Source organism: Thalassospira lucentensis MCCC 1A00383 = DSM 14000, from assembly GCF_000421265.1.
GTDB classification, from domain to species: domain Bacteria; phylum Pseudomonadota; class Alphaproteobacteria; order Rhodospirillales; family Thalassospiraceae; genus Thalassospira; species Thalassospira lucentensis.
This window is the reverse complement of record NZ_ATWN01000015.1, coordinates 1-57,671: the sequence shown is the minus strand read 5'-3', so window position 1 is coordinate 57,671 and position 57,671 is coordinate 1. Positions and strand designations below refer to the sequence as shown.

General features: G+C 53.7%; 46 protein-coding genes and 3 tRNA genes (1 of these 49 running past the window's edge). 28 read left to right on the top strand and 21 right to left on the bottom strand.

Going from position 1 to position 57,671, the window contains the following annotated elements; genetic code table 11:
* The 6 genes from K355_RS0122265 to K355_RS24765 form a co-directional block, all read right to left on the bottom strand.
* Positions 1–223 carry the 5' portion of a hypothetical protein gene (locus K355_RS0122265; protein WP_022734380.1) on the bottom strand. It extends 23 nt beyond the left edge of the window, so only the first 223 of its 246 coding nucleotides appear in the window; the start codon lies at positions 221–223; its stop codon lies beyond the left edge, outside the window.
* A gap of 115 nt (positions 224–338) precedes the next feature.
* On the bottom strand, positions 339–3,596 hold the full coding sequence (locus K355_RS0122260; RefSeq protein ID WP_022734379.1) for an ABC transporter transmembrane domain-containing protein: 3,258 nt from the start codon (positions 3,594–3,596) through the stop codon (positions 339–341).
* A gap of 89 nt (positions 3,597–3,685) precedes the next feature.
* Entirely contained in the window at positions 3,686–4,465 is a 780-nt protein-coding gene (locus K355_RS0122255; RefSeq protein WP_022734378.1) for an MBL fold metallo-hydrolase, read from the bottom strand.
* 319 nt (positions 4,466–4,784) lie between these two features.
* The gene (locus K355_RS0122245; RefSeq protein ID WP_022734376.1) at positions 4,785–5,591 is read right to left on the bottom strand and encodes an ion transporter; all 807 of its coding nucleotides are present in this window, start codon (positions 5,589–5,591) and stop codon (positions 4,785–4,787) included.
* 130 nt (positions 5,592–5,721) lie between these two features.
* The gene (locus K355_RS0122240) at positions 5,722–6,678 is read right to left on the bottom strand and encodes an acetyl-CoA carboxylase carboxyltransferase subunit alpha (RefSeq protein WP_022734375.1); all 957 of its coding nucleotides are present in this window, start codon (positions 6,676–6,678) and stop codon (positions 5,722–5,724) included.
* Between the two features lie 221 nt (positions 6,679–6,899).
* Positions 6,900–7,268, bottom strand: a complete 369-nt coding sequence (locus K355_RS24765; RefSeq protein ID WP_022734374.1) for a winged helix-turn-helix transcriptional regulator — start codon at positions 7,266–7,268, stop codon at positions 6,900–6,902.
* A 153-nt stretch (positions 7,269–7,421) separates the two neighbouring features.
* Here K355_RS24765 and K355_RS0122230 point away from each other — a divergent pair, with 153 nt between their 5' ends.
* Entirely contained in the window at positions 7,422–8,444 is a 1,023-nt protein-coding gene (locus K355_RS0122230; RefSeq protein ID WP_022734373.1) for a zinc-binding alcohol dehydrogenase family protein, read from the top strand.
* A 111-nt stretch (positions 8,445–8,555) separates the two neighbouring features.
* Here K355_RS0122230 and K355_RS0122225 read toward each other — a convergent pair whose 3' ends face one another.
* The gene (locus K355_RS0122225; RefSeq protein ID WP_022734372.1) at positions 8,556–9,542 is read right to left on the bottom strand and encodes an HpcH/HpaI aldolase/citrate lyase family protein; all 987 of its coding nucleotides are present in this window, start codon (positions 9,540–9,542) and stop codon (positions 8,556–8,558) included.
* Positions 9,543–9,934: 392 nt separating this feature from the next.
* Between K355_RS0122225 and K355_RS0122220 the strand changes: the two genes are divergently transcribed.
* From K355_RS0122220 to K355_RS0122205, 4 genes are all read left to right on the top strand, one after another.
* On the top strand, positions 9,935–11,095 hold the full coding sequence (locus tag K355_RS0122220; RefSeq protein ID WP_022734371.1) for a GGDEF domain-containing protein: 1,161 nt from the start codon (positions 9,935–9,937) through the stop codon (positions 11,093–11,095).
* 170 nt (positions 11,096–11,265) lie between these two features.
* Positions 11,266–13,050 carry a calcium-binding protein gene (locus tag K355_RS0122215; protein ID WP_022734370.1) on the top strand — a complete coding sequence of 595 codons (1,785 nt, stop codon included), beginning with the start codon at positions 11,266–11,268 and terminating at the stop codon, positions 13,048–13,050.
* Positions 13,051–13,128: 78 nt separating this feature from the next.
* Positions 13,129–14,367 (top strand): calcium-binding protein, encoded by a 1,239-nt coding sequence (locus K355_RS24760; protein ID WP_022734369.1) that lies wholly within the window; start codon positions 13,129–13,131, stop codon positions 14,365–14,367.
* A 41-nt stretch (positions 14,368–14,408) separates the two neighbouring features.
* The gene (locus K355_RS0122205; protein ID WP_022734368.1) at positions 14,409–16,157 is read left to right on the top strand and encodes a calcium-binding protein; all 1,749 of its coding nucleotides are present in this window, start codon (positions 14,409–14,411) and stop codon (positions 16,155–16,157) included.
* A 15-nt stretch (positions 16,158–16,172) separates the two neighbouring features.
* Here the strand turns inward: K355_RS0122205 and K355_RS0122200 are convergent, their stop codons facing one another.
* Positions 16,173–16,694 (bottom strand): glycine cleavage system transcriptional repressor, encoded by a 522-nt coding sequence (locus K355_RS0122200; protein WP_022734367.1) that lies wholly within the window; start codon positions 16,692–16,694, stop codon positions 16,173–16,175.
* 257 nt (positions 16,695–16,951) lie between these two features.
* Here K355_RS0122200 and K355_RS0122190 point away from each other — a divergent pair, with 257 nt between their 5' ends.
* On the top strand, positions 16,952–17,440 hold the full coding sequence (locus K355_RS0122190; RefSeq protein WP_022734365.1) for a fasciclin domain-containing protein: 489 nt from the start codon (positions 16,952–16,954) through the stop codon (positions 17,438–17,440).
* Between the two features lie 171 nt (positions 17,441–17,611).
* On the opposite strand, the gene K355_RS0122185 is transcribed toward K355_RS0122190, so the two are convergent.
* The 3 genes from K355_RS0122185 to K355_RS0122175 all read right to left on the bottom strand — a co-directional run bounded on the left by K355_RS0122185 (position 17,612) and on the right by K355_RS0122175 (position 18,855).
* Positions 17,612–18,418 carry a tellurite resistance TerB family protein gene (locus tag K355_RS0122185; RefSeq protein WP_022734364.1) on the bottom strand — a complete coding sequence of 269 codons (807 nt, stop codon included), beginning with the start codon at positions 18,416–18,418 and terminating at the stop codon, positions 17,612–17,614.
* A gap of 226 nt (positions 18,419–18,644) precedes the next feature.
* Positions 18,645–18,721: transfer RNA gene (locus tag K355_RS0122180), tRNA-Arg, on the bottom strand.
* 57 nt (positions 18,722–18,778) lie between these two features.
* A tRNA-Arg gene (locus tag K355_RS0122175) sits at positions 18,779–18,855 on the bottom strand.
* 337 nt (positions 18,856–19,192) lie between these two features.
* Here K355_RS0122175 and K355_RS0122170 point away from each other — a divergent pair.
* Positions 19,193–20,314, top strand: a complete 1,122-nt coding sequence (locus K355_RS0122170; protein WP_022734363.1) for a hypothetical protein — start codon at positions 19,193–19,195, stop codon at positions 20,312–20,314.
* Between the two features lie 159 nt (positions 20,315–20,473).
* Positions 20,474–20,827, top strand: coding sequence for a DUF4169 family protein (locus K355_RS25475; RefSeq protein ID WP_022734362.1), 354 nt, complete (start codon positions 20,474–20,476; stop codon positions 20,825–20,827).
* Between the two features lie 342 nt (positions 20,828–21,169).
* On the opposite strand, the gene K355_RS0122155 is transcribed toward K355_RS25475, so the two are convergent.
* From K355_RS0122155 to lipB, 3 genes are all read right to left on the bottom strand, one after another.
* Entirely contained in the window at positions 21,170–21,709 is a 540-nt protein-coding gene (locus tag K355_RS0122155; RefSeq protein WP_028791874.1) for a hypothetical protein, read from the bottom strand.
* 378 nt (positions 21,710–22,087) lie between these two features.
* Complete coding sequence (locus K355_RS0122145; protein ID WP_022734359.1) at positions 22,088–23,110, bottom strand: diguanylate cyclase; 1,023 nt, start codon at positions 23,108–23,110, stop codon at positions 22,088–22,090.
* Positions 23,107–23,769 (bottom strand): lipoyl(octanoyl) transferase LipB, encoded by a 663-nt coding sequence (lipB, locus tag K355_RS0122140; protein ID WP_022734358.1) that lies wholly within the window; start codon positions 23,767–23,769, stop codon positions 23,107–23,109. Before lipB ends, K355_RS0122145 begins: the two co-directional genes overlap by 4 nt.
* A gap of 118 nt (positions 23,770–23,887) precedes the next feature.
* Between lipB and K355_RS0122135 the strand changes: the two genes are divergently transcribed.
* The 3 genes from K355_RS0122135 (at position 23,888) to mgtE (ending at position 28,211) form a co-directional block, all read left to right on the top strand.
* A tRNA-Leu gene (locus tag K355_RS0122135) sits at positions 23,888–23,974 on the top strand.
* Between the two features lie 380 nt (positions 23,975–24,354).
* The gene (locus tag K355_RS0122130; RefSeq protein ID WP_028791873.1) at positions 24,355–26,646 is read left to right on the top strand and encodes an NADP-dependent malic enzyme; all 2,292 of its coding nucleotides are present in this window, start codon (positions 24,355–24,357) and stop codon (positions 26,644–26,646) included.
* Positions 26,647–26,804: 158 nt separating this feature from the next.
* Positions 26,805–28,211, top strand: a complete 1,407-nt coding sequence (gene mgtE, locus K355_RS0122125; protein WP_022734356.1) for a magnesium transporter — start codon at positions 26,805–26,807, stop codon at positions 28,209–28,211.
* 79 nt (positions 28,212–28,290) lie between these two features.
* Here mgtE and K355_RS0122120 read toward each other — a convergent pair whose 3' ends face one another.
* Entirely contained in the window at positions 28,291–30,891 is a 2,601-nt protein-coding gene (locus K355_RS0122120) for a bifunctional diguanylate cyclase/phosphodiesterase (protein WP_022734355.1), read from the bottom strand.
* A 435-nt stretch (positions 30,892–31,326) separates the two neighbouring features.
* Here K355_RS0122120 and K355_RS0122115 point away from each other — a divergent pair, with 435 nt between their 5' ends.
* A complete protein-coding gene (locus K355_RS0122115; RefSeq protein WP_022734354.1) occupies positions 31,327–32,709 on the top strand; it encodes a class I SAM-dependent RNA methyltransferase in 1,383 nt (460 codons plus the stop codon).
* A gap of 244 nt (positions 32,710–32,953) precedes the next feature.
* Positions 32,954–34,027 (top strand): hypothetical protein, encoded by a 1,074-nt coding sequence (locus K355_RS0122110; RefSeq protein ID WP_022734353.1) that lies wholly within the window; start codon positions 32,954–32,956, stop codon positions 34,025–34,027.
* Positions 34,028–34,116: 89 nt separating this feature from the next.
* Here K355_RS0122110 and K355_RS0122105 read toward each other — a convergent pair whose 3' ends face one another.
* Positions 34,117–34,632 carry an SH3 domain-containing protein gene (locus K355_RS0122105; protein WP_022734352.1) on the bottom strand — a complete coding sequence of 172 codons (516 nt, stop codon included), beginning with the start codon at positions 34,630–34,632 and terminating at the stop codon, positions 34,117–34,119.
* Positions 34,633–34,832: 200 nt separating this feature from the next.
* Here K355_RS0122105 and K355_RS0122100 point away from each other — a divergent pair, with 200 nt between their 5' ends.
* The 7 genes from K355_RS0122100 (at position 34,833) to K355_RS0122065 (ending at position 40,667) form a co-directional block, all read left to right on the top strand.
* Positions 34,833–35,819 (top strand): 2-hydroxyacid dehydrogenase, encoded by a 987-nt coding sequence (locus tag K355_RS0122100; RefSeq protein ID WP_022734351.1) that lies wholly within the window; start codon positions 34,833–34,835, stop codon positions 35,817–35,819.
* A gap of 158 nt (positions 35,820–35,977) precedes the next feature.
* Positions 35,978–36,346, top strand: a complete 369-nt coding sequence (locus K355_RS0122095; protein ID WP_022734350.1) for a hypothetical protein — start codon at positions 35,978–35,980, stop codon at positions 36,344–36,346.
* 163 nt (positions 36,347–36,509) lie between these two features.
* Positions 36,510–37,196 (top strand): fumarylacetoacetate hydrolase family protein, encoded by a 687-nt coding sequence (locus K355_RS0122090; RefSeq protein ID WP_051146069.1) that lies wholly within the window; start codon positions 36,510–36,512, stop codon positions 37,194–37,196.
* Positions 37,197–37,277: 81 nt separating this feature from the next.
* Positions 37,278–38,075, top strand: coding sequence for an exodeoxyribonuclease III (gene xth / locus K355_RS0122085; RefSeq protein WP_022734348.1), 798 nt, complete (start codon positions 37,278–37,280; stop codon positions 38,073–38,075).
* A 183-nt stretch (positions 38,076–38,258) separates the two neighbouring features.
* Positions 38,259–39,104 (top strand): AsmA family protein, encoded by an 846-nt coding sequence (locus tag K355_RS0122080; RefSeq protein WP_022734347.1) that lies wholly within the window; start codon positions 38,259–38,261, stop codon positions 39,102–39,104.
* Positions 39,105–39,587: 483 nt separating this feature from the next.
* Complete coding sequence (locus K355_RS0122070; RefSeq protein WP_022734345.1) at positions 39,588–40,439, top strand: OmpA family protein; 852 nt, start codon at positions 39,588–39,590, stop codon at positions 40,437–40,439.
* Between the two features lie 30 nt (positions 40,440–40,469).
* On the top strand, positions 40,470–40,667 hold the full coding sequence (locus K355_RS0122065) for a YqaE/Pmp3 family membrane protein (protein WP_022734344.1): 198 nt from the start codon (positions 40,470–40,472) through the stop codon (positions 40,665–40,667).
* An 87-nt stretch (positions 40,668–40,754) separates the two neighbouring features.
* Here K355_RS0122065 and K355_RS0122060 read toward each other — a convergent pair whose 3' ends face one another.
* From K355_RS0122060 to htpG, 3 genes are all read right to left on the bottom strand, one after another.
* The gene (locus K355_RS0122060; protein ID WP_022734343.1) at positions 40,755–40,985 is read right to left on the bottom strand and encodes a hypothetical protein; all 231 of its coding nucleotides are present in this window, start codon (positions 40,983–40,985) and stop codon (positions 40,755–40,757) included.
* Positions 40,986–40,988: 3 nt separating this feature from the next.
* Positions 40,989–42,323: a deoxyguanosinetriphosphate triphosphohydrolase gene (locus tag K355_RS0122055; protein WP_022734342.1), complete on the bottom strand. Its 1,335-nt coding sequence runs from the start codon at positions 42,321–42,323 to the stop codon at positions 40,989–40,991.
* A 158-nt stretch (positions 42,324–42,481) separates the two neighbouring features.
* A complete protein-coding gene (gene htpG / locus K355_RS0122050) occupies positions 42,482–44,365 on the bottom strand; it encodes a molecular chaperone HtpG (protein ID WP_028791870.1) in 1,884 nt (627 codons plus the stop codon).
* Positions 44,366–44,652: 287 nt separating this feature from the next.
* Here htpG and K355_RS0122045 point away from each other — a divergent pair, with 287 nt between their 5' ends.
* The gene (locus tag K355_RS0122045; RefSeq protein WP_022734340.1) at positions 44,653–44,979 is read left to right on the top strand and encodes an HPF/RaiA family ribosome-associated protein; all 327 of its coding nucleotides are present in this window, start codon (positions 44,653–44,655) and stop codon (positions 44,977–44,979) included.
* A gap of 169 nt (positions 44,980–45,148) precedes the next feature.
* On the opposite strand, the gene K355_RS0122040 is transcribed toward K355_RS0122045, so the two are convergent.
* Both K355_RS0122040 and K355_RS0122035 read right to left on the bottom strand, forming a co-directional pair.
* On the bottom strand, positions 45,149–45,478 hold the full coding sequence (locus K355_RS0122040; protein ID WP_022734339.1) for a putative quinol monooxygenase: 330 nt from the start codon (positions 45,476–45,478) through the stop codon (positions 45,149–45,151).
* Positions 45,475–46,080: an NADPH-dependent FMN reductase gene (locus K355_RS0122035; RefSeq protein WP_022734338.1), complete on the bottom strand. Its 606-nt coding sequence runs from the start codon at positions 46,078–46,080 to the stop codon at positions 45,475–45,477. Before K355_RS0122035 ends, K355_RS0122040 begins: the two co-directional genes overlap by 4 nt.
* A 114-nt stretch (positions 46,081–46,194) precedes the next feature.
* Between K355_RS0122035 and soxR the strand changes: the two genes are divergently transcribed.
* From soxR to K355_RS24745, 7 genes are all read left to right on the top strand, one after another.
* The gene (gene soxR / locus K355_RS0122030) at positions 46,195–46,665 is read left to right on the top strand and encodes a redox-sensitive transcriptional activator SoxR (RefSeq protein ID WP_022734337.1); all 471 of its coding nucleotides are present in this window, start codon (positions 46,195–46,197) and stop codon (positions 46,663–46,665) included.
* 140 nt (positions 46,666–46,805) lie between these two features.
* Positions 46,806–49,760, top strand: a complete 2,955-nt coding sequence (locus K355_RS0122025) for a helicase-related protein (protein ID WP_022734336.1) — start codon at positions 46,806–46,808, stop codon at positions 49,758–49,760.
* 113 nt (positions 49,761–49,873) lie between these two features.
* Positions 49,874–50,281 carry an RNA-binding S4 domain-containing protein gene (locus K355_RS0122020; RefSeq protein ID WP_028791869.1) on the top strand — a complete coding sequence of 136 codons (408 nt, stop codon included), beginning with the start codon at positions 49,874–49,876 and terminating at the stop codon, positions 50,279–50,281.
* Positions 50,282–50,514: 233 nt separating this feature from the next.
* Positions 50,515–52,251, top strand: a complete 1,737-nt coding sequence (locus tag K355_RS24750) for a peptidase domain-containing ABC transporter (RefSeq protein WP_022734334.1) — start codon at positions 50,515–50,517, stop codon at positions 52,249–52,251.
* The gene (locus tag K355_RS0122010; protein ID WP_022734333.1) at positions 52,248–54,386 is read left to right on the top strand and encodes a peptidase domain-containing ABC transporter; all 2,139 of its coding nucleotides are present in this window, start codon (positions 52,248–52,250) and stop codon (positions 54,384–54,386) included. The genes K355_RS24750 and K355_RS0122010 overlap by 4 nt, the downstream gene beginning before the upstream one ends.
* On the top strand, positions 54,383–55,738 hold the full coding sequence (locus tag K355_RS0122005) for an HlyD family type I secretion periplasmic adaptor subunit (protein WP_022734332.1): 1,356 nt from the start codon (positions 54,383–54,385) through the stop codon (positions 55,736–55,738). The genes K355_RS0122010 and K355_RS0122005 overlap by 4 nt, the downstream gene beginning before the upstream one ends.
* A 144-nt stretch (positions 55,739–55,882) precedes the next feature.
* The coding region (locus K355_RS24745) for an autotransporter outer membrane beta-barrel domain-containing protein (protein WP_033369276.1) at positions 55,883–57,671 on the top strand (1,789 nt) is incomplete at its 3' end.

Genomic DNA, 57,671 nt, shown 5'->3' with positions numbered 1-57,671 from the left:
ATTTCTGCATTTCGCGTTTCTGGCGGCGTTTTTCCATGACAGTGCGGACAATGATCACGGCAAAGAACAGCACGACGATGCTGGTCGACATCGGAAAGGCAAAGGGGATGCCGATCAGAAACATCAATCCCCCCAAGATACTGCCGCCCAGAAGGGCGATAAACCCGCCAAGCATGACGATGGCAAACAGAGAGGCAATCAAGATGGATGCGATTTTATTCATGAAATGACAGGTGCGTTTCTTCGGGTGCAAGGCAATAAACCGGATCAAAGTGCCGATCCGGTTTATGATAAATGCGGGCGACGTTATGTTTGGCTCTGACGTGACGTGTTGAGCCTTAATCGTTGTTTTTACTGCTGAGCTGTTTGGTGGTTTGATCGAGACGGTCAGCCAGAACACGGATCAACTGGATGGCGACCGCCTGATCCTGTCTGACCAGGCCAAGGAATTCGGCCTTGTCGAGTTTCAAGACGGTCATGTCCTCGACCGCACGAATGGTTGCGGACCGGGGGGCGTCGACCAGAAGGGCGATTTCGCCGATGACTTCCTTGGGGTTCACATCGCGCAGTTTTACGGTCTGCATTTCGTCCGTCGTCAGCCAGATTTCACCACGACCGGAAATGACGATATAGGCGGCATCGCCGGGATCGCCCTGTTTTACCAGAACCTCACCATGTTTGAAGGTCAGGCGCGGGCTGGTAAACGCAAGGAGTTTGACCACACTTGGATCAAGCCCGGCAAACAGCGGAATGGTGCGAAGCAGCCGGACTTCCTGATCAATGTCACCATCGGCGACAGTCGTTTCTTCGTCGGATTCGGTGATGTCAGGCGTTTGATCGTCTGATGATTGACCACGGCGCTTAACCAATTTTCCGTTCGACATGTGCAGCAAAGCATCGAACTTTTCATTGTCGTGATCATCGCCATCCACCCAGAGAAGGCTGGTGTTGTCATTCTGTCCGGTGAGATAGGCGATGACGTTTTCGCGCGTTTCACGGTCCAGCGCAGACAGGCCTTCGTCAACCACCAGCAGATCAGGATTTTTGATCAAGGCGCGGACAAGGGCGATTTTCTGACGCAGGGTTTGCGAGACGCGGCTGCCGCCAACGCCGACCTGACTTTCAAGGCCAAGGGCAACAAGTTCTTCGTAAAGACCGCCTTCATGGGCGATTTCAAACAGGACTTCGCCAACGCGTTCTTCGGAATTTGCACGGCCATAGGCAAAGCGACCAAACAGCAAGTTATCGAGGATCGGGGCGGCCGGGGTGTAGCCATCGCCATCGAAGAAGTCGATGAATTTCGCCAGTGAGTCTGGAAGGTTTTCGTGGAACCTCGGCCGTGCAGACAACACCAACTGACGGAAATCGTCATCAATCACCCGAAGACGGTGACGGGCCGGTGTCAACTGCATGGCGACGTCGAGAAGATGCAACTGATCTTCTTTGCGGATGTCGTCAAAGGCAACACCTTCGGTCCGTTTGAGGATGTTCTTCACTTCGGGAATTTCATCGGCCGACACGAAACTGTAGCGGTCAAAGAACTCATGTCCTGCGGGCAGGCCGGTAAACAGTTCGATCATCAGATCAAGTGTTTCGCGGCCCATTCTGACCATGCGTTCATAAAGACCGGTGTCGCGCAGGGTTTGCTGCATGAACGGATGAGACAGGAACTCAAACCGTTCAAAGTGGGTTTGCGACGGCGTGCCAAACACAAGGTTCACGCCCACCGGTGCGTTGTCGTTGTATTTTTCAATGTCATAGGGTTCGACAAGGTCGGACAATTGCCGTTGATCAAGAATTTCCTTTAGCCGTGGCCGGACGGTCAGGACCGATGCAACCAGTTCGGGATGTGCGGCCGGATCAACGCGGCGTTGCAAACCAATGCGATAGATGTCGCGGTCCAGACCGACAACCTCAAGCAGGCGCATCAGTTCGCCGTGCAATTCTTCGCGTGATGAGAAGCCCGGTCCGACATAGTCAATCCAGTTCGCCGACGGGTCATAGGGAATGTTGCCCGAACGCTGAACCTCGTCATACATCTCGCGGGTGAATTGCCATGGCAGGGCTGCCGGGTCTGAAATGTCAATCTGATCGACAAAGTTCGGCAACGGGAACTCAACCAAGTCATTGTATGCTTTGGACTTGCTGGCAACGGCTTTGTCTTTTTCGTCCGCACGTGTAACCGCATTATCATTGTCACCCGTTTGGGGGGCTTCGTCGCTGGTGGCGGCTGTTTGATCGACAATGATCGGGCGATGTTTCAGGCCATACAGCAGGTTATCTGAAATGCTGCCGTTAAACAGATAGGCATCACTCCCGATATAGGCCAGACGTTGGCCGATGATGGCGGCCGGAAGATTGGTGGCATCCATATCGTTGAACTGGATCCGACCACTTGTAGGGTCGAGAATCCGTGCCAGCAATCGTGCGACCTGTGATTTGCCGCTGTCGGCAGAGCCGGTCAGAAGGGCCGTGCCCGGAAGGGGCATGTTAAACGACACATTTTCAACAACGCGGGTTCCGTCATCATCAACCCATGACAGGGCGGTCACATCAAGCGGGCCATTCAGGCGCGGTGACAGCGGCACGGTCAGTTGATGTTCAGATGACAGATCGGGCAGTTCGAACTGCTCGTGGAGCTGGTCATATTTAATCCGCGCGTCGGCAAGGCGTTGATAATAGGCCAGAAGTTCCTTCCACGGGGCGGACATATCCTTATAGGCGGCAAGGGCTGCGACCAGTGCGCCGAAACTCAGGTCCCCGATAATCACCAGATAACCGCCAATCGAATAGAAGAAGAACGGGGTGATCTGGGCGATGAAGTTATTGAGGAACTTGATAAAGAATTTACGGAAATAGATTTCCTTGCGGATTTCAAAAATCCGGCCCAAACGCTGGGTAAAGTGGGTGAGTTCAAACCCGTGGGTTTCGTTGGCACGAATGTCGGTGGCACCGCCAACCGCCTCGCCAATATGTTCGGACATCCGGCGGACATTCTGTACCCGCTGCTTACCCAGCAGATTGACGCGTTTTTGCAATTTCGGGATCAAATATCCCTGCAATGGATAGAACGCGATGGAGGCCAGCCCCATCAATGGGTCCTGAATAAAGATAAAGGCCGAAATCGTAACCAGAATACCGCCCTGATACAGGGGGAGGGAAAAGGCCTCGCCAAAGAAACCGCCAAGCGGTTCGGCCTCGGCCGTGATCATCGAGACGATTTCGCCCTGACTGGTTTTACGAAAATGCGGCAATGGGAAGCGCAACACCCGTTCAAACAGGTTATAGCGCAACCGGCGCAACAGTCTTTCGGACATCACGCCGACATAGACGTTGATGAAATATTTGAACCCGCCATTGACGAAAACAAGGGCGAGGAAAATCCCCGACAGGGCAAACAGATATTCGATCTGATCGAGTTCAACCCCGAGAAGGTCATAGGGCGATCCCGCGCCGCCGATCGCTTCGTTGACGATCAGTTTGGGCAGGTCGAGGGAATAATACAGAAACGGAAATGAAAACAGCGTCACCAAAGTCAGGATGATCTGTTGCAGGCGGCTATATCGCCAGATATAGGCAAAAACCGATTTTGGCATTCGCGCGTCCCGTTTTGTTGGTCAGGAACAAATTGTTCCGGTTGCTCGCTGTTTATTGTTATCGCGCAGATTACCAACCAGACGTGGAATTAGCCAAGGTCGAAACTTTGTTCCGGGCTGATAAATCCGCAAAAACCGTCTGCTTTGGCATCGGGCTTATCATATGCCTGATAATGATACAGCCACATCTTTGCCTTTACCTCGGCAGGGAGCGTGACAAGTTGATCATAATGGGCGTGTACACCTGAATGACGTGGGCCTAATTCGCAATCCTGAAAAATGATATCTGCCTTTTTGTAGAAGGGCATATGTGCATCAGGATCGAATATCGCATCTGTGGTCAGGAAAAAGCTTTTGTCTTTTGCGTGCCCGAACAGCGCGAAGGAAAACATGGTTTTTTCCTCGGTCACGACATGGGCCGCCGGGATGACATCAAACTTCAACCCCTGCCATTCAAACCCGTCTTCGGGTTCAAGAGCGATAACATCGAAATAGGAGGACAGTGTGCTGTTGCCGTGGTCGCTGGTTTCCAGACCACCGCGAAGCGAATGTTCCCATAGCGGTTCGATCAGCTCGCGTGCGGTGATCAGATCGACACGGTGCCCGTCAAAGATAAAATAGTTGGCAAGCGCCATCCATTCCAGACCACCAATGTGATCTGAATGCAGGTGGCTGATATAGACGGCCTCAAAGTCATTTGGCATACAGCCAAGTTTACGCAGCGAATGACGCGCATCTGAACCGCAGTCAATCAGCAGGCGTTTTGGCTGTTCGTCACCCGACGGGGTGGTTTCCAGAACCATGTTGCTCTGAAAGTTGTCGGCTGCCATACAAAATGCCGACCCTGTCCCCGCAAAAGTAAGCTTCATTTTCCCCGTTCTCCCGACCTTTTGACGAAAGACTAGAGCAACATTCCAGAAAGATGAATTAATTTGTTTGGAAAATGCCATGGCGTCGCACAAAGCAGCCAGTATCAGACGCGCAATCGCCCGTGATCACGTGATGCAAAAAATCAGATCTTTGGCAACGTCACCGACCGGACCGGGGGCTGCATGGCAGAAATTTTCAAGTTCGGTGCAATGACCAAACCCGCAGGATAGCTGAAACACGCGCTTTATCAGAAAAGCCTGAAGTTTTTCGGCGGCGGAAAGGCTGACCCGATGTCGGTTAAGGTGGGGGCCGGGACCGTTATTTTATCTCGGGTGCCTTTTCGTCACGTTCCACGCGGGCGTTGAGTTTGGCGAGTTCGTGACGCAGTTCGCGAAGTTCATTCATGATTTCACCATGATCACTTTCGATCTCGTCGCGAGTCTGGGACCCTTCGACATCGACGTGGGTCGACATGGCATCAACCACGATCGCGATAAACAGGTTCAAAACCGCAAATGTCGTCACCAGAATGAACGGCACAAAGAACATCCATGCATGCGGATAGGATTCCATCACCGGGCGGACAATGCCCATCGACCAGCTTTCAAGGGTCATGATCTGGAACAGGGAATACAGCGACGCCCCGATGGACCCAAACCATTCAGGGAAGCCTGCGCCAAACAGTTTGGTCGCCATGACGGCGGATACATAGAACACCAGCGACAATAGGGTCAGAACAGAAATCATGCCGGGAATGGCCCGCATCAGGGCTTCGACCACTTTGCGCATCGAAGGAACCGTCGATATCAGGCGGAATGCGCGCAAAATACGCAAGGCGCGTAGCACTGAAAGCCCCTGTCCGGCGGGCAGGAGCGTAATGGCAACGATGGTGAAATCGAAAACATTCCAGGACCGCTTAAAGAACGAAAGGCGGTAAACAAAAAGCTTCATCGCCAATTCGACGACAAAAATTGCCACCGCGATCTGATCAAGCGCATGCAGGAACGGTCCCGCCACATCCATGATTGTTGAGGATGTCTCAAGCCCGAGAATGATGGCGTTAAGGGCAATAACAGCCGTAATGAAGTTCTGAAAACGGCTGGATTCAATAAACCGGCGCAACATGGTCTGGTGCCTCCCGACAGGGTCGGAAATTGGCGCGGGCTTGCCGGATATCACCGACGGCAGACAGCGCCGGATGAAATAACAACAGGACGCAGTCACCCGAAGATGATCTGCGTCCTGAATGGAAAAATCAGTTCAGGCCTTTGCGGCCCATTTCAAGAAACTTGTCGCGACGGCGGGCTTTAAGAACGCCGCCTTCGACGTCATCCATGCTTTCAAGGGCCTTGATGATGGCAGCACCAACACGTTTGCAGGCCTCGGCTGGTGAACGCTGTGCGCCGCCAAGCGGTTCGGCGATGATGTCATCAATCACGCCAAGCTGAAGCAAATCCTGTGCGGTAAGGCGCAGGGCCTCGGCAGCGGTTTTGGCCTCGTCGCCGGAACGCCACAGGATGGATGCGCAGCCTTCTGGCGAGATCACCGAATAGATCGAGTTTTCAAGCATCAAAACGGTGTTTGCGACAGCAAGTGCAATGGCACCACCCGATCCACCTTCGCCGATGACGATCGAAATCAATGGCACCTTGATATCAAGGCAGGTTTCGATGGACCGTGCGATGGCTTCTGACTGACCGCGTGCTTCGGCATCCGCACCGGGGAAGGCCCCGGCGGTATCGACCAGTGTGACCACCGGGATGTTAAACCGTTCTGCCATGCGCATCAGGCGCACCGCCTTGCGGTAACCTTCCGGGCGGGCCGAGCCGAAATTGTGTTTTACACGGGTTTCGGTGTCGTGACCTTTTTCGTGGCCAATCACCATCACGCTGCGGCCCTGAAGACGGGCAAGACCACCAATGATGGCCTCGTCTTCGCCAAACAGGCGGTCGCCGGAAAGCGGGGTGAAATCTTCGAAAAGATGACCGATATAGTCGGTGAAATGCGGCCGATCAGGGTGGCGTGCAACTTGCGTCTTTTGCCACGGGGTCAGCTTGCCATAGGTGCCTTGCAGCAGTTTGGTCAGCTTATCCTGCAGGCGTGCGACCTCATCTGCGATATTGACTTCGTCATTACCGGTAAGATGACGGAGTTCTTCGATCTTGCCTTCAAGTTCGGCGATCGGTTTTTCAAAATCGAGGAAGTTATGCATCAGGGCATCATATCCGACTGGGAAACAATGGGCCGGAACATAGTATATCGGCCCGCTACGTCAAGCGTTGAGGGAGCCGTTACACATATTTTCCGTTTACGTAAGAATTATGGCGTATGTTCCACAAAACATAATGACAGTTTGCACACGGTTGCCCCACGACGTCCAGTATTCAGATTATTCATTCCATAAAGCGCTAAGAAGTCGCGTTTTTGCGAAGCTCAGGCATGGGCGGTTTGGGGCTGCTCTTTTTTGTCGTGCGCGTAATAGGGCACATGGGTTTCGCCCCATGCCTTAAGGGCCAGAATGATCTGGCGGAGGGTGTCGCCCTTTGCCGTCAGGCTGTATTCAACCCGGGGCGGAACTTCGGCATAGACTTCGCGATGCACCAGCCCGTCTGCCTCAAGCTCACGCAACTGACGGGTGAGCATCCGCTGGGTGACACCCGGCATCATGCGGTGCAGTTCGTTAAAGCGTTTGGTGCCATCAAGCAGATGGTACATCACAACGCCTTTCCACTTGCCGCCAATGACATCAAGTGCGCCTTCCACCGGGCAGCCGGGGCTGCGATTGGGTGCGCAACGGTCCATATTTAATCTCCTGATGCTCTGAAAGCCGCAGTAAAGTCCATTAGTATACAAAATGACACTATGGGTCGAAATTGTGTGTACTTCTTATTGAGGGCATTATGAGGTATCGTCGGCGCATTCACAAATCAAACGTGCGTTGCAAGGAATACAAATATGAAATCCATTGGTATTAACAAACCTGCCCCGGTCGAGACGCCCGGCCTTTTTACCCAGATTGAAACCGAAACGCCGACCGCCGAAGGTCGTGATATTCTGGTGCGGGTAAAGGGTGTCGCGGTGAACCCGGTTGATTTTAAAGTACGTAAGGGTCGGGCCAAGGAAGGTGAATTTACCGTGCTTGGCTGGGATGCGGCAGGCGTGGTCGAGGCTGTTGGCGAAGACGTCACCCTGTTTCGTCCGGGCGATGAGGTTTGGTATGCGGGCGATGTAACCCGTTCCGGGTCAAACAGCGAATTTCAGCTTGTCGATGAACGCATTGTTGCGCCAAAGCCCAAATCGCTTGATTTCGCAGCGGCGGCGGCCTTGCCGTTGACGACGATCACCGCCTGGGAGGCGATGTTTGACCGACTGTTGATTGATCGTACTGCAACCGAAGCCAATGCGGACAAAACCATCCTGATCATTGGTGGTGCAGGGGGCGTTGGCTCCATCGCGATCCAGCTTGCCAAGCTGGCCGGGTTGAACGTGATTGCCACCGCATCGCGCGATGAGACCATTGAGTGGGTCAAAAAACTGGGTGCGGATCAGGTGGTCAATCATCGCCGTCCGCTTAAGGATGAATTGGTCTCCCTTGATGTTGCCGCAGTTGATTACATTTTCTGCACATCTGAAACCGATCAGTATTTTGACGTGATGGCCGAAATCATTGCCCCGCAGGGACGGATCGTGACGATTACCGAAGCATCGAAAGAGCATAATGTGGATTTGCTCAAGGCGAAATCCGCCAGCTTTTCCTATGAATTCATGTTTACCCGGTCGATGTTTGAAACGCCCGATATGATCGAACAACACAAATTGTTGGCGACCGTCGCCCAACTGGTTGACGACGGTGTGATCAAAAATACGGCCTCTGAAAACTTTGGTCCGCTGACGCCGGAAAGCCTGAGAAAGGCGCATGCGCTGCTTGAAAGCGGCAAGGCGATTGGCAAGATCACCTTTGAGGCCATTCCGGAGTAGTCGGAAACTTCGCGGTGTGACAGCCGGACCTGATGCAAGACATCACAAAGGGGCGCCAGATAATGGCGCCCCTTTGAGTTTAACGGGTGTTATGGCGGGACGATTTGGTCGTCAGCTTTCGTTAAGTGCGGCGATGACGTCTGCTTGCCTGACCATGACTTCGGCCTGTTTGATGGAGGCGATATCAATCAGGCGACCATCAAGTGCAACGGCACCGGCGCCTTCGGCCTGAGCTTTTGCCATGGCTTCAAGAATGCGTTTGGCCTTGGTGACTTCGGCGTCTGACGGGGAATAGACTTCGTTGGCAAGGGTAATCTGGCTGGGGTGGATGGCCCATTTGCCTTCGCAGCCCAGCACCATGGCACGCGCGGCCTGTGCGCGGTAGCCATCCGGGTCGGAAAAGTCCCCAAACGGACCATCAATCGGGCGCAAGCCATTGGCGCGGGCCGCGACGACCATGCGGGCAATGGCGTAATGCCACATGTCACCCCAATGGTAATCGCGTGGTGTGTCGCCGTCCTTATCGGTCAAAACCCCGTAATGCGGGTTCGGGCCGCCAATGCCGGTTGTCATGGCCTTGGTCGAGGCGGCGTAATCAGCCACCCCGAAATGCAGGCTTTCATTGCGAGGCGAAGCGGCGGCGACTTCGTGGATGTTTTGCATACCAAGGGCGGTTTCAATGATCAGTTCAAACCCGATGCGTTTTTTGCGGCCCTTGGCGGCCTCAATCTGGGTCGCCATCATATCAAGCGCATAAACATCTGCGGCAGTCCCGACCTTGGGGATCATGATCAGATCAAGCCGGTCGCCGGCCTGTTCAAGAACATCAACAACATCGCGGTACATATAATGGGTATCAAGTCCGTTGATGCGTACCGACAGCACCTTGTTGCCCCAATCAATGTCATTGATCGCAGCGATGATGTTTTTGCGCGCCTGTTCCTTGTCACTGGGCGCAACCGCGTCCTCCAGATCAAGGAAAATGGCGTCGGCTTTTGATTTGGCGGCCTTTTCAAACAGTTCGATGCGGCTGCCGGGAACGGCAAGCTCGGACCGGTTCAGGCGCGCGGGGGCCGGGGTCGGTGTTGTGAAGCTCATGATAACGTTTCTCCAAAACCTGTCATTTCAAGACGGCAACGCGTCGGCAAGTTCGCCGTGCGATGCCTTTGTCGTATTCTTGTGGCGTGTTATTGCGTCCCGTTTTCGGGATCGTACCGTGGCCGCCGTGACAGTCTGCTTTTCTGCGATCATTGTGCGCCGCAGTAGGCTGGGTTTCAATTTATGGTGCAGATGCGAATGCTGGCAAGCTTAAAAACACCGTGTCGTATTGTGCTTTGGGTGCAGACCGATGCTGAATAAGAAAAACTGCAACTACGAAGGACAAAGCAATAGCCCCTTAACCCAACAGCCGTTAGATTACCGCCGATATCATGGTTCGGGATCGTTTCCCAACACGCGTTGCCCCATCTGCAGGTAGTATCAAACGACCCATGCGTCGCGCTTATTCCACCCTTGTTTCCGTCGGACTGGCCCCATTGTTGATCATGGGGGCCTGTTTGGTGCTGGCGATATCACCGAGCCTTGTGCCGGCTGAACTTTCGGGGCTGGTGCGGTATGGCCCGTTTCTTCTGGCTGGGCTGGGCGGGGCCATCGCATGGTGGTTCAACCGTGGGCGCGCGGTTTTTGTCATGCTGCTTTTGTTGGTGTGTTACTGGCTTTTGGTGGGTAATGGGGCGGGTTTTTCGCCCGATGGGATGGCCTTTTTACGCATTGCGACCCTGTATGTGATCCCGGCCAACTTGTTGATCCTTGGTTTTACGGCGGAGCGTGGTGTTTTAAACCCGCGTGGCACTGCACGGATGCTGGTGCTTGGGTTGCAGATTTTTGTCATGCTGATGCTGGCGGGGCAGCCTGATGTCGGCTTGGCACTTCATCGCGTGCTTGATACCCGGTTCATAAATGATGGCGGGTTTCTGTCGGTCATGCCGCATCCGGCCATGATCCTTTCCGTAATTGCGGTGATCTTATTGTTGATCCGTCATAAGCCGCTTGAGACAAGCTTTGCTGCGGCAATCATTGCCATCACGGTGGCAACGGTGATGGGCCCAGGTGCCATTCAATATGGCTATCTGGCAGCAACCGCCGTGGTGCTGGCCGGATTGGCACAGGAAGCGTGGCGGATGGCATTTGTCGATGATTTGACTGGCCTTGCCGGGCGGCGCGCCCTTGGCCATGCCATGGCGGAACTTGGTAGCCAGTACGCGATCGCCATGCTTGATGTTGATCATTTCAAAAAGTTCAATGACACCTATGGGCATGACGTTGGCGATATTGTCCTGAAAAAGGTCGCGCGTGAATTGGCCCGTGTTGGCGGGGGTGGCAAGGCGTTCCGATATGGTGGGGAAGAATTCACCGTTGTCTTTGCCGGGCGCACGGCAGAAAAAGTTCATGAACCGCTTGAAGCCCTGCGCAAACGGATTGCCGAGAATAAAATCACCGTACCCGAAAAGAATAAAACCGTATCGGTGACGATTTCAGTCGGCCTTTCAGAAATTGACGAGGATGTAAAAGACCCTTGGGCGGTTTTGAAGCGCGCCGATCAGAAGCTTTACGAGGCCAAACAGGCCGGGCGTAATCGAGTTTCCGTCTAAATATACAAATGAACTTTCAGTATTTGAATTAAATTTAGAAGAATATTAATTCAAATTTGAAGTAAAAATACACAATTATTGGTTCAATATATTTATTGTTATTATCGTTTTACGATTAGTTTTCTGGTGATAGTCTTTTGGAGTCTTTTCATTGTTTGTGGAGGATTCCAATGCCGCGCATCATCGGTACAAACCAAGACGACGTAATCTGGGACGAATGGACCAATGACACTGTCTATGGTCTGGAAGGTGATGACACCATCTATTTCGGCAGTGGAGACACCATTATCGGTGGTCCTGGGGCAGATACCTTTATTGCCCGGACGAGCCAGGATTATACGCTGTCCTATGAACTGTCAGACGATCCGGTTCATGTCGAGTTTTACAATCATTATAATGACGACCGTGAGACTCGCGATATCGAGCTTACCGGACATGGCGGTGATGCCGAGGGCGATACGTTAGAGTTTTACAACGACGATTATTACCACGAGCAGGAGTTCGACCTCACCGGTTCCGATCATGATGATTATCTTCAGGGGGAGTTTTATTCCGTTGATGGCGGCGGCGGTGCCGATACGATCATATTTGATTATCGGGATGTCAGAAATTTCGGCCCTTATGAGCCAACAGTCACATACGTCAGATCACCAGAAGGTGTCATTTTTGATCAGGACAACATGACCGGTGTTGGTGGTGATGCGGACGGCGACCAGATTTCAATTCTCGATGACACGGAAGAAACCCCCGATCTTAATGTGCGTGGCTCCAATCATGACGACACCTTGATTGCCGGTGAAGAGCGCGGCGGTATCCTGATGGGAGCTGGCGGGGATGATTTTCTTGTCGGAAGCCAGCTTGCCAATGATCTGCGCGGGGAGTGGGGTAATGATACGCTGCTCGGCAATGATGGCGATGATACGTTAAATGGTGGGTCGGGTGCCGATTTCATCAATGGCGGAGAGGGTCAGGATGAAGCCACCTTCATACATTCCAACGAAAGTGTTCAGGTCGAATTGACGGATGGTGCGGCGATTGTCAGTGGCGGCCATGCCGAAGGTGACGTCATTACCGGCGTCGAGGATATATTCGGGTCGCGCTATTCAGACGTCCTGATCGGCAATGATGGCGACAACGTGATTGACGGCTTTTATGGTTTTGATTCGATCTATGGCGGGGAGGGCAACGACACCCTTTCGGGCACTTTCGTCTATGGCGAGGCCGGTGATGACATCTTGCATGGCCAGCAGCACGGCATGGGTGGCCGCGATACGCTTGATGGCGGGGATGGCGACGATACCCTGTATGGCAATGACGGGGGGGATCAACTTTATGGCGGGGAAGGCAATGATACGCTGATCGCCAATAATATTTATTACGACGATTTCTTTGAACCTGACGCGACCGCCATGTGGGGTGGGAATGGTGATGACGTGATTAAGGGCGATGTCGCCAATGACGCTCTGTTTGGCGGGAATGGTGATGACGTTATGAACGGCGGGTTCGGCGATGATTACATGTCGGGCGGTGCTGGCCGGGATGTGATCAATGGCAGCACGGGCGATGACCATGTTTTTGGCGGTGACGGGCATGACGTTCTTAATGGTGGGCGTGGTCAAGACGATTGGGTCGAAGGGGGCGATGGCAACGACCTTCTGACCGGCGGGACGTTTGTTTGGCGTGTGTTTGAAGGCGGGGCGGAACGCGACCGCATCACAGATTTCAATCCCGACGCCGGAGAATTCAGCGACCATTTGATGTTTGGGAAAACGTTTCAAGAAAAAAGCGGCATCGAGGACTTCGATGATTTCCTTGAACACGCCAGCGATAATGAAGACGGCGTCTATATCGATTTTGCCAATGGCCGTCATTACGACTATGGGGTGCAAATCGATGACATGACCGTCGACGAACTGACGCCCGATAATGTCATTTTCGCCGATTATCTTGGATAGCTGCGCGTCAGGCGAGGGTATTGATCCAGATCGAAATTTCCCCCAATCCCTATTTGCGAACCTTTGACGGAGGGCATGATGGTGCCGCTTATCGGAACAGATGGTGACGACGTTCTGTATGAAACCACGGCATACAGTACGTTGTATGGCATGGATGGCGATGACACGCTGATTGGCAATGATGGCATCAGTTCCCTGTTTGGTGGAAACGGGGACGATACACTGATTGGCGGGGGCGGAAATGACCGGCTGACCGGCGGGGCCGGGGTGGATGTGTTGGACGGTGGCTCGGGCATCCGGGATGCGGTGTTCTATGAGGGTGAAAATGCCGCGGATGCGGTCCACGTCAATCTTGCAACCGGCACAGGTGTTGGCGGTGAGGCCGAGGGGGATGTGCTGCGCAACATTGAAGTCGTCTATGGCACGGAATTTGACGATACCCTGATTGGCAGTGATCAAAGCGACGTTCTTTGGGGGCGGGGCGGTAGTGACCTTCTGATCGGGGGTGACGGGGATGATTTTCTGTATGGCGATTATCTTGGCGATACGTCGGGCGACGACACCGTTTTGGGCGGCGATGGCAATGACACCCTGACCGGGCGGGACGGCAATGACATTCTGATTGGCGGCGATGGGAATGATCGTCTTAGCGGCGGGGCCGATGGCGACATCCTGTCAGGTGGAGCCGGGATGGATACCCTTGATTACAATGATAACGGTACCGAAGGGGTGACGATTAACCTTGCGACCGGGACGGCATCGGGTGGCACCGCCGATGGGGATGTGTTTGACGGGTTTGAAAATGTGCGTGGTTCGGGTGTCGCCGACATGATTATCGGTGATGAGGGGCGCAACCATCTGGACGGATTTTACGGTGACGATCATCTGCGCGGTGGTGATTTCCACGATGTCCTGACCGGTGGCGGCGGCAACGACACCCTTGAAGGCGGGGATGGCAATGATCTTCTGACCGGTGATGGTCGGGATGCCTATGGTGCGCCCGGATCAGATACATTTTTATGGACGGTTTTTGAAGGCGGTGCCGAGCGCGACCGCATCACCGATTTTGACACGGGTGAACAGGGCGACAGGTTTGTTTTTGGCAAAACGTTTCAGGAAAAAAGCGGGATTGGGAGTTTCGATGATTTTCTGGACCACGCCAGCGAAAATGAAACAGGTGTGTATGTCGATTTTGCCGATGGCCGTCACTATGGCTATGGCGTTCAGATTGACGGGGTCACGCTTGATGAACTGACATCCGGGCATGTCGTTTTTGATGATAACGATGATGGCCTGCCGCCGATTGACGATCTGTAATCGGTGCGGTGTTAAGCCCGATCAACCCAGAGGAGGACACCTTGGCCAAGATCATCGGAACGGATGCGAATGACAGCCTGACCGGGACTGCCGACGTTGACCAGATATACGGGCTTGGGGGCGATGATCGCCTTGAGGCGGTTGGTGTTGGCGATACCCTGATCGGTGGAGCGGGATCGGATACATTTGTTCTGACCGAAGACTGGCAGGATGTGACGCTCGATTACGCTGATTCTGATGTGGCGATTGAACGCGCATATCTGTATCGGGATGGCACAACCTATGTTCTTGACGGTGCGGGTGATATCGACCGGAGCGATGTTCAGGCCGATTTTGCCAACATCAGCATCACGGGAACCAGATATGACGACGCGTTTAGTGGTCATTGGGAAATGGTGGAAGGCGGGGCTGGTGCAGATCAGTTTGATCTGACGTCGGGCGCTGTGACATATGCGCATTCGCCCGAAGCTATACATCTTGATTTCGATGCCGGCCATTTTGACGGCGGGGATGCCGACGGCGACGTATTTTTAAGTGTGCGAGGCCTTACCGTTCATGGTTCGAGTTATGACGATCATTTGGTGGGGGCAAGTGGCCTTTATAATGACGTTTACCTGCATGGCGGGGGCGGGGATGACCTGCTTGAGGCGCGCGGTGACGGTGGTGCGCTATATGGGGATGCCGGGAATGACACGATGCTGGGCACCAGCGGGAATGATTATTTCAATGGCGGGCCGGGCCGGGACGTTATGATCGGTGGTGACGGGCAGGACCGGATCGACTATCGCGACGCGTCTTCGGGGGTTTACCTCAATCTTGCGACATCGCAAGTCAGTGGTGCTGAGGCGGACGGGGATGTATTTTCAAGCATTGAAGATGTCTATGGATCGTCTTTCGAAGACGTTTTGATTGGCAGCGACACGAACAACGATATTGATGGCTATGCCGGTGATGATTTGATCATTGGTGGGGATGGCAATGATCAACTGGCCGGTGACGGCTACTACGGACCTGCCCCGGTAAGTGTCACCATCAGTGACGATACCATCCTTGGCGGTGACGGAAAGGATGTGCTTAACGGCGGTGCCGGAAATGACATTTTGCTTGGCGGGGCGGATGACGACTGGATCGAAGGTGGTGTTGGTGCGGATGTTCTTGATGGTGGAGATGGCGAAAACTGGCTGGTGTATCAAAAGACCCTGAGCACGGGTTCAGAGGGCGTATATGCCAATATCGAAACCGATGTTGTTTATGGCGGGGATGCGCAAGGGGATGTCATTTCCAATTTCACCCACATCATCGGATCGGCAGAAGATGATTTCCTGATTGGAAATCAGGACCGCAACGAAATATATGGCGGGTTTGGCGACGATGTCATTTCTGGCGGTGGCGGACATGACTTTCTGATTGGGGCTTATGGCGCGGATACCATCGAAGGTGGTGACGGGAATGATTATCTTCTGGGCGGAACCGAAGGACGTTACGATGGCGGCGGGGCCAATACATTCGTTTGGAATGAGTACGAAGACGGGCCTGAGCGCGACCGGATAGGTGATTTTCAGGTTGGGCGCTATGGCGATCGTATCGCACTTGGTTCCGAGTTTCAGGACAAAAGCGGCATTCACGATATTAGTGACGTGCTGGCGCATGCCCAGCAGACTGACGAAGGTGTCTATCTCGATTTTAGCAACGGTCGCGGGCACACCTATGGTGTGGCGCTGGATGGTGTTGAAAAATCAGATTTGGACAGCAGCAATTTCTATTTTGCAGATGACGATGTTCTTGGCTGAGCCGGGGCGTGGCCCTTAAAGCTCGTCAAACTTAAATACCAACCGCATCGATCCGGCTGTATTGGCCAGCGTTGCCAGACAGTTGCTGGCCCGTTCCGGGGCGATGGCAACGGCAAAGCGGGTGGTGTAAATCCGTGCGTCCTTTTCATCGGTGCTTGAGGCGGCAAGGCGCACGATGTTGGCGTTGTATTCAATAAAGATTTCCGAAAGCCGGGCGATTAGGCCGGGTTGATCAATGCCGGAACATTCGATCATGTGGGTTGCGCCGGGGGCGGTGGTGAGTGCCGGGATGGCGGCGATTTCTTCCACCTTGATATCCGCATTTTCCAGTGACAGCGCGTTCAGTGCGCTTTCGCATTCGCTCACCGGGCAGCCGTCAGGCAACTCGCAGCTGGTTTCGAATTTTGCCGTGCCATCCTCAAGGGCAAAATATGTCGGTCCCAGATTGGCGCCGATGTCAAAAATACGGCCAGAGATGTCGGACACAAGGCCGACCCGGTCATTGCAGGAAATGGTGATCCGCGCATTGGCATTCATTTGAGAATCTCCGTCATATTCAAGGTCGCTTGAGGCGATGGCGAAGCTTGAGCATATCATCGCAGTCGCCCGACATGCAGTGATAATTATACCCGCGATCGCAAGGCCGCAGATACGGTCCGATGGCGTAAACGGATTACCGGCGGATGATCACAATCATATGAATGAACTGATCGTCATGACGGCCTCGTAAGCATCCCGACAGCGTAATTTCGAACAGCAATGTTCAACATAACAAACTTACAGGAGTTTGAGAGATGCGTGCGTTCAAAAAAACCGTTCTTGCAGTTGTTGCCGGTGCGACTTTGACCTTTGGCGCAATGTCGGCCAAGGCCGCCGACATTGTCGATACGGCGGTATCTGCGGGGTCGTTTACGACACTGGTTGCCGCAGTGAAGGCCGCAGGTCTGGTCGATACCTTAAAGGGTGAAGGCCCGTTCACGGTATTTGCACCAACCGATGAGGCCTTTGCCAAACTGCCCGCCGGTACGGTCGAGGATCTGCTCAAGCCGGAGAACAAGGACAAGCTTGTGGCCGTTCTGACCTACCACGTTGTGCCGGGCAAAGTGATGTCAGGTGATATCGCAGGCAAGGAAATGATGGTCAAAAGCGTTCAGGGTGACACGATTGATGTGAATGCCATGAACGGCGTGATGGTTGACGGTGCAACCGTTACCTCGGCCGATATCGAGGCCGATAACGGTGTGATCCACGTCATTGATACCGTGATCATGCCGGGCATGTAAGTCGCAGGCCATCTAAGCAACGCAGCCCCGCACGTGTTCGTGCGGGGCTGCTTTTTTTTAATGATGCACGTAATCGGTTTGATCGCCTTGGGCATGTCAGAAAAGGTTCAAAGCGTTGGAATGCTTCCGGATTGGGCCATTACGGGTTGGGCTGCTTTAAAGCAAAAGGGCTTAGCTGACCGGGGTGGTTTCAAGCATATTCTGACGGACGCTGATGGCCTGATGATCAAGGTGTCGGCGTAAATCCATTGCAAGGTCAAGGCAGTCACCAAGGCGTTCAAGATAGCGTTCTTCCTCTGGATCATCCGGGTCGATTGCCAGACAGGACGCAAGATAGATTTCTGCGGCCTGTTCCTGAGTACGTGCCAGCTTGGCGGTCTGCATTGGGTCGGAGTCAGCCGAAAAGGCATCAAACAGGAACGCTTTTTCGCTTGGGCCGAGGTTAAGGGCCTCAATCTGCTTGGCGATACGCTTATGTTCCGTCTGATCAATATGTCCGTCGGATTTGGCTGCTGCGATCATTGCGCGGATCAAGGTCAGGCGAAAATCGGCATCGTCGCGGCTGCGTTCGAGTTCCGGGGAAAAGCCGCTGTCGGCAGGGACGTGGTCAAGATCGGTATCCTGACTGTGATCCTTTGGGGATGCGTTGTTTTTGTAATCGCGCCATGCCTTGTAAGCCAGACCGGCAACAAGGGCTGTGCCGCCATAGGCCAGCACTTTTCCACCCATTTTGCGGCCTTTTTTGGAGCCCAGTACCGCCGACATCAAGCCGCCGCTGATCGCACCACCCACCAATCCGCCACCAACACCACTGCCCAGGCTATTCCCAACCATGTTGGCCAAACCGCCAGATTTGCCGCCAGTATTGCCGCCTTTGTTGGCGAGACTGTCTGCGATGCCGCCCAGTTTTCCGGACATTGTCGAACGCCCGCCACCCGAATTTCCCAAAACATCGCTTAGAAGTTTTCCGATATCCATGAACATCTCCTGCATTTTTTTACTTTGCCCAATGCTCGATATGTTTAGGGGGCGGCAAACGGCAAGACCGATATGGGCAAAGTCGTGCTTTGAGGCCCTTTTTGTGGGCAACGCAGTGATATGGGTCACATTTTCGCGGGGAAAGTCAGGGGGGTTGGGGACGGTTTGCGCAAGACTGTTCAGGGCAAATGACAAAGGCCCGACGCGGGAACGTCGAGCCTTTCAATGGTGCGCCCGGAAGGATTCGAACCTCCGGCCCTCTGATTCGTAGTCAGATACTCTATCCAGCTGAGCTACGGGCGCATTTTATGTTCTACGCTAAATGGCGAAGGCTCGACGCGTGAACGTCGAGCCTTCCGATGGTGCGCCCGGAAGGATTCGAACCTCCGGCCCTCTGATTCGTAGTCAGATACTCTATCCAGCTGAGCTACGGGCGCTTTGTCTAGCGTTTCCGCCGGTTTGCTCTATACGAACTCCCCGTCGGCGGAGCGGAACTTATGCAAACGAGCGGGTCATTGCAAGCAGTAAATTTCAAAAAACCGTATTTTTCCCGTGAGGGCCATTTTCCGCCTTGCTAGGGCGTTGTTTTGCCCGGCTTTGTCCCGTTTGTCGGCATTATGGAGAGGACTCGGCAAAAAAGGGGCAAATGCGTCTTGTTCCACAAGTGGTCGTAGACTAAGATGCATTCAATCCCGGGGGAACAGGGGCTTGTTTCTTCTCATAAAAAGCGGGCCCAGGGAGATTCGCATATTTCTACTTAGGTAATAGATCGAAATGGCCGTTCGTAAAACCTACCTTGCCTTGATTGGCGCCGCCCTGATGCTGGGGGGATGTTCTTTTTCTTCTGAGGCCCTTTGGCCGACACTTGCCGGATCAGACTCCGATACGGAAAATTCCGCTGTCGCTGCTTCTGAACCGATGGGGAGTGATGCCGCAACCAGTTACGATGCGGCGCAAAGCACGCAGCCGTTAACCGGTGTGTCGCAGACCGGAACCTTTGTTGGTTCGCGGGTTGAAAACATGCAGCAGGAGCTGAACCGTCTTAAGTCGGCTCTGAATCAACATAATAACGAATTACAGCAGTTGCGCGGACAGACCGTATCGCATTCGCAGGCCTATCATGGCACTGTGGCGGCGATCAGTGCGCGCCTGCAGGTTGGCACCACGCCGGGTAACCCGGTTCTGGTCCAGCAGTGGAACACCGCACAGTCTGAACTTGACCGTGTGAACGATGATATCGCCGCGTTGAACTCATTGGCCAACAAGGTTGCAGCAGATTCGACCCTGTCGACCTTCTTGCTTGAGTCCGTTCGTTCGGCCTATCAGGTTTCCGGTGCTGTTGACGAAGACCATCGTCAGTTGGCACTGCTTGAAGACGAAACCAACCGCACCACGGTGCTGATTGACCGTCTTCTGAACGAAATCAGCGAAAGCCTTTCGCGCCAGACGTCTTATGTCAGTACGGAGCGGGCGAACCTTAACGCGCTTGCACTGGCTGTTAAGAACGGCGAGATTTTCGGGGACTCACTTTCCAAGCGTGTCTTCCAGTCGCAGGCCGCACCAGCGCCCAGCAGCCAGCGCATGGCATCAACCAGTGATCGTCCGCTTGTGGTGATCCGGTTTGATAGTGCCAGCGTGAAATACGAGCAGGCCCTTTATAACGCGGTTAACCGCGTTCTGGAGCGTCGCCCGCAGGCAAGCTTTGATGTTGTTGCGGTGACACCGAACCGGGGCACCCCGGCACAGGTTGCGCTGAATTCCAATAAATCCAAGCGCAACGCGCAGGCAGTTCTTCGGTCGTTGGCCGATATGGGCATGCCAGGTTCGCGCGTGCGTGCTTCTGATGCGACCAGCGCATCTGTTTCTGCCAATGAGGTCCACGTCTTCGTGCGCTAAGTCGGCAGACAGAACGGATTTTAAGAACGGCTATGGCGGGTGCCTCGATATTTCGGGGTGCCCGCTTGTTTTTTGGGGCTTGTGCAAACACATTATAGTCTGATCATGCCAACTATTGGTGTGACCGAATGATGTGTAACGGACAAGAAGCAAGGTGCTATGGGCGACCTCGTTAATCTGCGGCAGGAACGCAAACGCAAGCAACGCGATCAGAAGGCCAGAAAGGCCGATGCCAATCGTGCCTTGCATGGGCGGTCCCGCCAAGAACGCCGATTGACGGATGCCGAACATCAAAAGGCGGACAAGCATCTTGATGGGCATCGTTTGATGGCGGATGCGTCTGAGCCGGTTTCCGATGCTGGCGCACATGCCGATCAGATCAATTCCGGACTGAATTGCGGACCGGTGGTTTCGGATGATCCTGAAGCCAAGGACGGCGACGCCGCCCCTGTCAAAGATGACAAAACCAACGTCATTTCAATGTTCTCACCCAATATCCCCGACCGCCAATAGGGGCGCCGAATATGATGCCGTTTCTCAAAGCGCTATGACGAACGTGTTCTGTCGTCGGGTTTTGAGGAGGCTGTCGCTGTGCGTAAGGGGAAGGATATCTTTGCCCGGATCTGATGCGCTGTGACAGGTATTTGATGCCAGCAGCGAGATCACGCGGACAGGAAGCAGGCCGATCAAAAGCAGATGCTTGGCGGCCATACCGGCGGGTGTTGCCGGGAATTCAAATCACACTACCGATGATGCGATGCGGGAGTAATGTAGCTTAACGCAGCACACATATTCCCACGCAATTCGGTAGTGGTCACATATCTTCTTTTTACAGTCCAAGATCAAAACGCGGCGCTAGTTCAGAAGCGTTTCTGCTTCGCGTTTGCTTTGATCAAGGGCCTCATCCCAGCCCATAAGCCAGTCTTCATGGTCGCGAGAGTCTGATGGATAAGGGTTTTCAGTCAGTCGATGCGCATCGAGCCCAGCGGAAAATCCAGAGCCAAGGGCCGAATTTGGCAGATAGCGCTGGCGGACCACCGGTGCGTTGGTTTCATACATCTGGTTGCGGAAGGCAGGAAGAGAGCACAAAACGCCGTCATCAATACCGAGCGGGTAAGCCATCATCATGGCCGTGCCAAGTGAGGTGATGGAAAGTTCCGCCCCGGCTGTCTGGCAAATCAGACCCGCCATTTCAAGATGGGTAACCGCATTTTCGATGCGACGCTGCAGGTCAGCGTTGTCTTCAATGGCAACCTGATTGCCATCATCGTCAGTACAGAAAAGGGACAAAACACGCCCCAAAAGCATACTGCGATCAAGGTTTTCACCGGCACTGCGCAGAACCGTCAGCATCAAGGCAGGGTCGCCAGGCGCAAAATTCATAGAACTTGTCATTCATGGGCCTCCGTTCAGATCGAAACGAATTCCCTCCCAAGCGTGCAGCTATTCTGTGGTGGGCAAAGCCCTGCTGCTTTTTATTATTATAGTTTGCAGATATGTTTCTAACTTGTGAAGACAAGATTGCGCTTTGGTTGAAATTTTTATCTTGCTGTGTGGTTTTGGCCCGTCAAACGGCTAATAAACTGAAAAAGCGTGTGGTTTTGCGTTGCCCGCGTGCCGAAAGATTTTTGATATTTTTGATCAATTTATCGGCATCAACCTGACGACGCCGGTTTGATCAGAATGTGACGCATCCCATCAAGCGTTGTTTTGCCGGTTGAAGTTTAGGGTGCATATCGTTGCGGCTTTGTCGGGAAGGTGCGAGCAGATGCGCTATTTTTTGTGCTTTTCAGCGGGCTTTTTATCGTCCGGATTACGCCAGACACGGACCCGGTTGCGCCCGCCTTGCTTAGCGGCATATAGCGCCTGATCGGCCTTTTCGATGATTTGTTCGACGCTGCGTCCCTTGGTCATCGGGGCCGCACCAATCGATGCGGTTACCGGCAAGGTGGTTGTCTCGGTGATGGGGACGGGGGATGCTTCGACCACGCGGCGTAACCGTTCAAGCACACGGGCGCATTGTGTCATGTCGGCGTTGGGCAGGCAGATCAGGAATTCTTCGCCGCCATAGCGATACACCTTATCAAACGGGCGTACATGCGATTGCAGGATGCCGGCAATCGATTGCAGCACAAGGTCCCCGGCCTGATGGCCATGGGTGTCATTGACGGCCTTGAAGTGATCAAGGTCGACCAGAGCAACGGCGGTTGGGACTTCGGTCCGGATTGCGCGTTCGCGTTCGGCGTTCAGGTCGCCCAGCATGGTTTGCCGGTTATAGGTGCCCGTGAGCGGATCGACATCGGATCGGGCAGTCCTAAAGGCCCGTTCAAGGCGGCGCAGTTGGGAAAAAAAGGATTCGGCCCGTAAGGCCATCATGTCGAATTCAGCCGGATCGACTTCGCCGTCAAGCTCACGTCCTTCGATAAGGCGTTTGGCCGACTCGTGAAGTTGCTGATGCGTTGTTGCCAGTGCATGCATTGCAGGTTGGTCAATCAACCGGTTATGGCGATTGATCGCGTACCATGCCCCGAAATCGCAATCATGGTGATGGGTCGCGTCATGGTCATGGTCGTTACCATCGACGTCCGATGGCAACGGAGAATCGGGCAGCACCAGTATCCTGTTCCAGCGCAGCAGCAAGGCAACATGTTCGCCAAGGGCCTTGTCGAGCTCGGCCAGAATGTCGCGTTCGGCATCCGCCATTCCGCCGTCAGCAACACTTCCAGGCATTTTATGGCCTTTGGTGGGGCTTTTGGCAGCGGCTTTATCTGGGGCCGATTGCGACCTGTCACTCATGCAGATGTTCCGGGAAAGATTTCCGTAAAGGTTTGTTTTAACAGGCGGTCGAGTTCTTCCATAGAAATATCGACGCCAAGGTCGGCCAAACTCGTGACGCCGTGGTCGGCAATGCCACAGGGAACAATGCCGCCAAAATGCGACAGGTCGGGTGATACGTTAATCGCGATGCCATGAAAGGTCACCCAGCGACGCACCCGCACCCCGATGGCGGAAATCTTGTCTTCGCGGCCATCATCGCGCACCACCCAGATGCCAACACGTCCATCGCGGCGTTCGCCGGTGACACCGAGCAGGGAGAGGGTGCGAATCACCCATTCTTCAAGGTTATGAACATAGGCGCGCACGTCACGACCGCGTGTTTTAAGGTCCAGCATCAGGTACGCGATGCGTTGGCCCGGTCCATGATAGGTATATTGTCCGCCGCGTCCGGCGTTATAAACAGGAAAGCGATCCGGATCGACAAGGTCCTCAATATGCGCACTGGTTCCCGATGTATAAAGCGGGGGATGTTCCAAAAACCATATGAGTTCCCTTGCTTTTCCCGCATGTATGGCGTCAGCGCGGGCTTCCATTTCGGCCAGTGCTTCGGGGTATGAAACCAACCCGGAGGCGGTGCGCCAGTCGGGGATTTGCGCGGTTGGGGCGATGCTTTGCATTTTTCCTGTCAAATAAGTGAAATGAGCCCTTGATCAGGGGTAATCAATTTGCTATCTCCCTTTTCGCAGCAAGGCAAGCCTACAAACTTACCTCAGTAGCCTTGTTGTTACGACATATGCGGTCGTGGCGGAATTGGTAGACGCGCAGCGTTGAGGTCGCTGTGGGCTAACCCCCGTGGAAGTTCGAGTCTTCTCGACCGCACCAAAAACGCCTCCTCTTTTTAAGAGGGGGCTTTTTTGATTCTGGCCCTTGGCTCAGGCCATAAGATATCATGAAAAAGACCCCGCCAGAAATGGCGGGTTTTTTCGTTTTTGGTTCCTGCTGATATATGCCCTACAATGCGTTTGGAACTGCAAGGATCAGACATGATGCTTGGCCACGGGCGGTGCCGGTGCAAGTGATTGATTTATTGTGCAGTGCCGCGTTGAAAATTACGCAATGCAGCCCTTTGGCAGAACGACACACTGAATGCTTCAAACGTACGGGAAACTGCTTTAGTCTGCGGGTCCCACTTAAATGAATTATCAGGATTTAACCACTTGATGGTTAATTAATGTAAATACCTGAGATTAAAAGGTATTATGATGGCAAATCGAAATGACAAGCTGCGCGAAGCAGCTTTGGACTATCACCGGTATCCCACCCCGGGGAAATTGTCCGTAACGGCAACCACGACCCTTGCGAACCAGCGCGATCTTGCGCTGGCTTATTCGCCGGGGGTGGCATTCGCCTGTGAGGAAATCGTCAAAGACCCGGAAACCGCAGCGGAATATACCGCGCGTGCCAATCTGGTTGGCGTGATTTCCAACGGGACGGCGGTGCTTGGTCTTGGGCCGATTGGCCCGCTGGCGTCCAAACCGGTCATGGAAGGCAAGGCGGTTCTGTTTAAGAAGTTCGCCAATATTGATGTCTTTGACCTTGAAGTTGACGAAACCGATCCGCAGAAATTTATCGATATCGTGGCCGCACTGGAGCCGACTTTCGGGGGGGTTAACCTCGAAGACATTAAGGCGCCGGAATGCTTCATCATTGAGAAAGCCCTGCGCGAACGCTGCAATATCCCGATTTTCCATGATGATCAGCATGGCACGGCAATTTGCGTTGCCGCAGCCGTGCTCAATGGTTTGCGTGTCACGGGCAAGGATATCAACAAGGTTCGCCTTGTGACGTCGGGTGCCGGTGCGGCCGCCTTGGCGTGCCTGAACCTGTTGGTGTCCATGGGGCTTCCCAAACACAACATCACGGTCACCGACCGTTTTGGTGTGGTGTATAAGGGCCGCAAAGATGAAATGGACCCGTGGAAAGACGAATATGCTATTGAAACCAACGCCCGTACGCTAAGCGATGTGATCGAAGGGGCTGATATTTTCCTTGGTCTTTCGGCACCAAACGTCATGGGTGAGGAAGAGCTTCGCAAGATGGGCGAAGGCCCGATTATCATGGCGCTGGCAAATCCGACCCCGGAAGTTTCGCCTGAACTGGTCAAGGAAATCCGCCCCGATGCGGTGATGGCCACCGGACGGACCGATTATCCCAATCAGGTGAACAACGTTCTGTGTTTCCCGTTCCTGTTCCGTGGCGCACTTGATGTCGGTGCGACCGAGATCAACGAGGAAATGAAGATCGCTGCGGTGCACGCCATTGCCGATTTGGCAAAGGCCGAGGTATCGGACATTGTCGCAACCGCCTATGGCGGCATGGAACTTAAATTCGGGCCGGAATATTTGATTCCCAAACCGTTTGATCCGCGTTTGATGATCGAAATTCCGCCGCGTGTTGCCAAGGCAGCGATGGACAGTGGTGTTGCCAAACGTCCGATCAAGGATTTTGACGCCTATCGTCAGCAGCTTGAAGGCTTTGTCTTCCGGTCTGGTCTGGTGATGAAGCCGGTCTTTGATATGGCGCGTGCGCATAAAAAACGCGTTGTCTATCCCGAGGGCGAATCGCGCCGTGTTCTTCAGGCCTGTCAGGTTCTGGTGGATGACGGCATTTGCCATCCAGTGCTTATTGGACGTCGCAGTGTCATTCTTGAACGGATTACCGAGCTTGGCCTGCGCATCGTGCCAGATGAGCAGATCGAAATTCACGATCCGGACGACAATGCGCATTTCGAACAGGATTGGCAGGACTTCCACAACATCATGGGCCGTCGCGGGATCAACCCGGAATATGCCCGTGCGATTGTCCGGACACGTCCAACCGTGATTGCATCCCTGATGCTGCGCCGTGGCGAAGTTGATGCGATGCTGTGTGGCTGTCAGGGCGGCTTCCTGCGTCATCTGCGCTATGTCCGCAACCTTGTGGGTTTGCGCAAAGGTGTGACCGATTTTTCCACGGTCAACATGATGATCATGAAGCAGGGGACGTTCTTCCTGACCGATACGTATGTGTCGGTTGATCCGACCCCTGAACATGTTGCGGAAACCGCGATTATGGCAGCCGACGTGGTCAAACGGTTCGGGATTACGCCAAAGGCGGCATTGATTTCGCATTCCAACTTTGGCAGTCACGAAAACAAATCCGCCTGTAAGATGCGTGATGCGTTGCAGTTGATCCGGACCCAAGCGCCTGATCTTGAGATCGAAGGTGAAATGCATGCGGACGCGGCGATTTCGCAGCCCATCCGTGACCGCATTTTCCCCCATTCGATGCTTAAGGGATCGGCCAACCTTCTGGTGATGCCAACGCTTGATGCGGCCAACATTTCCTACAACATGGTCAAAATGCTGGGCGATGGTTTGCCCGTCGGCCCGATTTTGGTCGGTGCGGCGAAATCCGCCCACGTTGTCAGCCCGTCGATTACGGTGCGCGGCATTGTCAACATGACAGCCATTGCCGTGGTTGATGCGGTTACCCGTAGTCAGGAAGGCGCATAAAATCTATCTGAAATTGTGCCCCTTGACCGGGGCCATGTGATAGCGCAGAAACAGCCGTGTCGGGAGATCGATCAATCGATCCCCGGCGCGGCATTTTTAGGGTCTGAACCCAATCAGGTTGCAGGACGTAAAACCAGCACGCACATCAGGAGGGGCAGATGACAAGTGACGTCGAAGAACTCGACCGTCCTGCGGATAGCACATCCAGCAGCGACGACTATGTTGATCTGACACCTGAATATGGGCGTGAAGTCCTTGATGCGCTTGGCGAAGATGATCATTCGCGCGCGTCCGAACTTATTTCCGAACTTCACTTTGCCGATATTGCCGACCTTTTGGGGTGGGCAAGCAGCAATCAGCGTGAACAGCTTGTTGATCTGATCCGGCCGGACTTTGATCCGGAACTTCTGACCGAACTTGATGACGAACTGCGTGAAGAGGTCATCAGCCGCCTTGGCACGGATGTTGTTGCCGAGGCGATTTCGGAACTTGATTCCGATGATGTGGTTGAAGTCATTGAGGATTTCGATAAGGAAGAGCAACGCGAGTTGCTCGGTGCGCTTTCTGATATTGAACGCGCGCGTGTTGAAGAGGCGCTGTCGTATCCGGAATATACCGCCGGTCGTATCATGCAGCGCGAGCTGGTGGCGATCCCGGATTATTGGTCGGTTGGGCAAACGATTGATTTCCTGCGCTCGGCAAAGAACCTGCCGGAAGATTTTTACGACATCATCATTGTTGATCCGCGCTATAGCCCGGTCGGGATTGTGCCGTTATCACGCGTGATCCGCACCAACCGTCCGGTTCTGGTGCGCGATGTCATGGAATCAGATGAAATGCGCACGGTCGTCGTGACCGAAGAACAGGAAAACGTCGCCCATCTGTTCCGTCAACGTGACCTTATTTCCGCACCGGTTGTCGATGACAGTGGGCGTCTTGTCGGTGTGATCACGGTCGATGACGTGGTCGACGTTATTGACGAAGAATATGAAGAAGACATGATGCGCCTTGCCGGTGTTGGCGAAGAAGATGACCTTTCAAGTGCGATCCTTGATACCACCCGGTCGCGGTTCACGTGGCTTTTGATCAATCTGGGCACGGCGATTATGGCGTCCATGGTCATCAGTGCGTTTGAAAATACGATTGAAAGACTGGTTGCGCTTGCGGTTCTGATGCCAATCGTGGCCTCAATGGGCGGGAATGCAGGTACACAGACCCTTACGGTTGCCGTGCGCGCGATTGCTACCCGTGAGCTTACAAGTACCAACGCATGGCGTGTGATCCGCAAGGAGGTCGCGGTGTGTGGCCTTAACGGCTTGGCGTTTGCGTTTCTGGCCGGTGGGGTGACGTGGTTCTGGTTTGAGGATGGCTTGCTGGGATCGGTCATTGGCGTTGCCATGATCATTAACCTGCTGTTTGCCGGTTTGTTTGGTGCCTTGATCCCGCTTGGTCTGGAACGCGCCGGGATTGACCCGGCGGTATCCTCATCGGTCTTTTTGACAACCATTACCGATGTGGTTGGGTTCTTTGCCTTTCTTGGCTTGGCCGCGCTGTTCCTCCTTTAGAAAATCCATCCCGAACCAAAAAACACCTGTCAGGCGGATGCCGACAGGTGTTTTTTATGGTGGTTTCTGTGTTTGAAAATCAGCTTTTGGCGGTTGGCGACGGATCGGCGTTGCTTAACCGGGGCAGAAGGCCAGTGGTTTTCGAGGCATCTACCGGCCGGGACAACAGGAAACCCTGGATCTCGTCACAGTCGGCTGATTTTAGCATGGCCAGTTGTTCTTCGGTTTCAACCCCGACGGCGACAACTTTGCGGTTCAGGCTTTTGCACAGCCGGATTGCGGGCTGCAAAATGCTGTTTTCAGGTTGCTCATCAAGTGCGAAGTCAAACAGCGATTTTGACAGTTTGATGCGCTGGATCGGGAACCGTTTGAGATACCGAAGGGATGTATTGCCCGCGGCAAAGTGATCAAGGGTCAAGCCAATCCCAGCCTCGGCAAAGCGATAGAACTGTCCAAGGGCGCGTTCGGGATCGCGCATGGCGATGTCTTCGGAAACCTCAACTTCGATGATGCCCGGATCAATTTCGTATTCGGCTGTCAGGTCGAGGATGTTTTTGATCAGGTCGGCCTGAATGAATTGACGGCTGGACACATTCAGTGCAATCGGAACCGGCGCATAACCGGCATCGCGCCATTCGGCGATCTGTTTGCAAACGGTTTCAATGATCCAGTGACCAAGCGGCGACAAAAGCCCGGTACGGTCGGCGACCGCGATGAAATCCGGCGGCAAGCGACGCTTGCCACTATCATCGATCCAGCGCAGCAGGGCTTCAAACCCCGTCAGGTTTTGATCCGATGTGCGATAGCGCGGTTGATATTCCAGAACAAAGCGTTTTTCATCAACCGCCCGGCGTAGCTGCGTTTCCATCGACAGGCGTGCGTGCATCACATTGTTCATCGTCTCGACAAAGAAGCAATAAGACGATTCGGCTGATTTTTGCGCGCGGTACATGGCCGCATCTGCATTGGCGAGCAATTGAGACGGTGCGCGGGCATCATTGGGATACAGCGCAACACCGACACTGACATGCAGCCGGATTTCTTCGTTCCCGCCGGTTTGGATAGGTTGGGATATGGCTTCGACAACGCGTTCAGCGACAAGGGCGGCACCTTCGGCCTCGGAAAGGTCGGTGGCGATGATGGCAAACATATCGCCCGAGAACCGAGCACAGCTGTCTTTTTCGCGCACAGTGGCGCGCAAGCGGCCCGATATGGTCCGCAATGTTTCATCGCCGACATCGGCCCCAAACCGGTCATTGACGGCGCGGAAATTGTCGATATCGACCACCAGTACGGACAACAGCTTTTCATAGCGTTTTGCATGCGCAACCGCCTGATTAAGCCGGTCATCAAACAGCGCATGATTGGGAAGCCCGGTCAGCGGGTCATGTGTTGCAAGATACCGCAGACGGTTGACCGACGCATTTGCCGCCGGGTTGTGGTGCAGGGTGATGTCAACACAATCAGGATTGGCCGTTGATGGTTTCATCGCCAGATTACAGACGACGTGAACGCCTTCGGAGCTGCGTACAATCCATTCGCGGCGCACTTCGTCGTCGCCACGGTTGATGGCGAGCAGCATTTTTTCTTGCGATCTGCGCGATGAACTGCCGTCTGACTGGAATTCGGGGGCCAGATTGTAAAACCGGATGAAGCCGTAATCTTCTTCACGCAGGTCAAAGAAATCAGCCGTTTCCGGCGACATCGATTTCAAATGACCATCAAGCTTGGTGATCGACAAAGCCAGATCATTAATGTCATCACCGGCATTGATGTGATGCATGGTTCGGCGTGCTGCGGCTTGTTGGCGGTTTGCCAGAACAAAGATCGCAATCGTAAACAGGATGGTGGCAAGAACCCCCATGATCAAAATCAGCTGCGGGTTTGTCGTACCAGCACTTGCCAGTTTCGGATCGGCAATGACGTCGATATGCCATTGGCGACCGACAATGTCGGCTGCGGCGGTATGTTGAAGGGTTTCGTCATCACCTTCGCCGCGGATTTCAAACAATACAGTATCGTTTTCACGCACGCGGACAGTGTAATCATTGACCTGTTCGGTATTGATGACAGATGCGAGCATGGACCGAATGCGAAAGGCCCCGTTGATGACGCCGATGATTTGTCCATCGCGTCCCAGAACCGGGCTATAGGCGGCAAATCCGCGTCCGCCTTGCAGAAGTTCAAGTGTTGGCGTGATTTGGGTGCGCCGTTGATCAAGTGCGATGTCTAAAACCGGGCCCGCGACAGGATGGCGTTTTAAATCAGCGCCCATGGCCGGGACGTTGCCCTTGATCGGGGCGACATACAGAATGATGTAATTTGGCGAGATCCAGTTAACCGCTTGCAAGGCGGGAAAGCGGGCCTGAAGCGGGGTTGCCACCGAAAGATAGTCGCGCTCGTCCTCGGGTGGGCCATCTTGCCAAATGTCGGCAAAACTTTCCAGAACACCAAGATTTGCTTCGACAATCTGTTTGACTTGCTGGGCAATGGCAGTGGCCGTGATGTTTGCCGCGGATGCCAAAATAACCCGACGGTTCTCGACTGCTGCTGTCCAGAAGAAGAATGTTGCTGATGCGAAGAAAGCGGCGGTCAGAAAAGCCGCCAACAGCGCGTGCCTTTTGACGCGCGATTGTTGTGTCGCGGCTTTTTCTTCGGTCTGTCTGTTTTCAGTTTCCATGTCTTCCCCAAGAACGACATCTCATTCAGGCGCCCCCGCCCTGAATATGTCAAATGCGCAATAACCGCCCGAACATTAAGGTGTTCTGTATCTTGGCAACTTTACGCAAACGACGAAGGTTTTACGCTGTTGTGCGGGTCATTGTTGTAAATTCAATGATCAGCGTTCTACCCTGCGTTAAGCACTTATATGTGTTTTATGGGGGTATTCTTACACGATTTTAAGGGGTTGGTCGCGTTCAATTGCGCATTAATTTTTAGATCAAAGGTTACGTGCAGGGCGATTTGTCAGGGGTGTCATGCAAATCGGGACGTATATTTAACCAGACGGCCCTGTTCTGAGCTGCCCATCTGGTGTATCTCAGGCGTGCGTCAGGATCCCGTCGAGATTATTTTCTGACCAAAAGTGGCGAAGATCACCTCCGAGAGAGAGTTTATGAAACATCATCAGCGCAACCCCCGTGCACGCGGTGGACGCAAACGTCAATCAGCCCGGCGCGATCCATTGATCGGATTTGAAGCCCCGGTCACGATTGAACAAGTTGGCGCACGCGGCGACGGCATTGCGCATGTCAGCGCACCAGACGGCAGATCAGTTCTGGTGTATGTCGATTGCGTTTTGCCCGGCGACGAAGTTCGTGTGGCGTTGCGGTCGAAACGCGGTGATGGATATGGTGCGGAAGTGGTCGCGGAAATCGCGCGCACGGCACTTTTCAATGAGCCACGGTGTTCGCATTTCAAGGAATGCGGCGGCTGCGCGCTTCAGCATATGGATGACGACCAGTATCGCGACTGGAAACGTCAAAAAGCCAAGGTCGCGGTTCAGCGTGCCGGTCTTGATGCCGATGAAGCCGAACGGCTTGTCGCGCCAGTCGAAGTTTCCCCGGCACAAAGTCGCCGGCGCGCAGGATTTTCTGTGCATGTGGGGGCAACCGGGGTGCATGTTGGTTTCCATGGCCGATTTAGCCACACGGTCTTGAATGTTCCAGATTGCGCCGTTTTGCGTCCTGAGTTGATGGCCTTTCGTGCGGCGTTTGTAACGTTCCTTGAGGCCTGCCCGCCCGATCATGCGCGTGATATCAAGGAAGTCTTCGTCACACTGGCCGATAACGGGTTGGATGTTGTCGTTCATGCGGCCAAGGACCCGGATCTTGATATGCGTCAGGATCTGGCCGAGTTTGCCGATGACAATGACCTTGCGCGCCTAAGCTGGAAAACTGGTGATGAACCCGATGAGCCTGTCGCGGCCCGACGTATACCTGTGGTCAGGTTTCAGGGTGTCGATGTTGCGGTGCCACCGGGCGGCTTTTTGCAGGCAACCCGCGAAGGGGAACGCGCCCTTGTCGCTGCGGTGACATCGGCACTTGAAAAAGCACAGCCGCGGCAGGTTGCCGATCTGTTTTGCGGTATAGGAAGCTTTACCTTTGCGTTGGCACTTGCAGGCAAACGCCGGTCAACTTTAGCGGTTGAAAGTGATCCCCGTGCGGTGGAGTTGTTGCAATATGCGGTGGGTCAGTCTGGTAGCCCGATACAGGTCATCAAACGTGATTTGTTCCGCCAGCCGTTAACCGGCGATGAACTGAGCAACCTTGATCTGGTGTTGTTTGATCCCCCGCGGGCGGGTGCCCTTTCGCAGGCAGAACAATTGGCGGCAACCGGACCGGAATGGGTCATTGCGGTGTCGTGTAATCCGGCAACCTTTACCCGCGACATACGCGTTTTGCGCAATGGCGGGTATGAGCTTGAGCAGGTTGTGCCGATTGATCAGTTCCTGTGGTCGGCGCATCTTGAAATGTTTGCATTATTGCGTCGCACGTAATTCCGTGGTCGCCAAAATACGGCACATGAACAGACCAGTTTGACCCAATGATGCCCATCTTATGTGACGGGCATGTGTGCCCATGCATTTTGGCTTAATTTTTCTCTGCTAATACACTATACTATCGGTTGATATTTCCGCCGGACACCAGGATGGTCAGGTTTATAAGGGTTTTTGAATTTCGTCAGAACCCTTGTTTGCGCAACATGTAGTTGTCTTGCCGGCTTGTTTGTGCGGAAAAGCAATGGAACCGCTTGGTAGTCAACTTCCGATCTATACCAACACTGCGCGTGTGATCGCACCGCAGAACAGGTTAATCGACTCTGACGCCAGCCAGTCCAGTCAAAGTTCTTCGCGTTCTGACCGCAATGCAGATTTCCTGCGCAATGCCAATTACGCCTTTGAAAATTTGCGCGGCTCGCTTGGCGGTGCCAGTGAGTTGCTGTCGCAGGCATCAACAGATTTGTCGCGCATCGGTGATGCGCTTGATGAGATTGATGCGCTGGTCGAATTTGCCGAAGAAAACAGTGACCTTTCCAAGCAGCAACGCGCCCAGTTAACTGCCCAGATCGAAGATTATCTTGCTGATATTGACGGGATTGCCGCCAACAGCAGTTTCAAAGACAAAAACCTTCTGGCTGAAGACCAGACCATCACCTTGCAGGTCGGTTCCGGCACGTCATCGGATAACCAGATTGACGTTGAACTTTTTGCTTCGGCATCCGAGGACCTTGCGACCGGTCTTTCGTCAATTGATCTGTCAGACAATACTGCCGTTGCCAATGCGCGGACCCTGGTGGACCAAGCGCAGGAAGCCCTGCGGGATCGGGAAATTTCACTCAATTCTGATCGCGGTAGTCTGGCCGTGGCACAGGATCAAAACCGGATTTCACAGGTCGCCGGTGATACTGTTCTGCAGGCCCAGATCGCGGCATCGCAAAGTGATCCCGCCGCAGAAACGCAGGCGCGTATTTCTGAAAACCTGCAGGCTTATCTTGGGAATATTTCGGCACAGCTTGAAAATCAGACAGTGACTGTTGGCGGCTTTGGCCTGCCAGAACCGAAATCTGATCCGATCCCAGAACGGGTGGAAGATCCTTATGCCTTTGATCCGTTTGCACCAAACATTGAAAATCAGGATCAGCAGTTTGGATTTACCCAACAGCCAGCAGGCAAAAGAACCGCACCGCAAAGCCGCAGTCAGCCAGCGTTCACCGGGCCAGTGTTTACCGGATATGACAACGGTGGTAATGGGACATCCGCGCGCAGCGGATCATCTTCGGGTGGATCAAGCAACCGGGTTTCGGTTGACGCCTGATCGGCGCTTATTCGCCGCGTGTATGTTTAAGCATCCGTATTTTGGCATACGTGTTTCAGGCATCATAAAAATCATGCCAGTGAACGGTGTTATCCTTCGACCTGCTCGTCCTCATAAAGGCCCCAGAAACCTTGGCGCGGCGCCCAGCCTTCAAAATCACCAAACCGCAATTGGCACCAGTTCATGCTTGCCGGGCAGTCTTCGACTTTGCCAATGACATTGGCAGAAACCAGCGCGATCTTGCGTGCATTTTCGTCGGCGGCGGAATACAGCGTGATGGTGTCATCGGTGACAATCACATGGCGTGACCCAACCAGAAGGCTTTGATGCACCCAGCCTTCGCTGCCTTCCCAATCACGGACTTTGCGCCATGTATCAAATTCGGACACAACTTCCATCGGCATGTTGCGACGCTGATATATCCAGACCTTGGGGTATCGCAGACCCGGCCCGGACCGCAAAAATACCTTGTCTGACCGCAGTGCGACAAAGCGCGGAATGGGTAAGCCGGATTCTTGTGCGCTTGCCACGATGGGTGTCGCGAGGCTTGCGAAAATCGCCAAAGCCATCAAACGATACAAAAAGGTGCGAAAAATTCGCGGCATGTTGCTGGTATTCCCTGCTTTTCTCGGCATGTCGCGTCAGTATTTCGAAAAACGTACGCGAAATAAAATTACAAAAATGACGTCAAAATCCTTGCTTTTGTACCTTTTGGCATGGCATCACTGCAATGCGGCAAGGTGCAAAACCCCGACGTAGACCATTTTGCCAGCAAAAGAGTTAAAAGACCGCATAGGAACGGCGCATGACCAAGAAAAAACCGCTCGTTGTCGTAACCCGCAAGCTGCCGGAAGCGATTGAAACCCGCATGATGGAACTGTTTGACGCCCGTCTTAACATAGATGACGCGATCATGAGCAAACAGGAACTGATTGATGCGGTCAAACAGGCAGATGTTCTTGTCCCGACCGTCACTGACAAGATTGACGCGGCTGTTCTTGCCCATGCGGGGCCGAACCTGCGTTTGATTGCCAATTTCGGGACGGGTGTTGATCACGTCGATCTGCAAACTGCACGGTCGCGCGGCATTACGGTGACCAACACACCCGATGTCCTGACCGAAGATACCGCCGATATGACCATGGCGCTGATCCTGTCGGTTTCGCGCCGCTTGGCCGAGGGCGAACGCGTGATCCGTAAAGGTGACTGGGCCGGGTGGGGGCCGACATTGATGTTGGGTCACCGCATCTGGGGCAAGCGTCTTGGTATTGTTGGTATGGGCCGTATTGGCCGTGCGCTGGCGCGTCGGGCAAAGGGGTTTGGGTTGTCGGTGCATTACCACAACCGTCGCCGTGTGCATCCTGATACCGAAGAAGAACTTGATGCGACCTATTGGGAAAGCCTGGATCAGATGCTAGCACATGTTGACATTGTTTCGGTCAACTGCCCGCATACCCCGGCAACCTATCATTTGCTGTCGGCACGTCGTCTGAAATTGATGCAGCCGCATGCCATTTTGGTCAATACCGCGCGTGGTGAAATCGTTGATGAGCCTGCCTTAATACGGATGTTGTCGGACGGCGAAATCGCCGGTGCGGGTTTGGATGTGTTTGAACATGAACCGGCCGTAAGCCCGAAATTGCTTGAGCTGCAAAATGCGGTTCTGCTGCCCCATATGGGGTCGGCAACCATCGAGGGCCGTGTTGATATGGGCGAAAAGGTTCTGATCAATATCAAGACCTTCGTTGATGGGCACACTCCACCAGACCGTGTGATCGAAGGGCTGTTGTAAGCTAGCTTTTATTTGATGATGCGTTGAAGACATTGGGCGGTCCGTAAGGGATCGCCCTTTTTTGTTGAACACTCCCCATATGCGGATGTCGCCTTAACCCGACTTTGGGCATTTTACGGCTGTCAGTGAATTTGCTTCCAGTGTGGGAAAAGCCGTTAATGTTAGATCGCGGATATGTGCAGGGCGTTCCCTGTGTGTTTGAGGCTATGTCGTCTATCGGTACGGAGGTGTCGTTAGAGATGTCTGAGGTTTTGCTACAGGGCCCCTGTGTGGTGTCTGGCGTGCAGACCGCCTGTGCGGAAGAACTTATCTTTGTTCTATCGGGCGATGTCGAGATTTCTGAAATCGATGGCAAGCCGATGGAGCGTCACGATAACTGTTTCTCTATCCTGCGAGGGCAAAGATACCATTTGAACGTTACCTCCTCGGAACCTGTTAAGCTAATGAGAGTGTTGGTTCCGGCCTTTCAGAATGCTGGTCAAGCCGCGTTAGCCAAGGCTCAAATCACCAGTATGGTTCTGAACTGAACGCGTATGTCTTGACCATATGATCGTGTCGCACATCGCATGGTTGGGATGGCTCCTGACAATCCCTGACAGCAGAGCAGTGATAATCTGCATTGGACGTTTCATTCTGTCTGATGCTTGTTTATGACTGTTGAATTGCATGGATGACAAAAAAGGGGTCATGATGAGTTTGATCTTCGAGGCTGCTGAACCGACGACCATTCCGGTTCAAGATACGAATAGTGTTTTCCCGGTAAACCGCATTTTCTGCATTGGTAAAAACTATGCCGATCACGTGCGCGAAATGGGATCCGACCCGTCTGATACCCCGCCTTGTATATTCATGAAGCCGACCGATTGTCTGGTGGTGGGGAATGGCGATTTGCCATATCCGTCCGCGACAGAAGATTTGCACTATGAGGGTGAACTTGTGGTGGCCTTGTCACGCGGGGGCAAGGACCTTGACCGTGCGGCCGTCGAAGAGGCGATTTTCGGATATGCCGCCGGGCTTGATATGACTCGACGCGATGTACAGGCCGACCTTAAAGAACGCCGTTTGCCATGGGATATGGCGAAATCGTTTGATGGTTGTGCGGTTGTTTCAGCGATCAGGCCAAAGTCCGATGCGGGCAATCCGCATGCAACCAATTTGAAACTGTCTGTTAACGGGACGGTCCGCCAAGACGACACGACAGCAAAAATGATCTGGCCGGTGGTCGATGCGCTTGTGCATTTGTCGACCCTGATTGAACTGAAACCCGGCGATCTTTTGTTTACTGGAACGCCCGAGGGTGTTGGTCAGGTTGTTCGGGGGGATCGCATGGATTTGGCCATTGCCGACGTTGCTGAACTTTCCGTGACGCTGACGTAGTTCTTTGTGTTTTGGGATTTCGGGTCAGAAGCCGATTCCACCCTGCCGCACCACCCCGACTAAAATAAAACGGAGCCCGTTTTGAAAATTGTAAGCTGGAATATCAATTCCGTTCGTCTGCGCATTGAGCAGGTGGTTAAGTTCTTAGAGGATCAGCAGCCAGATGCGCTGTGTTTGCAGGAACTGAAATGCCCGGACGAGCATTTCCCGCATGACGCATTCGAGGCCGCCGGATATGTCCATCGCCATAACCATGGCATGAAAAGCTATAACGGTGTGGCCATCGTATCGCGCTTGCCGTTTGTTGAAACCGACATCAAACATTTCTGTGGCAAGGAGGACCGCCGTCATTGCATGGCGAAGTTTGAGAACGGGGTTGAACTGCATAACTTCTATATCCCGGCAGGCGGCGATGAACCCGATCCGGCGATTAATGTGAAGTTCGCCCACAAACTGTCGTTTCTTGAAGAAATGACCAGTTGGTGGGCGGATCGCCGCGCAAGCGACCCAAACCGTCGCGCGATTCTGGTTGGCGATTTCAATATCGCGCCATCGGAAAATGACGTTTGGTCGCATAAGAAACTGCTGCGTGTGGTTAGCCACACCCCGGTCGAAGTTGAAATCCTTGAAAAGTTCCGCCAGTCCGGCGATTTCATTGATGCGGTGCGTGAAGTCGTACCGGAACCCGAAAAGCTGTTTAGCTGGTGGAGCTATCGCGCGCGCGATTGGCGGGCAAGTAACAAGGGACGGCGTCTTGATCATGTCTGGATGACGCCAAACATGGCGGGAACCACCCGGACAGCTTCGGTGTATGATCTGGCCCGTGACTGGGAAAAGCCATCGGATCACGCACCTGTGGTGGTTGAGTTCAATCTCTGAGAAAAGATACCGATTTTGGTACCAAAACAGCGGGCATGGGAAACCTAGCCCGCTGTTTTGTCATGGGAAATAACTTGATTGTCGCGTCGAACGGCGCAACTCTTATGGTTGAACAAGGCTGGAATTGTGCCCATCTTCTGAATGGCGCACTGTTTCGGTGACAAACAAGGCAGGATACGGGCAATGAAAAAGATACTGATTGGTCTGACGGTGATCGTTTTGATCGTCGTTGCGGGGCTTGTTTATGTGTATGTCAATCTCGACAATATCGTTAAATCCACGATCGAAGAGGCGGGCACACGTGTGACGCTGGCCGATGTGTCGGTGGATAGTGTTGCGATTGATACCACACAGGATTCGGCCGCAATCAATGGGTTGATTGTTGGCAACCCGGATGGGTTCAATACCGATTACGCGTTCTCGCTTGGCAATATTTCGGTCCGCCTTGATGGATCGACCCTGACCAGCGATACCATTCGGGTCATCGAAGTTATCATTGCAGCACCCAGCGTGACCTATGAGCTTGGCAACAACACGTCAAACATCGCCACTATTCAGCGCAATGTTGAAAGTTTTGTTCAGCGTGTATCGGGCCCGACCGGTGCGGGCGGGGCTGATGGTCCTGAGGATGCTTCATCGGAAAATGCATCTGGGACAAAGGTTATTATTGATAACGTTTATGTCCGTGATGGTGACGTAAGTGTTTCCGCAGGCTTCTTGCAGGGTAAGAAGATGTCGGTTGGCTTGCCGGAAATCCATCTCAAAGATGTTGGCAAGGAAGACAATGGTGCCACCCCGGCCGAGGTTGCCGGTGAAATCCTGACCGCGATCAACACGTCAGTGTTCAAGTCGGTTTCAAGCCTGAATGTTGACGGCTTGATGCAGGGCGTTGGCGACCTTAGCAAAGGTGTGATGGGCGCTGTTGGCGGTGCCGCCAGCGGCAGTGGCGGCAAGATCAAAGATGGCGCAGATGCGCTTGGTGGTGCTGTCAAAGGTCTGTTTGGTGGATCTTCTGACAAGGCCGAATAATTGTCCGTCTCGTAACAAGAGATGATCAGAACAAAGATGGCCCGATACGTAAAAAGACGTGTCGGGCCATTTTTTATGGGTAAAAACGGACGGTGTATATCTTGAGTATCTAATGGTCTGGGCGCTTGGAAATTGCTGGTTGTATCCGGTTAACCCCGGATGTTCGGTGTTATGAGAATATGAATTTTCTCTATCCCACTGCTTTTTTTCATGAATTCGACTTCTATATATCTCTGAATAGGGGTAGTTATATCCAGGAAGAATGTTGTCTTGGGGCATTTGATCCGGGCGTTTTGCCGGGTCAAAATTCGGGGTCAGATTGGAAATGATCTGATCGACTGCAAGAACGACATCGGAAAAAACAAAAGGCCAAAATGGCCATCATAGCGAATGTGCAAGGTATCGGAAAAACAGGTGCCACCATATTCGCGATAATGAAATGGGTTTGGGACCTGATTGTCGGTCAGACAAGGAGTAACACCGATGAAAGCTAAACTGCTTGCCGTTGTATCCGCCGCTGCATTTCTTAGCGCGTGCGCGAACATGAATATTCCCGGGGTACGTGACATGGCCGACGAAGGGTCGGCTTTTGACGCAGCCCTTCACCAGAATTACGCCGATCTGGCACAGGCCGAGTATGACGAGGCCGACTGGGCCGACGCGCGGTATTTCACCAGCCGTTCGAAAATGGCCGCTGCCGGACAGGATAGTGGTCCGCAGATGATTGCCGAGCGCACCTTGCCAGAAGGCACAATGGGCGAAATTGAAGTCGCCCGTGCAGACCTTCTTGCCGCACTTGATGGTGGTGGGCGTGACAAGGCAGCATCGCCTGCTGCACGCGCGCAGACGAGCTTCGATTGCTGGATGCAGGAACTCGAAGAAAACATCCAGCAGGAAGACATCGACAATTGCCGTTCTGCTTTCTATCAGGCGCTGGCAATTGTTCAGGCCGAAATTGATACCAGCCCGGTCGCCAAAGCAATGCCAATGGCAATGCCGGTTCCGATGAATGTCTATTTCGGGTTCGACAAATCTGAAATCGACAGCAAAGGCATGTCGGTTGTTGACGGCATTGCAGAAGCCTATGCCAAATACAATCCGGCAATGATCAGTCTGGTTGCCTATGCTGACCGTGCTGGCGATGCAATGTATAACGACATTCTTGCCAAATCGCGTGTTGATGCGGTTGTTAGCGCATTGCGTGCGGCTGGTGTACCGGCAAGCAAGCTTGCCATTAGCATCAGCGGCGAAGCCAATGTTCCGGTATCAACCGCGGACGGTGTTGCCGAACAAGGCAATCGCGTCGTGACTGTTACTTTCGAAGACGGCATGTAACGCCGTCCGACATCAAAGGGGATTTCATCCATGCGTCTTTTTATCGCACTTCTTCTGCCCTGGTTACTGTTCTTTACCATTGGGCGGCCTTTTGCCGGGATTATCTGCCTGATTTTGCAGATCACGCTTCTGGGCTGGATTCCGGCCGCGATCTGGGCTGTCTATGCGCTTAGTCAGTATAACACTGACAAAAAAATCAGCAGCGCCATGGGTGGCGGTCAGGAATAACGGACCCGATCTACGTTGTGTTCATGCATGAACGTGGAAATCCATAGAGTAAAGGCAGGCCTTTGGGCCTGCCTTTCTTTGTTTGGCTTAATGCAGGTGGCGCCGCACACCACCGACAAACCGCGCAAGAATGCGCGAAATGATAAACCGGGTCAGGATAAAGGTGATTGCACCTGAAATGGTGGGCCAATACCATGCCTGCATTTCCGGGCGCGTGCTTTGTTCAACAAGGCCGTAAACAATGGCGGCCAAGGCGGCGGCGAAAAAGAATGCGGTTTTGCGCCGATAGCGGGCAATAAAAGGACCAAGCAACCACATGGGTCAGTGCTGCCCGCCACCAATGTCGCGCGCAAGGCGTGCGGCAAAATCATCGGTCATGCCCGAGACGTAATCAAGGATCACCAGATAAAGATCATACAGGGATGCGCCAATCGGCATGGCGTCGGTGCCGATCAATTCGCGTACCCGCCCTGCACGATAGGGAATATCGGCGTCAGATGTGGCGTGGTGCACATCAAAGGCCGTACGGCAGAAGGTATCAAGCAAAGTTTCAAGGTGGGCGAATGCCCCGACCTCGATCTGGACCTTGCGCCGGTTGAGGATGATTTGCTTTTCAGAAAATGACTTGGCCGTTGTGATCAGCTCGTTATAGGGGCCATTAGCAGAGGCCAGAAGCTCGCCTTTCCATTCGCCGGTCAGAAGGGCTTCTTCGTTGGCAACGAACGCATCGACCAATGCATCGAGCAACCCGGTTATGATTTTACCGCGCAGGAACGAAATTTTGCGGCTGATGTTGGTTTCGCGGTGATAGTCCGCCGGAAGGTCTTCGGAAATGCATGGCAAAAGCATGTTCTCGAGAACCGTGAAATCAACCAGTTCAAGCTCAACCCCGTCTTCGATGTCAATCAGGGCGTAGCAAACATCATCGGCGGCCTCGACCAGATAAACAAGCGGGTGGCGGCAAAAGGCTTGCGCGTGCGTACGGATAAGGCCTGTCGCCTCGGCGACTTCTTCGAGCAGGGCGAATTCCTTTTGGAAGGCACCGAATTTCTTCTTTTGCGGGAAGGGGCTTCCGGCGGCCGACCAAGGGTATTTGATGAAGCTTGCCAGCGTCGCATAGGTCAGGCGCATGCCGCCATCATACAGACCAGTCCGTTTGTTGGTCAGAAGACGGAACCCCTGTGCATTGCCTTCATAGGTCGTTAAATCGGCAAACTGTTCGGGGCTAAGCGATGATGTGTATTCCGGTGCGGCATCTTCAAACCACTGACGAATGGCATATTCACCCGCGTGGCCAAAGGGCGGGTTGCCGATATCGTGCGACAGGGCGGCGGCCTGAACAATGGCGGCCATGTGATCGGGTTCGATCGATGCCGGAAGGCTTCCGTTTTCGTGTAACCGATGACCGACCATCAGGCCCAATGATCGCCCGATGCAGGAGACCTCAAGGCTGTGGGTGAGCCTTGTATGAACATTGTCATTTTCCGGCAGCGGGTGCACTTGCGTCTTGCGCTGCAGGCGCCGGAAGGCTGCGGAAAAGATGATCCGGTCATAATCCTTGTGAAAATCGGAACGGCCAAAGGCGCCAACGCTGGAATGACGGGTGCCAAGCCGGGCCGGTGACAGCAGTTTTTGCCAGTTCATCATCGCAGTCATGGTGGTTTGGGCCTTCCCGACGGGTTCCGGTCTGTCTTGTATGTGGGTCTTTATGAACGGTGTTGGTAAATAAGCATTTTAAATTTTGCATAAATCCAAAAGAAAACGGCGCATCTTTTGACGCGCCGTTTTGCATGTTCAGTGGAAAGCGGGGTGGGTTAGGCGCCCAAACCCTTTTCCATGATCAAATCCAACCGACGTGCAAAATTGACCGGATCAGGCAGGGCTTCTCCTTCGAGAATGCGGGCCTGATCAAGCAGAAGCAGGGCCGCGTCATTCAGGATAGGGGCCTTGGCATCCTTAATCGCAATGTCTGACAGCTTTTTGATCAGGCTGTGCTTGGCATTGATTTCAAGGATACGTGGGCTGATTTGATCCACACGGTTATGCTGCTTCATCAGGCGTTCCATCCGCAAATCCATGCCGGTTTCATCGGCAATCAGGCAGCAGGCCGAACTGGTCAGGCGATCCGATTCCCGAACGTCCTTGATCCCGTCGCCAAGGGCGATCTTGATCGATGCAATCAGGGCATCAAGGGATGCGTCACTTGCGGCATCGTCCTTTTTGTCGTCCTTATTAGCATCGTCTTTGTCATCGGCCTTAACGTCATTAAGATCGGCACCGCCACGGGTGACCGATTTGAAGTCTTTTTCGTCAAACTGGCCAACCGATGGCAACCAAAACTCATCAACCGGGTCGGTCAGAAGAAGAACTTCGATGCCCTTGGCGGCAAAGCCTTCGAGCTGCGGGCTGCGTTTAAGGGCCTCAATGTCTTCGCCGCTGATGTAGTAAATCGCCTTTTGGCCATCCTTCATGCGGGCGACGTAATCGGCAAGCGTGGTCCAACCATCATCCTTCGTCGAACGGAACTTGGCGATCTTAAGGATACGGTCGCGGTTTGAGGCGTCCTCATACAGGCCTTCCTTGACGACTGCGCCAAAGTTTTCCCAGAAGGTTTCGAACCCTTCGGCATCTTTTTTCGCCGCTGTTTCAAGTTCGGACAGGATTTTCTTGGTCAGGCCGTTTTTGATTTTGGTCAGAACCGGATTGTGCTGAAGCATCTCACGCGAGACGTTGAGCGGAAGGTCCTGACTGTCAACCACGCCCGAGACAAAGCGAAGCCATGGCGGCAGAAGGTCATCGGCACCCTCGGTGATGAATACCTTGCGCACGTAAAGTTTCAGATGGCCTTTGCGTTGCGGCTCATACAAATCGAACGGACGCATGGTCGGCAGATAAAGAAGGCCGGTATATTCAATCGCACCTTCGGCGCGGTAATGGATGGTTTTCCAAGGATCATCGAAGGCGTGCGAGTTATGTTTGTAAAACTCTTTGTATTGTTCTTCGGTGATTTCTGATTTTGGCCGGGTCCAAAGAGCGGATGCCTCGTTCAGCGTCTCGTCCCCGTCGCCCTTCATCAAAACAACCGGAATGCCGATATGATCGGAATAGGTTTTGACGATGTGTTTCAGGCGGTGCTCGTCGGTGAATTCTTTGTATTCGTCGGTCAGATGCAGGGTGATTTGCGTGCCGTGGCCTTCCATTTCGGCCTCGGCGATGGTGTATTCACCTTTGCCGTCTGATGACCATTTCCACGCCTGATCTTCACCGGCTTTTTTGCTGACGACATCGACTTTGCCAGCGACCATGAAGGCCGAATAAAACCCGACACCAAATTGACCGATTAGATCAACATCTTTTGGCGCGTCGGATTTGGCAACCGCATCGAGGAATTTGGCGGTGCCGGAATTGGCAATGGTGCCGAGGTTGTCAATCAGGTCTTCCTTGTTCATCCCGATCCCGTTGTCGGCAATCGTCAGAACATTACGAACGTCATCGGTCAGCAGGCGGACCTTGAAGTCAGCATCCCCTGCAAGCAGATCCGGATTGGCAATTGCTTCATAGCGCAGCTTGTCACACGCATCGGATGCGTTTGAAATCAGCTCGCGCAGGAAGATGTCCTTGTTGGAATAAAGCGAATGGACAACGATATCGAGCAGTCGGCTAACCTCGGCCTCGAACCGCATTTTTTCTTCCGTCATGACCTCTTTTTTCTCCTGTATTTCAATCATCTACTGACCATCCCCGATATTGGCAGAAGGTTCAGCAACTCAAAGGGTTAAAGCATAAGCCGTGCTTGATATGCGTCAAGGCACCTTGCAGCGCAAGTCCTCTATCCTAAGTATAGATATAGACGGTTTTTTCCGGGGGCGCGCAAACCACACAATATGCGTTCCCAAATGTCCCGATGCTGCAAAGTATCCGGGGTGAAACGGTGGGGTGCAATGCCCTGCTACACGTCCAAGGCTGTATAACAGGAGGCCGTATCATGAACGTTCCCGTTCAGATCACCTATCGCGATGTTGATCAGTCAGATGCGCTTGATGAGCGTATTCATTACAAGGTGCAAAAACTCGAAGACACCTTTGATCGCATGACCAGTTGTCATGTCATTGTCGAACGTCCACAAGCGTCTCATAAACATGGAAATCGCTTTGCTGTGCATTTCGGCATCCATGTGCCGGGCAAGGAAATCATGGTGAAACGCGACAGTGCCGATCACGCCCATGAGGATGTCTACATCGCACTTAAAAACAGTTTTCAGGCCGCCCGTCGACAGCTCAAGGAATATGCCGATAAGATGCGGAACCATTAAGGTCCCTGTTGGGATTAAATAAAGGACGGGGCGACCGGTTGGTCGCCCCGTTTTGTGTTTCGGAACAGTCCCTATCGGCGGGTGGCGCGAGGGGGCAGGTCCATGGGGGCAGACCCAAGGGGTTTCCGAAACGCAATTGCATCGCTTGCACAGGATAATGTGCGTGGGCTTAAACGTTGCCTGACTGGTAAAGGACGGTGAACCGACCGGGGTTTGCCGGTTCAATCATTGGCCGGACACGGAGCATGTGCTCGGCAAATCGGGGCGATGACGTCCAGTTGTTCAGGTCCGCGCGAGATCGAAAACGGGCCATGATGACAAGCGTTTTCCCATCGTCTCCGCAGAACAAACGCCCGCCAAGAAGTCCGTCGATTTCCGGGGCGACGCGGGTTTGAAATGCTGTCTGAAGCGTGACAAAGGCATCATATTGGCCGGGTTTTGGTGTAACCTGACTGATGGTGATGATTTCATCCGTCGGTGTTTGATGGGGATCACTCATGCACAAACCTCCAGCACCTTTTGCGGTGCCCGTGATGCTTGTTGTGCATGCGGATAGCGCGCATTTCGAAGGGCTGTTGCCCACCACTTCAAGTCACCGACCATGTGGTTCAGAGCATTTTCGCTGCTGGTGGCATTGGTCGGCTGCCCTTGGGAGTCAAACAGGTCCCAGACATTGGGAAAACTGACCACGTCGCGCATGGTGACAACATGCAGTTCAGCAAAGACAAGGCGCAACTGTTCAACGGCGCGCAAGCCGCCAGACATCCCGCCATAGGATACGAATGCCAGCGGTTTGCGCCGCCATTGCGGTTTGGCAGCATCAATCAGCAACTTAAGCTCGCCAGTAAAACTGTGATTGTATTCCGGGGTGACGACGATGAAGGCGTCTGCCTCGCTCAAGGCCGTGTGCAGTTCGCCAATGCTCGGATGCTGATCGTCAACATGACGTGACGGAAGGTCCAGAACAGCAGGATCAATCGTTTCAACGGACAGCTCGGGGTCTTTTTTCAGGGTTTCGACAGCCCAGTTCGCGACCGTGTCACAGAACCGTCCTTCACGCGCACTGCCATAAATGACAGCAAGATTGAATGTCTCTTTCACGGGTTTGACTCCTTGATATTTTCGCAACAAGGAGTAATGCTATAAAACCTTAACTATAGTTCAGGTCAAGCAGGAAAATATGCATCCTGTTTTTCACAGGTAGGGGAACTGAAAATGGTGGAAGTCGGACCATTACAGCGTTATTTAAGTGTTGGTGATGTTGCACGCCGTTGCGGAATTTCCGTCTCGGCCGTTCATTTTTACGAGCGGAAAGGCCTGATCAGCTCAATCCGGACCGATGGCAATCAACGCCGTTTTCATCGGGGTATCCTGCGGAAGCTTGCGATTATCAAGGTGGCACAAAAAACGGGTATTCCGCTTGCAGAAATTGGGGCGGCACTTGATAAATTACCACGCAATACGGTGCCAACGGCCGAGGATTGGGCAAAGCTGTCCTCGCAGTGGCGCGATGATCTGAATGAACGGATTGATCAATTGACCCGGCTTAGGGATCAATTGGGGCAATGTATCGGTTGTGGGTGTCTGTCAATTTCCGACTGCCCCTTGCGCAACCCTTATGATGAGTTGGCACAGGCCGGGCCGGGGGCCAGATTGCTTGAGATGGACGAGCCCGACACACCGTAATTTCCCCACAGACTGTTTGGTCCTGCGTCGGACGCATGGGAGGCTGCGGGCTGAATGCTTGACATTCCAGCGGTTCGAGTGTTGAAAGGCCAGATGAATGGGGCGGCCCGGATCATTGGGCAGTCCATTGAAAGAGTTTGATGCAGATTTCAACCCGATCCGGTCCTCGTATCCTTGCCATATTGGGGCCGACCAACACCGGCAAGACCCATTTGGCCATGGAACGGATGTTGGCACACACGACCGGGATGATCGGGTTCCCGTTGCGTCTTTTGGCGCGCGAAAATTACGACCGCGCGGTGGCCAAGGTCGGCAAGGGTGCGGTTGCGCTGATTACCGGCGAAGAACGCATCCTGCCCAAAACAGCCCGTTATTTCATGTGTACGGTCGAGGCCATGCCGGTGGCCAAGCAGGTCGAATTTCTGGGTGTTGATGAAATCCAGATGTGCGCCGATCCTGAACGCGGGCATGTGTTTACCGACCGGCTGTTGCATGCACGTGGACGTTCGGAAACCATGTTTATGGGGGCGGAAACCATCCGTCCGGTGATCCGCAAGCTGGTTGAGAATGTTGAATTTGACACGCGCGCGCGTTTTTCGACCCTGACCTACAACGGGGCCAAGAAAATCCAGCGTCTTCCGTCTCAGTCGGCCATTGTGACGTTTTCAGCACAAGAAGTGTACGCCGTTGCCGAATTGGTGCGCCGTCAGAAGGGCGGGGCGGCGGTGGTGCTTGGCGCGCTGAGCCCGCGTACGCGCAATGCCCAGGTCGAAATGTTCCAGAATGGCGAGGTTGAGCATCTGATTGCGACGGACGCAATCGGCATGGGGCTTAACCTTGATCTTGATCATGTCGCCTTTGCCGCCATGCACAAGTATGACGGCAAATTCAATCGGTCGCTTTCGGCGGCGGAGACCGCACAGATTGCCGGGCGTGCAGGGCGCCACATGAACAACGGATCGTTCGGGGTGACGGGCAACCTTTCGGGGATTGATCCCGACATCATCGAACAAATCGAATCACATGAATTCGAACCGCTGGCAAAAGTGTTCTGGCGCAATGCGCGACTTGAATTTCGCAGCGTCGATGCGCTGCAAAAATCATTGCGTCGACGGTCAGAGGACCCGTCCCTGATTTTGGCGCGCGAGCCGGTCGATGAAATTATGTTGGAGCATCTGGCCCAGAACGAGGATGTTGCACGGATTGCAACGGCACCGGATCGGGTGCAATTGCTGTGGGAAGTCTGCCAGATTCCCGACTTTAGAAATATCCATACCGATACGCATCCAAGGCTGCTAACATCTATCTATCGTTATCTGGCGAAACCCGGAAGCAGACTGCCAATCGACTGGTTGGGCGAACAAGTCTTGCGTCTGGATCGTTATGATGGTGATATCGATCAGTTATCATCACGTTTGGCAGGTATTCGCGTCTGGACATATGTATCGCATAAGCATCACTGGCTCGAAGATGCCAATCATTGGCAGGAACGTACACGTGCCATTGAGGACAAGCTGTCAGATGTGCTACATGAACGCCTGACCCAAAGGTTCGTCGATAGACGAACTTCGGTTTTATTGAAAAGTCTCAAGGACAAGTCTGAACTCATGTCTACCATCACTGCGAATGGTGAAGTACAGGTCGAAGGTGAATTTGTCGGCCGTCTTGAAGGATTCCGTTTCATCGCTGATGAAACCGATGCTGCTTTCGAAGGCAAGGCAATTGCCAGTGCCGCACGTCGCGCGTTGACAGGCGAAATCGCCCAGCGCGTCAAACAACTTGAAACCGATGAAGACGATAAATTCTCGGTGAATGGGCAGCTCGATGTCATTTGGAGCGGTGCGCAGGTTGGCGTGCTGAAAAAAGGTGACACGGTTCTGTCTCCTGAGGTCCATGTGATCGACAGCGAGTTCTTTGACGGTCCGACCCGCGAACGTGTGCGAACACGTCTGCAGAATTTCATCAATTCCCATATCGAAACGCGGCTTAAAATGCTGACCCGTCTGCGTGACTGTCAGCTTTCCGGGCCTATTCGGGGTCTTTTGTTCCAGCTGAACGAAGGTCTGGGCTGTGTTCCGCGTTCGGAACTTGAAAGCCTGGTCAAGGATTTGTCGGACGAAGACCGCAAAGCACTTGCCAAGCTTGGCGTGCGTTTGGGTGTTGAAACCGTCCATGTGCTTGACGCGCTTAAGCCCGATCCGGTTGAGCTGCGTGGCATTCTTTGGGCCGTTGCGCGCGAACTTGATGCATTGCCAGAGCTGCCGCCTGCGGGCCGCACGTCGGTGCCCAATGACCGGGCGAACTCCAAGGGGTTCTATCTGGCGGCTGGCTATATGCCGGTGGGGCCTTTGGCTGCACGTGTTGATATGCTCGAACGCTTTGCCGCATTGCTGCGTCAGAAGGCACGGGAAAACGACGGCAAAGTCCGTCCTGATCCCGATCTTCTGTCACTTCTGGGCTGTACGGTCGAACAGGCGGAAGGCGTGTTTACCGCACTTGGCTGGCGTGCTGAGGTGACCAAGGTCAAGAAATCGACGCTTGAAGCCAAAGACGCCGAGAAAAATGCACCAGCACCTGCGAAAGCAGAAAATGCTGATGCAGCCAAGGATGCCGTCAAGACGGATGCTGCTGAGCCTGCTGCAAATGCAGAGGCACCAGAACCAGCCGAAGCGGAAGTAACGCAAGCACCGGTTGAGGCGAAAGCCGAAGAAGCCGCCAAAGAGCCAGAAGCAGCAGCTGAACCTGTTGTTGCCAAGGCCGAGGCGGGCGCTGGTGAAGACGCAGCCGACGCAAAACCGGTTGAAACCGACGCGGATGGTGATGAACTGGTCGAAGTTAAATTCTTCGTCCGGGTTGATCGTCGCAAGCGCGGCGGTGGTGCTGCTGGTCGTGGTCAGCGCGGTCCGCGTCAGGACGCACGCGGTGGCAAAGGCGCGCCAAAAGGTAAGGGTGGTAATCGTCCGAACCGTGGCGGTGGTAACGGTGATCGTTCTGGAAAACCGGGTGGGCGCAATCCTGCACCGGTGAAAGAAAACAAGATCAACGAAGACTCGCCCTTTGCTAAGCTCAAGGAAATGCTTGAAGCCAAAGGCTGATCGCGTAGCATATCAATTTCCAGAACGGCGATCCTTTTTGGGTCGCCGTTTTGCGTTTGAAGGCCTGTTGCGTTAAATGATGTTTGATCAATGATACGGGAACCGAGACGGTCGTGACGGAACTTGCAGAAAAGCTTCGGGTTGATAAATGGCTGTGGCACGCACGGTTTTATAAAACGCGGTCACTTGCCAGCAAAGCCTGCCAGGCGGGCCATATTGTGGTGAACGGTCACTCGATTGCAAAGGCCAGTGCGACGGTATCGGTGGGCGATCATCTGCAATTCTTTCAGGGGCCGCATCTTCGTGTGGTCGAAGTGGTCGCACTTGGTGAACGTCGCGGTCCCGCCCCTGAGGCACAGGCGCTTTATACCGATCATTCCCCGCCGCGCGTGGCAAAAAAGGAAGCTGTGTCTGATATTCGCACGGCCCCTGTAGGCGCGCGTGAAGCAGGTTCCGGACGGCCGACAAAGGCAGAAAGACGTGCACTTGATCGTTTACGCGGCGACGATGAGGACATCTAATTTCATTGAAATTACTGCGTTTATTCCGACCCGAAGTGATCCACATCGGGCCAGTACACGAATAAAGTAGGCACTGCATATACTATACTGACGATGATCCATCGTATAGGGTTGTATGCAGATCAGGATTTTCTTGCCAGTGATAAGAGGATCAGGTATTAGATACTATCTATTGGTATAGTTTGTTGCCTTTTGGGTGGTATAAACTTGGATCTTCGGAGTATGTCGGCCCTATGACACGTCACGCCAGACGACATCCCGCATTGAATATCGGGACATTGTCGCATTTGCAGACAGGCCGCTTTGCCTTGTTGGTTGCCGCATTGGTGATCAACCTGTTGTCACTGGCGTTGCCGATTACCTTGCTGCAAGTTTATGACCGTGTGTTGCCGCATAACTCGATCCCGACACTGACCCTTCTTATCCTTGGTGTGATGGCTGCGTTGATGATCGAGGCCATCTTGCGTTTGGGACGGGCGTATGTTTCGTCGTTGTCCGCAGCAAAGTTTGAACATCGCAGTTCACAGGCCGCTGTTGGGCATCTGCTGTCGGCAAGTTTGACCGATTATGACAAAACCGCCCCCGGGTTACATTTGCAGCGCCTTAACAGCCTGAATATGTTGCGTGATTTCTATTCCGGTCAGGCGATTGGGGCCGTCATCGACTTGCCGTTCATTGTTTTGTTCCTGGGCCTGATTGCGGTGATCGGCGGGGTGCTTGTTGCGGTTCCGCTGGGCATTCTAATTGCGTTTTTTATCACCGCACTCGTGCTGGGGCGGCAATTACGCAAGGCGCTTGATCAGCGTAGCCAGTCTGATGAGCGGCGCTATAATTTCATTATCGAAACCCTTACCGGGGTACATACGATCAAGTCGATGGCGATGGAAAACTTGATGATCCGTCGTCATGAGCAGCTTCAGGTTCAGTGTGCCGAGGACGACCTTGTCGCGGCACGTTCCGCCCACGCGGCCGTCAATGCCAGCGCGACCTTTTCAATGCTGACCATGGTTCTAGTTGCCGCCGTTGGTAGTGTTCTGGTGATTGATGGGGATCTGACGGTTGGGGGGCTTGCGGCCTGCACCATGCTGGCCGGGCGGTCTATTCAGCCCCTTCAGCGCGCTATGAGCTTGTGGACCCAGTTTCAGAATATCCGGGTGGCGCGCCAGCGCTGTCAGGAACTGTTTGAGATAGAACCAGAAGACGATGATGGTTCGCCCGAGATGCCGTTGCTCGATGGCAAGATTGAGCTGCTCAATGTGTCCTTTGCGCACGGCGATGGCAAAAAGGTGTTTGATGGTCTTGATCTGGTGATTGAGCCGGGTGAGTCTGTTGCCATTACCGGTGACAACGGGACCGGTAAAACCACGTTGCTGTGGATGTTGATGGGGGCATTACGTCCGGATCAGGGGGAAATCCTGCTCGATGGCAGGGAAATCGGTAACTACAGTTCTGAATCCATTCGTCGCCAGATTGCCTATCTGCCGCAACATGGCGTGATGTTCAAAGGGACGATCATTGAAAACATCACTGGTTTTCGCAAGGACATCGGCGTTGAACGTGTGGTCGAAATTGCCCGCCGTCTCGGGCTTGATGATATCGTCATGCGCATGCCGCACGGCTATGACACCGAAGTGGGCGGGCAGGCATCTGAAACCCTGCCGCGCGGGGTGAAACAGCGGATCGCCGTTGCCCGTGCGTTGATTGATTATCCCCGTATTGTGCTGTTTGACGAAGCTAATAGCTCGCTTGATATCGCGGGTGACAACATCATGACCAGCCTGATGCTGGAATTGAAGAAACATTGCACGCTTGTGATGGTGTCACACCGTCCGTCATTGATTGCGCTGGCCAACAAGCAATATCGCCTGGTTGATCAACGTCTTGTGCCGGTCCTTAAGCGGACCAATCAACGGGTTGCAAAGGTTGGCTCAAAAGGCACTGTCTCTGTTAAGGCGGGGGCGTCGACATGAATATCGACAATATGGAATTTGCCCAAAATTACCGTATGGGCCTTGCCAGTACGGATTCCCAGTCGGATTTTGATGCCTGTCTTTGGCCATTGCTTCAGGCCTTGGGATGGCGCGGCTTGCCCCGTCAGGTTGCCGAAGCTTTGCCGCATATGGATCAGGCGCTTGATCTGACTGATTTTCGCAATGTTCTCGCGCATTTGAATTATCAGTCGCGCGAAATCGATGTGGTGTTTAGCCAGATTGACGACCGTCTGATGCCGTGTCTGTTTGTGCCAGATAATGGCACCGCACTGGTTGTCATTCGTCCGGAAGCAAACGGCATTCGGGTGTATGACGGCGGCACCGACCGTGAGATAGTGATCAAGGCGTCGTCCTTGCCCGGCAGGCTCTATCAGTTCAGCAGCGCAAACCGTCGCGAACGCTATTTCGAAGATGACAAACGCGGCTGGTTTGGCGGTATTGCGACGCGGTTTTCACAGCTTGGGTATCAGTTGTTACTGATTACCTTCATGCTCAACATCATGGCATTGGCGACGCCGATCTTCGTGATGGGCATCTATGATCGCGTGATTGGAACGCGGTCGATTTCAATGTTGATCCAGTTTTCAATTGGTATTGGCATCATCCTGATCATGACATGGGTGCTGCGCACATTGCGCAGCCAGATCGTCAGCCATTTTGGGGCGCGACTGGATACCTTGGTCAGTGGGGCGATCTTTGAACGGTTGCTAGCACTGCCGCCGGCATTCACCGAACGTGCACCGGTCGGTGTCCAGATCTCGCGTATCCGTGATTTTGAAAGTGTGCGCGAGTTTTTCACCGGTCCGATGGCCATGGTGATGCTTGAAATGCCGTTTGTGCCGATCTTTTTGATTGTGATGTTCTATCTCGGCGGCTGGCTGGCCATGGTCCCGATTGCGCTGATTGGCGTTTTTGTCCTGATTGGTCTTATATCCTTCCCCATCGTTTCACGTCGGGTGTCGGAGCTTGGGCGCAATGGTGCCAACCGTCAGGAATTTCTGGTCGAAACGGTCGGAAAGATGTCGGCCCTGAAATATACCGCGTCGGAAAAACGCTGGTTGTCGCGGTTTCGCGAAATTTCGGCTGATACGGCCTATGCCGGTTTCCGGGTTTCGATGGTCAATAACGTGATCAACACGCTGGCACAGATTCTTATGATTTCATCTGGCGCTTTGGTGTTGGCCTTCGGGGCCAATCAGGTGATGAATGCCCAAATGAGTGTCGGTGCCCTTGTGGCATCGATGATGCTGGCGTGGCGTGTTCTTGGCCCGATCAATCAGGCCTTTATCGGTATGCCGCGGTTGGCGCAATTGCGCGGCAGTGTGCGCCAGATTAACCGGCTTATGACGATTGCGCCCGAAGGTGACTTGGTGCCGCGTTCCGTTGATCAGCGTCGTTTTGCCGGGGCTGTCAGTTTTTCACGCGTCAGTTTCCGCTATAGCCCGGAGTCAGACCCGGCACTTGTCGGGGTTAATTTTGATATTAAACCGGGACAGGTCATTGCCGTTGTCGGGGCAAATGGTGCGGGTAAGTCATCGCTGATCAAGCTGGTGGCGGGGATGTATCAACCCCAGGCTGGTGCGGTTTTGATTGATGGGGCCGATATTCGCCAGATGGATCCGCAAAACCTGCGTCAGGCGATTTCATATGTGCCGCAGGATATCGAATTTTTCCGCGGCTCCATTGCGCAAAACCTGCGTTTGGCGAACCCGGTGGCATCACAGGATGATTTGCGGATGGCCTGTATGTCGGCGGGTGTTTTGCAGGATGTCGAGAATTTGCCCAAGGGTTTCTCGACACGTGTCGGGGATCAGCATTCTTCGCGCTTTTCCGCAAGCTTCCTGCAGCGCCTTGCCTTGGCGCGTGCATTTGTTCGCGAAGCCCCGGTCATTTTGTTTGATGAGCCGACCAATGGTCTGGACCAAAAAGCAGATCGGGCGTTTCAGCATACGATCAATCGTTTGCGGGGCGGTTCGACCATCTTTCTCATTACCCATCGGCCAAGTCATCTTGATCTGGCTGATCGCATACTTGTGCTTGAGGCCGGACAGTTGCGTGGTGACGCGCCGCCCGAACGGATCAAGCAGCAAGTGATAGACGGAGGCTACTTATGAGTGACGTGGCAGTTCAGAATACTGCGATCGAGCGGTTCCGTCGTTCACGACGTATGGCGCGCTATTTGTCGCATGCGGTATTGCTTGAAGAAGGTGGGATTTCGATCTTTGTGCGGTCCGCCCTGATTATGCTTTCGGTCGGTTTTCTGGCCCTGATTGCATGGGCGGCGACAACGCAAATCAAGGAAACCGCGATCACGTTTGGTCAGGTCATGCCAACCGGTGCGGTCAATAAAATCCAGCATCTTGAAGGTGGGATCATTGACCAAATCATGATCCGCGATGGTGATCTGGTGGAGAAAGGGCAGGTTTTGATCCGCCTTAAGCCCGAATCAGCGCAGGCGGAGCTTTCGCAAACCGAAACCAAACTTGGCAACTTACGTCTGGAAGCCGAACGCTATCGCGCATTGGCTGAAGGCCGCGTGCCTGATTTTTCGACAATGCTGGGGCAATATCCTGAACTGGCGCTCAATCAGCAGGAAATCTATAATATCCAGACTGAACTTGATGCCAATCAAACCGAAATTCTTCAGGTTCAGATCAAGGAACGCAATGCGGAGCTGGCACAGCTAAGCCAGCAGGAAGCGACCCTTCGTAAATCGCTTGGTTTGCTTAATCAGGAAGTCACCATGCGTCGTTCGCTCTATGAACAGGGGCTTAACTCCAAGGTGCTTTTCCTGAATATTCAGCGTGAACTGAACGAAGCACAGGGCAGTCTTTCGGGTGTGGTTGCCGAAAAGGCACGTGCGCGCGAAACCATCGCCGAAGCAAATTTGCGGCTTAATGAGTTGGAAAAAAGTCAGCGCGAAGAAGCGATTACCGAGCTTGGTCGTCTTGGCGGTGAAATCGCACAGGCCAGCGAAACCTTGCGGAAATTGCGTGACCGTGTCGCGCGACTTGAAATCGTGGCGCCTGCGCGTGGCTATATCAAGGGGCTTCAATTCTCAACCATTGGCGGGGTCATTGCTCCGGCACAGGTGGTGATGGAACTGGTCCCGGCAGATGACGTGCTGATTGCGGAAACCCGTATATCGACTGAGGATATCGGACATGTTCATCTTGGTCAGCCGGTCACGGTTAAAGTCAGTGCCTTCGACTTTATACGATATGGTGGTATCAAGGGTGAATTGGTATCGATATCGGCCTCTACTTTTGTAGACGAAGAAGGCCAACCGTATTATAAAGGTAAGGTTGCTCTTAACGCTGACTCTGTCGGTGAGGGGGCTTCTGCTCAAAAGATCATACCCGGGATGACCGTTCAGGCGGATATTCAGACCGGGGAGAGGACCCTTCTGCAGTATCTGCTGAAACCGGTCTATGTCTCGCTTGATCAGGCGTTCTCTGAACGATGAGCATTTAATTGGTCCCGCTGGAAATGAAATGCTCATTTCTACTGCCCGGCCACACATTTCTCTGGTTTAAATCAGAGAATCTATACTAATGTATAGAGGTGTGGGGTGGGTGTATCCATCTCGCACTTTACGGAGAGTGGGTGAATGGCGGACGATCCTCGCGAAACTGAAAACGCACGTGACAATGGCAACGGTGACTTCAATCAAGAAGATGCACCGAATGATTTGTTGCGCGGTGATGATCAGGGTGACGAAAGCGAAGAGCTGGTTGAGCTGCATGATGATCAGGCCAATGCCCCCAGCGTGCCCGATCAGGAATTAGGATCTGTCCACTACGGCAATCAGGTCTTTAACCCACAGGGCGAGCAACAGCAAACCTTCCGTCGGCGCAACGCATCCAGTCAGCGTCAGGAACGCAGTCAGGCTGCTGAAGCCACCGAAAAGCAAACCATAGCTCAGGCTGAGCAGGCCGAGTTTGATCGCAACGTCGACACGGGTGCAGACACAGCTGATTCCAGTGCCGGTGGGGCGGGGGCGGATGATGTGTCGCTTAAATCGGATCCCAGCACGGTTGACCTGCCTGAAAGCAACCTCTCAACCAACGATACAACCGATTTGCGCGGTGAACGGGACGTTCCCGGCCGTGAAGGCCGTGAAAGCCTTAACCCGGATGTCGTGCCGACCGAAGAGCAGGCTGCTGAGGTCGACGCGGAGGCTGAGGAGCAAGCTCTCGACGAGACCGCGGACACGCAAGACGATACCGTTGACGACATCGTCGAAGATGTTGTCGAAGCTGCCAAAGTTGCCGATGCGCCTGACCTTGTGGCCGGTGATGTCAGTGGCTCGGAAGACAGCGCGATTTCACTTAATGTTTCTGCGGCCCTGAATGATCTTGATGGCGGCAATGAGACGCTCACAATCGTTATTTCCGGTGTGCCTGATGGCGCAATCTTATCGGCTGGTACCGATAATGGTGACGGGACCTGGTCGCTTTCGGCGGGCCAGCTTGCGGGGCTTACCATCACGCCAGCCGACGATTTCAGCGGCAGTTTCGACCTCAGCGTGACGGCGACCAGCCGCGAAAGCAACGGGACAACGGCATCAAGCAGCTCGATCATGACGGTTGATGTTGCCGGTGTTGCCGATGGCGCGACACTTGATGTCTCAAATGCCAGCGGTTCTGAAGACAGCGCGATCGCGCTTAGCATTGATACCGAACTTCTTGATGGCAGTGAAAGTCTGTCTATCACGATTTCGGGCGTCCCTGACGGGGCGAGCTTGTCGGCTGGTACCGATAACGGGGACGGCACATGGTCGCTCACGCCTGAACAGCTCGAAGGTTTGACGATCACGCCTGCGGATGACTTCAGCGGCGAAATCAACCTGACCGTTATGGTGTCGACCACCGACGGCGATGACACCGCCGTCGTGATGGAAGAACTTACCGTCGATGTTGGCGGTACGGCGGATGCGCCGACGCTGGAAACGTCTGATGCCAGTGGCTCGGAAGACAGTGCGATTGCGCTTGATATTGATGCGGGTCTGACGGACTCCAGCGAAACTTTGACAGTAACCATCTCTGGCGTTCCGGATGGTGCGACCCTGTCTGCGGGTACGGATAATGGTGACGGTACCTGGACGCTGTCATCGGGTGATCTCGAAGGTCTGACGATTACGCCTGCTGATGACTTCTCTGGCAGCTTTGATCTGGGCGTCACTGCTCAGTCTGCGGATGGCGAAGATGTCGCCGTAACAACAGATAGCCTGACAGTTAATGTTGCTGGCGTTGCGGATGCGCCAACGCTTGAGACTTCGAATGCCTCTGGTACTGAAGATTCAGCGATTGCGCTTGATATTGATGCTGGTCTGACGGACAGCTCGGAAGTTCTGACGGTTACGATCTCCGGTGTTCCGGACGGTGCAAGCTTGTCTG

Coding starts and splice junctions, on each gene's coding strand:
- K355_RS0122260 (WP_022734379.1), bottom strand. CDS start 3,596: ATGCCAAAATCGGTTTTTGCCTATATCTGGCGATATAGCCGCCTGCAA.
- K355_RS0122255 (WP_022734378.1), bottom strand. CDS start 4,465: ATGAAGCTTACTTTTGCGGGGACAGGGTCGGCATTTTGTATGGCAGCC.
- K355_RS0122245 (WP_022734376.1), bottom strand. CDS start 5,591: ATGTTGCGCCGGTTTATTGAATCCAGCCGTTTTCAGAACTTCATTACG.
- K355_RS0122240 (WP_022734375.1), bottom strand. CDS start 6,678: ATGCATAACTTCCTCGATTTTGAAAAACCGATCGCCGAACTTGAAGGC.
- K355_RS24765 (WP_022734374.1), bottom strand. CDS start 7,268: ATGGACCGTTGCGCACCCAATCGCAGCCCCGGCTGCCCGGTGGAAGGC.
- K355_RS0122230 (WP_022734373.1), top strand. CDS start 7,422: ATGAAATCCATTGGTATTAACAAACCTGCCCCGGTCGAGACGCCCGGC.
- K355_RS0122225 (WP_022734372.1), bottom strand. CDS start 9,542: ATGAGCTTCACAACACCGACCCCGGCCCCCGCGCGCCTGAACCGGTCC.
- K355_RS0122220 (WP_022734371.1), top strand. CDS start 9,935: ATGCGTCGCGCTTATTCCACCCTTGTTTCCGTCGGACTGGCCCCATTG.
- K355_RS0122215 (WP_022734370.1), top strand. CDS start 11,266: ATGCCGCGCATCATCGGTACAAACCAAGACGACGTAATCTGGGACGAA.
- K355_RS24760 (WP_022734369.1), top strand. CDS start 13,129: ATGGTGCCGCTTATCGGAACAGATGGTGACGACGTTCTGTATGAAACC.
- K355_RS0122200 (WP_022734367.1), bottom strand. CDS start 16,694: ATGAATGCCAATGCGCGGATCACCATTTCCTGCAATGACCGGGTCGGC.
- K355_RS0122190 (WP_022734365.1), top strand. CDS start 16,952: ATGCGTGCGTTCAAAAAAACCGTTCTTGCAGTTGTTGCCGGTGCGACT.
- K355_RS0122185 (WP_022734364.1), bottom strand. CDS start 18,418: ATGGATATCGGAAAACTTCTAAGCGATGTTTTGGGAAATTCGGGTGGC.
- K355_RS0122170 (WP_022734363.1), top strand. CDS start 19,193: ATGGCCGTTCGTAAAACCTACCTTGCCTTGATTGGCGCCGCCCTGATG.
- K355_RS25475 (WP_022734362.1), top strand. CDS start 20,474: ATGGGCGACCTCGTTAATCTGCGGCAGGAACGCAAACGCAAGCAACGC.
- K355_RS0122155 (WP_028791874.1), bottom strand. CDS start 21,709: ATGACAAGTTCTATGAATTTTGCGCCTGGCGACCCTGCCTTGATGCTG.
- K355_RS0122145 (WP_022734359.1), bottom strand. CDS start 23,110: ATGAGTGACAGGTCGCAATCGGCCCCAGATAAAGCCGCTGCCAAAAGC.
- lipB (WP_022734358.1), bottom strand. CDS start 23,769: ATGCAAAGCATCGCCCCAACCGCGCAAATCCCCGACTGGCGCACCGCC.
- K355_RS0122130 (WP_028791873.1), top strand. CDS start 24,355: ATGGCAAATCGAAATGACAAGCTGCGCGAAGCAGCTTTGGACTATCAC.
- mgtE (WP_022734356.1), top strand. CDS start 26,805: ATGACAAGTGACGTCGAAGAACTCGACCGTCCTGCGGATAGCACATCC.
- K355_RS0122120 (WP_022734355.1), bottom strand. CDS start 30,891: ATGGAAACTGAAAACAGACAGACCGAAGAAAAAGCCGCGACACAACAA.
- K355_RS0122115 (WP_022734354.1), top strand. CDS start 31,327: ATGAAACATCATCAGCGCAACCCCCGTGCACGCGGTGGACGCAAACGT.
- K355_RS0122110 (WP_022734353.1), top strand. CDS start 32,954: ATGGAACCGCTTGGTAGTCAACTTCCGATCTATACCAACACTGCGCGT.
- K355_RS0122105 (WP_022734352.1), bottom strand. CDS start 34,632: ATGCCGCGAATTTTTCGCACCTTTTTGTATCGTTTGATGGCTTTGGCG.
- K355_RS0122100 (WP_022734351.1), top strand. CDS start 34,833: ATGACCAAGAAAAAACCGCTCGTTGTCGTAACCCGCAAGCTGCCGGAA.
- K355_RS0122095 (WP_022734350.1), top strand. CDS start 35,978: ATGTTAGATCGCGGATATGTGCAGGGCGTTCCCTGTGTGTTTGAGGCT.
- K355_RS0122090 (WP_051146069.1), top strand. CDS start 36,510: ATGAGTTTGATCTTCGAGGCTGCTGAACCGACGACCATTCCGGTTCAA.
- K355_RS0122080 (WP_022734347.1), top strand. CDS start 38,259: ATGAAAAAGATACTGATTGGTCTGACGGTGATCGTTTTGATCGTCGTT.
- K355_RS0122070 (WP_022734345.1), top strand. CDS start 39,588: ATGAAAGCTAAACTGCTTGCCGTTGTATCCGCCGCTGCATTTCTTAGC.
- K355_RS0122065 (WP_022734344.1), top strand. CDS start 40,470: ATGCGTCTTTTTATCGCACTTCTTCTGCCCTGGTTACTGTTCTTTACC.
- K355_RS0122060 (WP_022734343.1), bottom strand. CDS start 40,985: ATGTGGTTGCTTGGTCCTTTTATTGCCCGCTATCGGCGCAAAACCGCA.
- K355_RS0122055 (WP_022734342.1), bottom strand. CDS start 42,323: ATGACTGCGATGATGAACTGGCAAAAACTGCTGTCACCGGCCCGGCTT.
- htpG (WP_028791870.1), bottom strand. CDS start 44,365: ATGACGGAAGAAAAAATGCGGTTCGAGGCCGAGGTTAGCCGACTGCTC.
- K355_RS0122045 (WP_022734340.1), top strand. CDS start 44,653: ATGAACGTTCCCGTTCAGATCACCTATCGCGATGTTGATCAGTCAGAT.
- K355_RS0122040 (WP_022734339.1), bottom strand. CDS start 45,478: ATGAGTGATCCCCATCAAACACCGACGGATGAAATCATCACCATCAGT.
- soxR (WP_022734337.1), top strand. CDS start 46,195: ATGGTGGAAGTCGGACCATTACAGCGTTATTTAAGTGTTGGTGATGTT.
- K355_RS0122025 (WP_022734336.1), top strand. CDS start 46,806: ATGCAGATTTCAACCCGATCCGGTCCTCGTATCCTTGCCATATTGGGG.
- K355_RS24750 (WP_022734334.1), top strand. CDS start 50,515: ATGACACGTCACGCCAGACGACATCCCGCATTGAATATCGGGACATTG.
- K355_RS0122010 (WP_022734333.1), top strand. CDS start 52,248: ATGAATATCGACAATATGGAATTTGCCCAAAATTACCGTATGGGCCTT.
- K355_RS0122005 (WP_022734332.1), top strand. CDS start 54,383: ATGAGTGACGTGGCAGTTCAGAATACTGCGATCGAGCGGTTCCGTCGT.